This is a genomic window from Nocardioides mangrovicus, from assembly GCF_003674065.1.
GTDB classification, from domain to species: Bacteria; Actinomycetota; Actinomycetes; order Propionibacteriales; family Nocardioidaceae; genus Marmoricola; species Marmoricola mangrovicus.
The window spans coordinates 373,972-430,381 of sequence record NZ_RDBE01000007.1 but is presented as its reverse complement, the minus strand read 5'-3'; the positions used below and the strand labels follow the sequence as shown (position 1 = coordinate 430,381).

At 72.3% G+C, this 56,410-nt stretch carries 54 protein-coding genes and 1 pseudogene (1 of these 55 cut by a window edge); 28 read left to right on the top strand and 27 right to left on the bottom strand.

The genetic code is table 11. From position 1 onward, the window contains the following. Both D9V37_RS11595 and D9V37_RS11590 read right to left on the bottom strand, forming a co-directional pair. Positions 1 to 987 carry the 5' portion of a ferredoxin reductase gene (locus D9V37_RS11595; RefSeq protein WP_198412505.1) on the bottom strand. It extends 96 nt beyond the left edge of the window, so the window shows 987 of its 1,083 coding nt (coding positions 1–987); its start codon is at positions 985 to 987; the stop codon falls past the left edge of the window. Positions 988 to 1,096: 109 nt separating this feature from the next. After that, positions 1,097 to 2,107: an NADP-dependent oxidoreductase gene (locus tag D9V37_RS11590; RefSeq protein ID WP_121806293.1), complete on the bottom strand. Its 1,011-nt coding sequence runs from the start codon at positions 2,105 to 2,107 to the stop codon at positions 1,097 to 1,099. A gap of 89 nt (positions 2,108 to 2,196) precedes the next feature. On the opposite strand from D9V37_RS11590, the gene msrB reads away from it, so the two are divergent. Further along, a complete protein-coding gene (gene msrB, locus D9V37_RS11585) occupies positions 2,197 to 2,643 on the top strand; it encodes a peptide-methionine (R)-S-oxide reductase MsrB (protein WP_121806292.1) in 447 nt (148 codons plus the stop codon). Here the strand turns inward: msrB and D9V37_RS11580 are convergent. Genes D9V37_RS11580 through hemG form a run of 3 tightly spaced genes read right to left on the bottom strand, consistent with a single transcriptional unit; the run spans position 2,603 to position 5,273 of the window. After that, positions 2,603 to 3,274: an HAD family hydrolase gene (locus D9V37_RS11580; RefSeq protein ID WP_121806291.1), complete on the bottom strand. Its 672-nt coding sequence runs from the start codon at positions 3,272 to 3,274 to the stop codon at positions 2,603 to 2,605. The two genes, msrB and D9V37_RS11580, sit on opposite strands and share 41 nt — an antisense overlap. Continuing rightward, complete coding sequence (hemQ, locus tag D9V37_RS11575; protein ID WP_332835749.1) at positions 3,271 to 3,960, bottom strand: hydrogen peroxide-dependent heme synthase; 690 nt, start codon at positions 3,958 to 3,960, stop codon at positions 3,271 to 3,273. Before hemQ ends, D9V37_RS11580 begins: the two co-directional genes overlap by 4 nt. Continuing rightward, on the bottom strand, positions 3,957 to 5,273 hold the full coding sequence (gene hemG, locus D9V37_RS11570) for a protoporphyrinogen oxidase (RefSeq protein ID WP_198412504.1): 1,317 nt from the start codon (positions 5,271 to 5,273) through the stop codon (positions 3,957 to 3,959). The genes hemQ and hemG overlap by 4 nt, the downstream gene beginning before the upstream one ends. Positions 5,274 to 5,329: 56 nt before the next feature. On the opposite strand from hemG, the gene D9V37_RS11565 reads away from it, so the two are divergent. Beyond that, complete coding sequence (locus D9V37_RS11565) at positions 5,330 to 6,211, top strand: DUF4349 domain-containing protein (protein WP_121806290.1); 882 nt, start codon at positions 5,330 to 5,332, stop codon at positions 6,209 to 6,211. 1 nt (position 6,212) lies between these two features. Here D9V37_RS11565 and D9V37_RS11560 read toward each other — a convergent pair whose 3' ends face one another. The 3 genes from D9V37_RS11560 to hemE form a co-directional block, all read right to left on the bottom strand. Then, positions 6,213 to 6,641 carry a hypothetical protein gene (locus D9V37_RS11560; RefSeq protein ID WP_121806289.1) on the bottom strand — a complete coding sequence of 143 codons (429 nt, stop codon included), beginning with the start codon at positions 6,639 to 6,641 and terminating at the stop codon, positions 6,213 to 6,215. Further along, complete coding sequence (locus D9V37_RS11555; protein WP_158604452.1) at positions 6,642 to 6,794, bottom strand: TetR family transcriptional regulator; 153 nt, start codon at positions 6,792 to 6,794, stop codon at positions 6,642 to 6,644. A gap of 235 nt (positions 6,795 to 7,029) precedes the next feature. After that, positions 7,030 to 8,076: a uroporphyrinogen decarboxylase gene (gene hemE, locus D9V37_RS11550; protein ID WP_198412503.1), complete on the bottom strand. Its 1,047-nt coding sequence runs from the start codon at positions 8,074 to 8,076 to the stop codon at positions 7,030 to 7,032. Between the two features lie 72 nt (positions 8,077 to 8,148). On the opposite strand from hemE, the gene D9V37_RS11545 reads away from it, so the two are divergent. Both D9V37_RS11545 and D9V37_RS11540 read left to right on the top strand, forming a co-directional pair. Further along, positions 8,149 to 8,778, top strand: coding sequence for a DUF3000 domain-containing protein (locus D9V37_RS11545; protein WP_121806286.1), 630 nt, complete (start codon positions 8,149 to 8,151; stop codon positions 8,776 to 8,778). Between the two features lie 9 nt (positions 8,779 to 8,787). Next, a complete protein-coding gene (locus D9V37_RS11540) occupies positions 8,788 to 10,119 on the top strand; it encodes an HRDC domain-containing protein (RefSeq protein ID WP_121806285.1) in 1,332 nt (443 codons plus the stop codon). Here D9V37_RS11540 and D9V37_RS11535 read toward each other — a convergent pair. Further along, on the bottom strand, positions 10,106 to 11,530 hold the full coding sequence (locus tag D9V37_RS11535) for an extracellular solute-binding protein (protein ID WP_158604451.1): 1,425 nt from the start codon (positions 11,528 to 11,530) through the stop codon (positions 10,106 to 10,108). The genes D9V37_RS11540 and D9V37_RS11535 overlap by 14 nt on opposite strands. 105 nt (positions 11,531 to 11,635) lie before the next feature. Between D9V37_RS11535 and D9V37_RS11530 the strand changes: the two genes are divergently transcribed. Together D9V37_RS11530 and D9V37_RS20685 are read left to right on the top strand one after the other, a co-directional pair. Then, entirely contained in the window at positions 11,636 to 12,229 is a 594-nt protein-coding gene (locus tag D9V37_RS11530; protein WP_121806283.1) for a hypothetical protein, read from the top strand. A 382-nt stretch (positions 12,230 to 12,611) separates the two neighbouring features. Next, complete coding sequence (locus D9V37_RS20685; RefSeq protein ID WP_232524874.1) at positions 12,612 to 12,992, top strand: type II toxin-antitoxin system PemK/MazF family toxin; 381 nt, start codon at positions 12,612 to 12,614, stop codon at positions 12,990 to 12,992. Between the two features lie 8 nt (positions 12,993 to 13,000). On the opposite strand, the gene D9V37_RS11520 is transcribed toward D9V37_RS20685, so the two are convergent. The 4 genes from D9V37_RS11520 to D9V37_RS11505 are packed head-to-tail and all read right to left on the bottom strand — an operon-like array spanning position 13,001 to position 19,193. Beyond that, positions 13,001 to 13,738: an NAD(P)-dependent oxidoreductase gene (locus tag D9V37_RS11520; RefSeq protein ID WP_121806281.1), complete on the bottom strand. Its 738-nt coding sequence runs from the start codon at positions 13,736 to 13,738 to the stop codon at positions 13,001 to 13,003. After that, the gene (gene hrpA / locus D9V37_RS11515; RefSeq protein ID WP_121806280.1) at positions 13,731 to 17,450 is read right to left on the bottom strand and encodes an ATP-dependent RNA helicase HrpA; all 3,720 of its coding nucleotides are present in this window, start codon (positions 17,448 to 17,450) and stop codon (positions 13,731 to 13,733) included. The genes D9V37_RS11520 and hrpA overlap by 8 nt, the downstream gene beginning before the upstream one ends. Before the next feature lie 35 nt (positions 17,451 to 17,485). After that, positions 17,486 to 18,691 carry a phosphoglycerate dehydrogenase gene (gene serA / locus D9V37_RS11510; protein WP_121806279.1) on the bottom strand — a complete coding sequence of 402 codons (1,206 nt, stop codon included), beginning with the start codon at positions 18,689 to 18,691 and terminating at the stop codon, positions 17,486 to 17,488. Positions 18,692 to 18,725: 34 nt separating this feature from the next. Next, complete coding sequence (locus D9V37_RS11505; RefSeq protein WP_121806278.1) at positions 18,726 to 19,193, bottom strand: hypothetical protein; 468 nt, start codon at positions 19,191 to 19,193, stop codon at positions 18,726 to 18,728. Between the two features lie 127 nt (positions 19,194 to 19,320). Between D9V37_RS11505 and D9V37_RS11500 the strand changes: the two genes are divergently transcribed. The 5 genes from D9V37_RS11500 (at position 19,321) to D9V37_RS11480 (ending at position 26,254) form a co-directional block, all read left to right on the top strand. Then, positions 19,321 to 20,055 carry a response regulator transcription factor gene (locus tag D9V37_RS11500; RefSeq protein WP_121806277.1) on the top strand — a complete coding sequence of 245 codons (735 nt, stop codon included), beginning with the start codon at positions 19,321 to 19,323 and terminating at the stop codon, positions 20,053 to 20,055. Then, the gene (locus D9V37_RS11495) at positions 20,052 to 21,494 is read left to right on the top strand and encodes a sensor histidine kinase (protein ID WP_121806276.1); all 1,443 of its coding nucleotides are present in this window, start codon (positions 20,052 to 20,054) and stop codon (positions 21,492 to 21,494) included. The genes D9V37_RS11500 and D9V37_RS11495 overlap by 4 nt, the downstream gene beginning before the upstream one ends. A 146-nt stretch (positions 21,495 to 21,640) precedes the next feature. Continuing rightward, positions 21,641 to 23,761 (top strand): glycosyltransferase family 39 protein, encoded by a 2,121-nt coding sequence (locus tag D9V37_RS11490; RefSeq protein ID WP_121806275.1) that lies wholly within the window; start codon positions 21,641 to 21,643, stop codon positions 23,759 to 23,761. Continuing rightward, complete coding sequence (locus D9V37_RS11485; RefSeq protein ID WP_232524873.1) at positions 23,758 to 25,008, top strand: glycosyltransferase; 1,251 nt, start codon at positions 23,758 to 23,760, stop codon at positions 25,006 to 25,008. Before D9V37_RS11490 ends, D9V37_RS11485 begins: the two co-directional genes overlap by 4 nt. Before the next feature lie 106 nt (positions 25,009 to 25,114). Next, on the top strand, positions 25,115 to 26,254 hold the full coding sequence (locus D9V37_RS11480) for an EAL domain-containing protein (RefSeq protein WP_158604450.1): 1,140 nt from the start codon (positions 25,115 to 25,117) through the stop codon (positions 26,252 to 26,254). 45 nt (positions 26,255 to 26,299) lie between these two features. On the opposite strand, the gene D9V37_RS11475 is transcribed toward D9V37_RS11480, so the two are convergent. Further along, a complete protein-coding gene (locus tag D9V37_RS11475) occupies positions 26,300 to 26,926 on the bottom strand; it encodes a TetR/AcrR family transcriptional regulator (protein ID WP_198412502.1) in 627 nt (208 codons plus the stop codon). A 72-nt stretch (positions 26,927 to 26,998) separates the two neighbouring features. Between D9V37_RS11475 and D9V37_RS11470 the strand changes: the two genes are divergently transcribed. From D9V37_RS11470 to D9V37_RS11460, 3 genes are read left to right on the top strand one after another with little or no spacing between them, the layout of a single operon-like run. Beyond that, positions 26,999 to 28,540, top strand: a complete 1,542-nt coding sequence (locus tag D9V37_RS11470) for a flavin-containing monooxygenase (RefSeq protein ID WP_121806272.1) — start codon at positions 26,999 to 27,001, stop codon at positions 28,538 to 28,540. Then, positions 28,537 to 29,373 (top strand): SDR family NAD(P)-dependent oxidoreductase, encoded by an 837-nt coding sequence (locus D9V37_RS11465; RefSeq protein ID WP_121806271.1) that lies wholly within the window; start codon positions 28,537 to 28,539, stop codon positions 29,371 to 29,373. The genes D9V37_RS11470 and D9V37_RS11465 overlap by 4 nt, the downstream gene beginning before the upstream one ends. A 24-nt stretch (positions 29,374 to 29,397) precedes the next feature. Beyond that, complete coding sequence (locus D9V37_RS11460) at positions 29,398 to 29,937, top strand: DUF402 domain-containing protein (protein WP_147455930.1); 540 nt, start codon at positions 29,398 to 29,400, stop codon at positions 29,935 to 29,937. Between the two features lie 33 nt (positions 29,938 to 29,970). Here the strand turns inward: D9V37_RS11460 and D9V37_RS21005 are convergent. The 4 genes and pseudogenes from D9V37_RS21005 to D9V37_RS11440 all read right to left on the bottom strand — a co-directional run. Continuing rightward, positions 29,971 to 30,330, bottom strand: a pseudogene (locus D9V37_RS21005) (hypothetical protein); the annotation flags it as partial. Continuing rightward, on the bottom strand, positions 30,330 to 31,700 hold the full coding sequence (locus tag D9V37_RS11450; protein WP_147455929.1) for an alpha/beta hydrolase: 1,371 nt from the start codon (positions 31,698 to 31,700) through the stop codon (positions 30,330 to 30,332). The pseudogene D9V37_RS21005 and the gene D9V37_RS11450, both read right to left, overlap by 1 nt. Then, positions 31,693 to 31,998, bottom strand: a complete 306-nt coding sequence (locus tag D9V37_RS11445; protein WP_121806268.1) for a hypothetical protein — start codon at positions 31,996 to 31,998, stop codon at positions 31,693 to 31,695. The genes D9V37_RS11450 and D9V37_RS11445 overlap by 8 nt, the downstream gene beginning before the upstream one ends. A 133-nt stretch (positions 31,999 to 32,131) precedes the next feature. Then, entirely contained in the window at positions 32,132 to 33,184 is a 1,053-nt protein-coding gene (locus D9V37_RS11440) for an FUSC family protein (RefSeq protein WP_232524872.1), read from the bottom strand. Positions 33,185 to 33,244: 60 nt separating this feature from the next. On the opposite strand from D9V37_RS11440, the gene D9V37_RS11435 reads away from it, so the two are divergent. Continuing rightward, the gene (locus D9V37_RS11435) at positions 33,245 to 34,648 is read left to right on the top strand and encodes a WS/DGAT/MGAT family O-acyltransferase (protein WP_121806266.1); all 1,404 of its coding nucleotides are present in this window, start codon (positions 33,245 to 33,247) and stop codon (positions 34,646 to 34,648) included. 52 nt (positions 34,649 to 34,700) lie between these two features. On the opposite strand, the gene D9V37_RS11430 is transcribed toward D9V37_RS11435, so the two are convergent. From D9V37_RS11430 to macS, 3 genes are all read right to left on the bottom strand, one after another. After that, positions 34,701 to 35,006 (bottom strand): helix-turn-helix domain-containing protein, encoded by a 306-nt coding sequence (locus D9V37_RS11430; RefSeq protein ID WP_121806265.1) that lies wholly within the window; start codon positions 35,004 to 35,006, stop codon positions 34,701 to 34,703. A 129-nt stretch (positions 35,007 to 35,135) separates the two neighbouring features. Beyond that, complete coding sequence (locus D9V37_RS11425; protein ID WP_121806264.1) at positions 35,136 to 35,837, bottom strand: response regulator; 702 nt, start codon at positions 35,835 to 35,837, stop codon at positions 35,136 to 35,138. Positions 35,838 to 35,868: 31 nt separating this feature from the next. After that, positions 35,869 to 37,002 carry a MacS family sensor histidine kinase gene (gene macS / locus D9V37_RS20255; protein ID WP_158604449.1) on the bottom strand — a complete coding sequence of 378 codons (1,134 nt, stop codon included), beginning with the start codon at positions 37,000 to 37,002 and terminating at the stop codon, positions 35,869 to 35,871. 24 nt (positions 37,003 to 37,026) lie between these two features. Here macS and D9V37_RS11415 point away from each other — a divergent pair, with 24 nt between their 5' ends. From D9V37_RS11415 to D9V37_RS11405, 3 genes are read left to right on the top strand one after another with little or no spacing between them, the layout of a single operon-like run. Next, entirely contained in the window at positions 37,027 to 37,782 is a 756-nt protein-coding gene (locus D9V37_RS11415) for an alpha/beta hydrolase (RefSeq protein WP_232524871.1), read from the top strand. A gap of 10 nt (positions 37,783 to 37,792) precedes the next feature. Then, entirely contained in the window at positions 37,793 to 38,218 is a 426-nt protein-coding gene (locus tag D9V37_RS20250; protein WP_158604448.1) for a hypothetical protein, read from the top strand. 26 nt (positions 38,219 to 38,244) lie between these two features. Then, positions 38,245 to 39,480, top strand: coding sequence for an ornithine cyclodeaminase, nickel-pincer nucleotide-dependent (locus D9V37_RS11405; protein WP_121806263.1), 1,236 nt, complete (start codon positions 38,245 to 38,247; stop codon positions 39,478 to 39,480). Between the two features lie 171 nt (positions 39,481 to 39,651). On the opposite strand, the gene D9V37_RS11400 is transcribed toward D9V37_RS11405, so the two are convergent. The 5 genes from D9V37_RS11400 to D9V37_RS11380 form a co-directional block, all read right to left on the bottom strand. Then, on the bottom strand, positions 39,652 to 41,430 hold the full coding sequence (locus D9V37_RS11400; RefSeq protein WP_158604447.1) for a TadE/TadG family type IV pilus assembly protein: 1,779 nt from the start codon (positions 41,428 to 41,430) through the stop codon (positions 39,652 to 39,654). 14 nt (positions 41,431 to 41,444) lie between these two features. Next, complete coding sequence (locus D9V37_RS11395) at positions 41,445 to 42,146, bottom strand: TadE family protein (RefSeq protein WP_121806261.1); 702 nt, start codon at positions 42,144 to 42,146, stop codon at positions 41,445 to 41,447. 127 nt (positions 42,147 to 42,273) lie between these two features. Beyond that, positions 42,274 to 42,702, bottom strand: a complete 429-nt coding sequence (locus D9V37_RS11390) for a hypothetical protein (protein ID WP_121806260.1) — start codon at positions 42,700 to 42,702, stop codon at positions 42,274 to 42,276. Continuing rightward, on the bottom strand, positions 42,699 to 43,880 hold the full coding sequence (locus D9V37_RS11385; RefSeq protein ID WP_121806259.1) for an ArsA family ATPase: 1,182 nt from the start codon (positions 43,878 to 43,880) through the stop codon (positions 42,699 to 42,701). The genes D9V37_RS11390 and D9V37_RS11385 overlap by 4 nt, the downstream gene beginning before the upstream one ends. Positions 43,881 to 43,909: 29 nt before the next feature. Next, complete coding sequence (locus D9V37_RS11380; RefSeq protein WP_121806258.1) at positions 43,910 to 44,347, bottom strand: SRPBCC family protein; 438 nt, start codon at positions 44,345 to 44,347, stop codon at positions 43,910 to 43,912. Positions 44,348 to 44,436: 89 nt separating this feature from the next. Here D9V37_RS11380 and D9V37_RS11375 point away from each other — a divergent pair, with 89 nt between their 5' ends. The 10 genes from D9V37_RS11375 (at position 44,437) to D9V37_RS11325 (ending at position 55,096) form a co-directional block, all read left to right on the top strand. Further along, positions 44,437 to 46,293 carry an AMP-dependent synthetase/ligase gene (locus D9V37_RS11375; protein ID WP_121806257.1) on the top strand — a complete coding sequence of 619 codons (1,857 nt, stop codon included), beginning with the start codon at positions 44,437 to 44,439 and terminating at the stop codon, positions 46,291 to 46,293. A 259-nt stretch (positions 46,294 to 46,552) separates the two neighbouring features. Then, positions 46,553 to 47,311, top strand: a complete 759-nt coding sequence (gene cpaB, locus D9V37_RS11370) for a Flp pilus assembly protein CpaB (protein WP_121806256.1) — start codon at positions 46,553 to 46,555, stop codon at positions 47,309 to 47,311. Between the two features lie 26 nt (positions 47,312 to 47,337). After that, positions 47,338 to 48,522, top strand: coding sequence for an AAA family ATPase (locus D9V37_RS11365; protein WP_121806255.1), 1,185 nt, complete (start codon positions 47,338 to 47,340; stop codon positions 48,520 to 48,522). 4 nt (positions 48,523 to 48,526) lie between these two features. Continuing rightward, on the top strand, positions 48,527 to 50,002 hold the full coding sequence (locus D9V37_RS11360; RefSeq protein ID WP_121806254.1) for a CpaF family protein: 1,476 nt from the start codon (positions 48,527 to 48,529) through the stop codon (positions 50,000 to 50,002). Continuing rightward, the gene (locus D9V37_RS11355; RefSeq protein WP_121806253.1) at positions 50,002 to 51,024 is read left to right on the top strand and encodes a type II secretion system F family protein; all 1,023 of its coding nucleotides are present in this window, start codon (positions 50,002 to 50,004) and stop codon (positions 51,022 to 51,024) included. The genes D9V37_RS11360 and D9V37_RS11355 overlap by 1 nt, the downstream gene beginning before the upstream one ends. 55 nt (positions 51,025 to 51,079) lie before the next feature. After that, positions 51,080 to 52,021 (top strand): type II secretion system F family protein, encoded by a 942-nt coding sequence (locus tag D9V37_RS11350; RefSeq protein WP_121806252.1) that lies wholly within the window; start codon positions 51,080 to 51,082, stop codon positions 52,019 to 52,021. Between the two features lie 74 nt (positions 52,022 to 52,095). Continuing rightward, positions 52,096 to 53,670, top strand: coding sequence for a sensor histidine kinase (locus D9V37_RS11340; RefSeq protein ID WP_158604446.1), 1,575 nt, complete (start codon positions 52,096 to 52,098; stop codon positions 53,668 to 53,670). 44 nt (positions 53,671 to 53,714) lie between these two features. Beyond that, positions 53,715 to 54,350 (top strand): response regulator, encoded by a 636-nt coding sequence (locus tag D9V37_RS11335; protein WP_121806249.1) that lies wholly within the window; start codon positions 53,715 to 53,717, stop codon positions 54,348 to 54,350. A gap of 247 nt (positions 54,351 to 54,597) precedes the next feature. Then, entirely contained in the window at positions 54,598 to 54,792 is a 195-nt protein-coding gene (locus tag D9V37_RS11330) for a Flp family type IVb pilin (RefSeq protein WP_121806248.1), read from the top strand. Between the two features lie 118 nt (positions 54,793 to 54,910). Continuing rightward, on the top strand, positions 54,911 to 55,096 hold the full coding sequence (locus D9V37_RS11325; RefSeq protein ID WP_232524870.1) for a Flp family type IVb pilin: 186 nt from the start codon (positions 54,911 to 54,913) through the stop codon (positions 55,094 to 55,096). 94 nt (positions 55,097 to 55,190) lie between these two features. On the opposite strand, the gene D9V37_RS11320 is transcribed toward D9V37_RS11325, so the two are convergent. After that, positions 55,191 to 56,410 (bottom strand): M48 family metalloprotease (locus D9V37_RS11320; protein ID WP_332835748.1); only part of this gene is annotated, 1,220 nt, incomplete at its 5' end.

The window sequence follows — 56,410 nt, the reverse complement described above, 5'->3', positions numbered from 1 at the left end:
CACGGTGCCCGAGATCAACGTGAGGGTGCAGGTGTGGCAGATGCCGGCCCGGCAGCCGTAGGGCATGCCGATACCGGCCTCCTCGCCGGCCTCCAGGACGCTGGTCGCGCCGTCGCACTCGGCGGTCTTGCCGGAGTTCTGGAAGGTCACGGTGCCGCCCTCGCCGCCGTCGCCGGAGGCCTTGAGGCTGAACCGCTCCAGGTGCAGGTGGTCCTCGCGGCCGGCTGCCTGCCAGTGCTCCTCGGCGGCGTCGAGCATCGGCGCCGGGCCGCAGGCCCACACCTCGCGCTCGCGCCAGTCCGGGCACAGCTCGTCGAGATGCTCGTCGAGGTCCAAGAGTCCCTCGTCGTCGGTGTGCCGCGGCACCACGCGCAGCGTCTCGTGCTCGGCGTGGAGCCGTTCGAGCTCCTCGCGGAAGATCATCCGGTCCGGGCCCGTGGAGGAGTAGCTGAGGACGACGTCGGGCATCGTGTCGCGACGGGCCAGTGTGCGGAGCATCGACATGACCGGTGTGATGCCGCTGCCCCCGACCAGGAAGAGGATCTTGGCCGGCGGCGGGTTCGGCAGCACGAAGTCGCCGCTGGGCAGCGCTAGTCGGATGATCGTGCCCGGCGCGACGCCGTTGACCAGGTGGTCGGAGAGGAAGCCCTCGGGCATCGCGCGGACGGTGATCGAGATCGTCCGGCCCGAACGTTCCGGGGCCGAGCTGAGCGAGTAGGAGCGCCAGTGGAACTTGCCCTCGACCTGGATGCCGATGCCGATGTACTGGCCGGCCTGGTGGTCGAAGGACCACCCCCAGCCCGGCCGGATCACCACGGTGGCGGCGTCGTCGGTCTCGGGGACGACCTGCTCCACGACGCCGCGCAGCTCCCGGGCGGTCCACAGCGGGTTGACCAGGCGCAGGTAGTCGTCGGGCTGCAGTGGCGTGGTGAGCTGACGGCCCAGGCGTCGCACGCCGGTCCAGCTCACGCGATCGGTCAGCGCCACGGTGTCCTCCTGGAAGTTCCGCCCAGTAAACACATGTTCACTGGAGCCGACAACCACCCGGAGGTGTCGGTGATCACACGTTGCCCGAGACCTTCCTCACCAAACCTGGTCAGGAGACGCGGACGAGCAGCTTCCCGAAGTTCTGACCGCGCAGCATGCCGGCGAACGCGGCCGGCGCCGCCGCCAGCCCGTCGACGACGTCCTCGCGGTAGCGCACCCGCCCCGTTGCGACCCACTCCCCCATCTCGCGCAGGAAGTCGCGGTAGTGCTCGGCGACGAACTCGTTCTGGATGAACCCCCGGACGGTCAGGCTCTGGGTGAGCACCTGGCGCATCAACCCGGGCATCCGGTCCGGTCCCTCGGGCGAGGCAGTGGCGTTGTAGCCGGCCACCAGCCCGCACACCGGGATGCGGGCGTAGGTGTTGAGGTGACGCCGCACGACGTCCCAGACCGCGCCGCCGACGTTCTCGAAGTAGACGTCGACGCCGCCGGGCACCGCCTCGGCGAACCGCTCGGCGAAGTCGGGCGCCCGGTGGTCCAGCGCGGCGTCGAACCCGAACTCCTGGACCAGCGCGCCCTGCTTCGCCGGCCCGCCGGCGATCCCGACCGCGCGAGCGCCCCGCAGCTGCGCGATCTGGCCGACGGCCGAGCCCACGGGTCCGGTCGCGGCGGCCACGACGACCGTCTCCCCCGGCTGCGGGCGACCGATCTGCAGCAGCCCGGCGTACGCGGTGAAACCGGGCATGCCGAGCACGCCCAGCGCAGTCTGCGGCGGCGCGTCGCCGGTCAGCTTGCGCAGCTGACCGGCAGGCGCCACCACGGCGCTCTGCCAACCCGAGTAGGAGAGCACCAGGTCGCCCGTGGCGAAGCTCTCGGACCGGGACTCGACCACCTCGGCCACGGTGCCGCCGACCATCACGTCGCCGATCTCCACCGGAGCCGCGTAGGACTTCGCCGTGGACAGGCGCCCGCGCATGTACGGGTCGAGGGAGAGCCAGCGCACCGCGAGCAGCACCTCGCCCTCGGCGGGCTCGGGGACGTCGACGGTGACAGTCTCGAAGGTGTCGGCGTCGGGCTCGCCGTCGGGTCGTCGGGCCAGCCGGATCTGGGTGCTCTGCATGAGGTGGATGTTTCCAGCCCAGGCCTCGGGGAGCGCACCCGCGTTGGAACACCGCTGCCGCCTGGGGTGTTCGACGTAGCGTGAGCCACATGTTCAAGAGCAAGCACGAGGGCCCCGGCGACGCGCCAGCCGGCACCTACCAGGTCGAGAAGTCCGAGGAGCAGTGGCGCGAGGAGCTCTCCCCGGCCGAGTACCAGGTGCTGCGCCAGGCGGGCACCGAGCGGGCGTTCGTCGGCGAGTACACCGACACCGAGACGGTCGGCGTCTACCGCTGCAAGGCCTGCGACGCCGAGCTGTTCCGCTCCGAGACGAAGTTCCACTCCGGCTGCGGCTGGCCGAGCTTCTACGCCCCGCTGGCCGAGGACCGGGTGCAGTACATCGAGGACAACACGCTGGGCATGAAGCGCGTCGAGGTGCGCTGCTCCAACTGCGGTTCGCACCTGGGCCACGTCTTCGACGACGGCTACGGCACGCCCACCGGGCAGCGCTACTGCATCAACTCGATCGCGATGACGCTGGAGCCCGCTCAAGCGTGAGGATCTGAGCCACCGCGTCGGCGACGTCGGCGGCCTGCAGGTCGGCCTGCGCGCCGGAGGTGAACTCCAGCCGGTGGTCCTGGCAGGGCAGCTGCACGGAGCGGACGCCGGCGCGGTGGGCGCCGAGGATGTCGGCGTCGACGTTGTCGCCGACCATCCACGCTCCCTCCAACGTCGCACCTGCCCGCGCGGCGGCGGTGGCGAAGATCAGCGGGTCGGGCTTGCGGACGCCCACCTCCTCGGAGATGCACACCGCGTCGACCATTTCGTACAGACCGCTGCCGCGCAGCTTCATCTCCTGGCGCCGGACGAAGCCGTTGGTGACCACCGCGAGCGTCCAGCCGGCGGCGCGCGCCTGCTCGAGCGCCTGCCGGGTCTCGTCGGTGAGCCGATACCCGCGAGCGACGTCGTCCTGGGCGTCGGTGAAATCGTCGAAGCTGCCAGGGAACCCGGCGGCGACGAGGTCGTCGTAGACCTCGTGGCGATCGCGCAGTCCGCCGCCCTCGAGCTCGACGAGCCCGTCGAGGTCCACGCGGAGCGAGTGGCGCTCGATCAGCCGCTCGCCCCAGGCGCGCAGCACCGGCTCGCGGACGACGAGGGTGTCGTCCAGGTCCAGCATCAGCAGGCTCATGGCAGGAGGGCCACGAGCTCCCCGGCCGAGAGCCGGCGGCCGGTGTAGAACGGGAGCTCCTCGCGCACGTGGCGGCGGGCGTCGGAGCCGCGCAGGTGGCGCATCAGGTCGACGATGCGGTGCAGCTCGTCGGCCTCGAAGGCCAGCAGCCACTCGTAGTCGCCCAGCGCGAAGGAGGCCACGGTGTTGGCGCGGACGTCGGCGAAGTCGCGCGCCATCATGCCGTGCTCGGCCAGCATCCGGCGCCGCTCGCCGTCCTCGAGGAGGTACCACTCGTAGGAGCGCACGAACGGGTAGACGCACACGTACGCACGTGCTTCCTCGTCGGCCAGGAACGCCGGCACGTGGCTCTTGTTGAACTCCGCCGGGCGGTGGAGCGCGAGCTGCGACCAGACCGGGTCCAACCGCCGGCCGAAGGCCGTGCGGCGCAGCGCGTTGTAGGCGTCCTGCAGCTCATCGGACGTCGCGGCGTGCCACCAGACCATCACGTCGGCGTCGGCGCGCAGCCCGGAGACGTCGTAGAGGCCGCGCACCACCACGTCGGCCTCGGCCAGCCCGGCCAGGAACTTCTCCAGCTCGGAGGTCTCCGCGGTCCGGTCGCCGTCGCCGATCACGTCGCGCAGCCGGAACACCGACCACATCGTGTAGCGGATGCTGGCGTTGATCTCGTTGGCCTTCTTCGTCACGACCCGATTCTCCCATCCAGTGAACTGACGACTCGCTCGGCCGCAGCCAAGGCGGTGCCGATCGCGGCCGGCACCCCCACCCCGTCGTACGCCGCACCGCAGACCGCCAGCCCGGGCACGCGCTCCACGTCGGCGCGGATCCGTGCCACCCGCTCGACGTGACCGACCGCGTACTGCGGCAGACCGCCGCCCCAGCGCTGCACGTGGGAGTCGACCGGGACGACCGGGCCCCCGAGTGCGTCGGACAGATCGGCCGCTGCCAGCGCCACGACCTCGTCGTCATCGCGCTGAAGCACCTGCTCCTCGCGGTGGCGGCCGATCGAGCAGCGCAGCACGGTGAGGTCGTGCTCGCCGACCCAACCCCACTTGGCGAACGAGTAGGTGGCGCCCTTCACCGTGCGCCCCTCCACCGGTGGCACCAGGAACCCCGAGCCGGTGGTCGCCGGCAGGTCACGCACCGCCAGGGTGACCACCGCCATGGAGGCGTACTCGATCTCGGCCAGCTCCGCGGCGGCCGTGGCGGCGACGTCGGCCAGCAGCCGAGCGGTGGGCCGCGCCGGGGTGGCCAGCACGACGGCGTCGGCCTCGACGCGGCGCTCGGCGCGGGTGGGACCCACGACCAGCTCGAAGCCCGTCGGCGTGCGGTGCAGCTCGCGCACCACGGCATCGGTCTCGACCGACAGGTCGGCCGCGACCGCCAGCGGCAGCCGGCCCACTCCCCCGCGGATGCCCGCGAAGACCGGGCCCCCCGCACCGCTGGGCGTCATCGCGGCGGCGGCCGCCTCGGTCAGGGTCCGGGTGCCGTCGAGGTGCCTCACCAGCTGCGGCACGGCCGCGCGCGTGGAGATCTGGTGGGCGTGCCCGGCGTAGACGCCGCCCAGCATCGGCTCGACCAGCCGCTGCACGACGTCCTCACCCAGGTGCGCGGCCACCAGGTCGCCGACGCTGACGTCCGCGTCGAGCACGACCGGGCGGCCGTCGTCGTCGCCGTCCGTCGGGATGCCCATCAGGGTGCGAGGCAACGATGAGAGCTCCCCGCGCGACCACAGCGACGCGCTGATCGTCGCCGGCTCCACCAGGTCGTCGCTCAGGCCGACCGCACGGGCGAGGTCGACCGCCTCGGGCCGACGCTGCAGCAGGGCCTCGGCGCCGGTGTCGACCACCAGCCCGCCGACCTCGGCCAGCGCCAGCTTGCCGCCTAGCCGAGGCGAGCCCTCCAGCAGCACCACCTCGGCGTCGGGAGCCAGCGTCGTGACCCGATGGGCGGCGGCGACGCCGGCGATGCCGCCTCCGACCACCACGATGCGTGCCACCCCGTCAGTCTCTCGCGGCGCGGGAACCGGACCCAGCCCGGCGACGTCCCAGCCGCATGAGACGCGTCACGGTGCTGCCCCTCGTCGCCCTGCTCTGCCTGGTCGGCCTGCTGTCCGGCTGCGGGGGCTCGGCCGGGCTAACGCAGAACTCCTCGGCATCGGACGCTGGGGGCACCTCGGCCCGCAGCGAGGTCGCGCCAGGATCGGCGGCAGGATCGGCCTCCGTCCGAACGGACCCGGCCGTCATGCAGCGCCAGGTGGTGAGCACCGGCACCGTGCGAGTGACGGCCCGGCAGCTGGAGCGGCCGCGAGACCAGGTCGACCGCGTGGTGGCGGCGCACCACGGCGTCGTCGCCGACGAGCGGTCCGGCACCGACCGCCACGGCGACCTCTCCCAGCTGCGACTGGTGGTGCGGGTGCCGTCGGCCGAGTTCGGCGCAGCCATGCACGACCTCGCCGCGGTGCCCGGCGTCCGCGACTCCGACCGCACCAGCGACGACGTCACGACCCAGGTCATCGACACCGCACAGCGGGTGAAGGCCCAGCGGGTGGGACTGACCCGGGTCGAGGACCTGCTCGGGCGCGCGGGTGGTCTGAGCGAGGTGCTGGCGCTGGAGAAGGAGATCACCCGCCGGCAGGCCGAGCTGGACTCGCTGCTGCAGCAACAGGCCTACCTGGCCGACCAGACCTCGCTGTCGACGATCACGGTTACCTTGACCCGGACCTCCGCCCCGCCGACGCAGCACGACGCGCGGCCGGCCGGTTTCTGGGCGGGGCTGAGCCACGGCTGGCACGCGCTGGGACTGTTCCTGGCCGGCCTGTTCACCGGGGTCGGGGCCGTGCTCCCCTTCGCGGCGGTGGCCGCGCTGGTGGGTGGGCCGGTGTGGCTGGTGCTGCGGCGCAGGCGTGCGCTGGCGTCCCGCTCTGCCGCCGGCTGACTCACGCCGCCACGGCGCCGGCGCTCGTCCGGAGCGAGTCGACCACGCGTTGCAGGCACTCGATGGCCTCGGGCAGCGGCATCGGCGCGTGCACGTCGATCAGCCGGCGTCGCAGGCCGTCGAGCACGCAGGAGACGGCGTCGACCTCCGCCCGGCTCGCGGCACGCCCGATCAGCTCGCCCAGCGACTCCGCCACCAGTGCACGCTCCTCCGCACGGACCTCCAGCACGATCTCCTCGCTGCGGGGACGCTGGCGCGCCAGGTCGAGGAAGACGCTGATGTGAGCGAGGTCGACGACGGACACGTGTGGCTCGATGCAGTACTCGTCGTCACAAGGCCTGGCGATGTCCGGCAGCATCCCCACCAGTCCGGCCAGACCGAGCTGCGGATCGAGCCGGGCGATCCGCCACTGGCGCGTCGTGACCTGCACCTACCGGGCCAGCATCCGAATGAGGATGGCGTCGAACATCTGATCCACCGAGCCCCACCGCCGCACCAGTGTCGCCGGACTCACGCCACGCTGTCGGGCGATCGAGCGCAGGCTCAGCGCCTCGCGGCCCAGCTGCACGACCTCGATCGCCACGTTGGCCTCGACATTTCTCAGGACTGGCGGTGGGACCCTGGTGGAAGGGGACTACTCATGGCGCACGTGCTCACCCTCGCCGGGGCCACCGACAGTTCGGGTCCGGCGCCCTCTCTCCTCCGCGACGTCAACACGCGTTGACGACGCAGCAGCGACCACCCACGCCGCCACGCCGCACCCCGACCAACCCGACCACCGACGTCAACACCCGTTGACGACGCAGCAGCGACCACCCTCAGCCGGCGGTCGGCTCGTAGTCGTGGACGAAGTCGACCAGCCGGGCGAGCTGGTCGGGGTCGGTGTCGGGCAGCACGCCGTGACCGAGGTTGAACACGTGCCCCGGGGCGGCGCGGCCGGCGTCGAGGATGCCGGCGGCCTGCTCGAGCATCACCTCGGTCGGCGCGAAGACCAGCGTCGGGTCCAGGTTGCCCTGCACCGCGCGGCCGTCCGGAGCGTCCTGCTGGCTGCGCCGGATCCCCTCGGCCAGCGGCACGCGCCAGTCGACGCCGACGACGTCGGCCCCCGCGGCGCCCATCAGCCCCAGCAGCTCGCCGGTGCCGACGCCGAAATGGATCCGCGGCACCGAGGCGACGCGCTCCAGCACCGAGGCCGAGTACGGCATCACGTGCGTGGCGTAGGAGGCCGGGTCGAGGGCACCGGCCCAGGAGTCGAAGAGCTGGACCGCGCTCGCGCCGGCGGCGATCTGGACCTGGAGGTAGGCCGCGGCGATGTCGGAGATCCGCGTGAGCAGCGCGTCCCAGACCTCCGGCGCGCCGTACATCATCGCCTTGGTGCGGGCGTGGTCGCGCGAGGGGCCGCCCTCCACCAGGTACGACGCCACCGTGAACGGCGCGCCCGCGAAGCCGATGAGCGGGGTGCCGTCGAGCTCGCCGACCAGGGTGCGGACCGACTCGGTCACGAACGTCACGTGCTCGGGGGTCAGCAGCGGGATCCGCTCGACGTCGGCCAGCGTGCGCACGGGGTCGGCCACCACCGGACCGACGCCGGGCTTGATGTCCAGGTCCACGCCGACCGCCTTGAGCGGCAGCACGATGTCGGAGAAGAAGATGGCGGCATCGACCCCGTAGCGGCGCACCGGCTGCAGCGTGATCTCGACGACCAGGTCGGGCCGCATGCACGACTCGAGCATCGTCGTGCCCTCGCGGATCGCGCGGTACTCCGGCAGCGACCGGCCCGCCTGCCGCATGAACCACACCGGTGTGTGAGGCACCGGCTCGCGGCGCACCGCCCGCAGGAACGCCGAGTCGTGGAGCGAGGTCACAGGGTCAATCGTCGCAGGTCAGGGCGGCGCGTCGAGCAGGGGACGCCGTGACGGCGTGCTTACCCTGATGGCATGCCCGCACGTCAGGAGCCCAGCATGGACGAGCCGGGGACCCCTTCGGAGTTCCGCGACGCCGTCCAGCAGATGCAGCTGGCTCCGCTGCGTCCGGAGATCCTGGCCGAGGAGATGCCGGCGCCCCAGCGCATCGCGCCCTACTCCTTCGCGCTGGCCGCCGACGTGACCGTCGACGGCGAGGACATCGGCGGCGGCCGGCTCGTGCTGCTGCACGACCCCGACGGCAACGACGCCTGGGACGGCACCTTCCGCTGCGTGGCCTACGTCCGCGCCGAGCTCGACCCCGAGCTGGCCGCCGACCCGATGCTGGCCGAGGTCGGCTGGAGCTGGCTCACCGAGGCGCTGGAGGCCCACGGCGCCGAGTTCGGAGCGCCCAGCGGCACCGTCACCTGCGTCGCCTCGGAGAGCTTCGGCGGCCTGGCCGACGAGGGTGCGAGCGCCCAGATCGAGATCCGGGCGTCGTGGACGCCGCTGGGCGAGGTCGGGCAGACGCTCGCCGCCCACGTCGAGGCGTGGGGCGAGGTGCTGTGCACCGCCGCCGGCCTGCCCCCGGTGCCCGAGGGCGTCTCGACGCTGCCGAGCCGCCGCGGCCAGCGTGGCTCGACCACCCGGCGCGGCCAGGGCTGACCGGAGCCCATGACTTCCCAGTCCGACCAGCCCGCTCCGGACCAGCCCGCTCCCGACTCCCCCGCCTCCCCAGAGGACACCGAACCCGAGCTCGAGCTGCTCACGCTGCGCGACGGCCTGCCCGAGGTCGTCGAGACCGACGCCGCCCTGGCTGCCGCCGTCGCCGACCTGGCCGGCGGGCACGGCCCGGTCGCCCTCGACGCCGAGCGGGCCAGCGGCTACAAGTACTCCGCTCGCGCCTACCTGGTGCAGCTGCGACGCGCGGGCGCCACCACGTGGCTGATCGACCCCATCGCGTTCGAGGACCTCACGCCGCTGCGGGCTGTGCTGGCCGAGAACGAGTGGGTGCTGCACGCCGCCAACCAGGACCTGCCGTGCCTGCGCGAGGTGGGCCTGGAGCCGCCGGTGCTGTTCGACACCGAGCTGGCCGCCCGGCTGCTGGGCTACCCCCGGGTCGGCCTGGCCGCCCTGGTGGAGGCGATCTGCGAGAAGCGGGTGCGCAAGGAGCACTCGGCCGCCGACTGGTCGCAGCGGCCGCTGCCCGAGGCATGGCTGGACTACGCCGCGCTCGACGTCGAGGTGCTGCTCGAGATCCGCGACCGACTGGCCGCGGAGCTGGTCGAGGCGGGCAAGGACGAGTGGGCCCGCCAGGAGTTCGAGCACGTCATGCGCCAGCGCCCGTCGCCTCGGGTCGACCCGTGGCGACGGACCTCGGGAATGCACAAGGTCCGCGGGAAGCGCCCCGTGGCCGCGGTCCGCGAGCTGTGGCTGGCTCGGGACGAGATCGCCCGTCTCCGCGACGTCACCCCGGGCCGGATCATCCCCGACTCCGCCATCGTGGTGGCCGCGAGCACCCTGGTCGCCGACCGGCCCGTCGAACGCCGCGCCCTGCTCGGCACCCGCGGCTTCCACGGTCGCGGCGCGGGTCGCTACGCCGATGTGTGGGTCGCCGCGATGGAGGCGGCGCGCACGATGCCCGAGGCCGACCTGCCGCCGGTCGCGCTGCGCTCCGACGGTCCGCCACCGCCGCGCGCCTGGGCCGACCGCGACCCCGAGGCGGCCGCCCGGCTCACCACCGCCCGCGCCGCGCTCGCCGCGATCTCCGAGGAGCGCTCGGTGCCGGTGGAGAACATGATGACGCCCGACCTGGTGCGGCGCGTGCTGTGGCAGCCGCCGCCCTCGCGCGAACCCGTCGAGCTCACCGCCCAGCTCGCACAACGTCTCGCCGAGGCCGACGCCCGGCCCTGGCAGATCGAGCTGGTGGGGCCGGTGCTGGCCGAGGCGATCATCGATCCGGTCACCCCCGACGCAGGAACCCCCGAGCCGACTACGGAGAGCTAGCGCCCGCGCTCGGGCTGCCCGACGGCGCCCCGGAGGACGACGTGCTGGCGGACGGGCTGGCGGACGGGCTGGCGGACGGGCTGGCAGACGGGCTGGCCGTGATGCTGGCCCAGGTGATCTTCGAGGTGTCGTCGATCAGCTGCAACCGGTCGTCGAGCGGGTCGATGGCCGGGTCGTAGAACAGCGCGGAGAGCTGTTGGTCGGCCTCCTGCTCGACCTGCTGCCACGCCTCGCCGCTGGGAAGCGTCCGGGCGAAGCGCACCTGGGTGTTGAAGATCTGGGCCGAGCTGGGGTCCTCGTCGGCCTGCAAGAACGCATCGGAGTGGATGGCCACGGTGCTCGACGGCGTCACGTAGCCGGTGCGGGCCAGGGTCTCCATCGACTTGTCGCCGACGACGTAGGCGATGAACTGCGCGGCCGTGGTCCGGTGCGGCGCCTGGGAGCGCACGCACAGCCCGGACACGTCGACCGTGGTCGCCGACCGGCTCACGCGCGGGATCGGCATCACGTCGAAGCGCAGTCCCTCCTGCGTGCGCAGCTCGGGGGTGAGGCTGCGGTAGCCCAGGATCATCGCCAGCTTGCCGGCCTTGAACCGCGAGATCGCGTCACGCCGCTGGATCTGCGCGGCGGTGTTGGTGAGCGAGGGGTCGCGGACCAGCTCGAGCAGCCGCTGCAGCGCCTTCTCCGACGACCCGTCGGTGAGGGTGAGCGTCGTCGGCTTGTCGGTGTCGTCGACCAGCGAGCCGTTGCCGGAGAACACGAACGGCGCGATCTGCTCCAGCGTCGGCGCCACGTAGACGCCCTTCACGGTGCCCTTCGAGGCCTGCTGCGCGGCGGTCACGAAGTCGTCGAACCGCCAGCCGTCGTCGGCGCTGGGCACCTTGCGGCCCGGTGGCCGCAGCTGGGAGAGGTGGACCAGGTTGGCGTTGTAGTAGACGACCATCGGGGAGACGTCGACGGGCATGCACTGCAGTGCGTTGTCGTCGCTGAACGCCTCGAGCGCGATGCGCTGGAAGCCGTCGCCGAAGTCGACGTTCTGGTTGGTGAGCATGCCGTCGACCGACTGGTTGGCCTTCTGGTCCATCAGCGTCGGCAGGTCGTCGGAGTCGGCCAGGAAGACGTCGGGCTGGCTCGTGGTGCCCTTCGTCGCGACCACGTCGGCCAGCGCGGTGTCGTGGTCGGTGTAAGGCTTGATCGTGACCGAGACCGACGGGTGCGCGGCGTTGAAGCGCGAGGCGATCGTGGTGTACGCCGAGATCACCGAGGCAGGCCCGTAGACGCCGACGGTCAGACTGATCGGACCGGTGGTGCGGGTGACCGTGGGAGTCGGCGGCGCGTCGCCGTCGGGCGTGCACGCCGCGGTCAGCAGCACCGTCGCTGCGGCCGCCAGCGCGATTCGACCTACGCGCACGAGACCCTCCATCCCCGGACAGCGCGCCCACGATATCGGCCCCCTGTTCACTCCCGTCCCACACCCATCCGACGCGCATGGCCCACCGTCCTACGCTGGCCCGCGATGAGCGAGCGACCCCACCACCGACCCGCGCTGCCCGGGCGGCTGGCCTTCGAGGCGGTCGAGGGCGGCCCCGATCCCGCGCAGCTGCGCGAGGCGGCGGAGCAGTCGGCCGTCGCGCTGGTCCGGGGCACCACGGAAGCCGCCACCGACGACCTGGTGGCCCGGGTGGTCGCGCTGGCCGAGACCGAGGGCCTCGACGCGCTGGCCGAGCTGTGGTCGGGCTCGCCGGCCGACAGCGTCGCCGGCAGCCTGTGGCGGCTCTACCTGCTGCGGACCTGGGTCCATGCCGACCCGGTGCGCGCGTCGACGGAGTTCGCCGCCGGCCGCACGGCCACGCCGGTGGCCGAGGTGGTGGCCGGGGTCGCCGACCCGCCCGGTCCCGAGGAGGTGCGCCGGCTCGTCGACGACGTCCTGGCCGGCGTGGTGCGCGGTGAGTACGCCGACGTGCTGTTCCGCGCCGCGGCGTTCGCGCGCGTGGCGGCGGCCGGGCGTACGGGTGCCGACCACGCCGGCGACCTCTCCGCGGCGCGGCTGCTCACCCTCTCCCAGCAGCTCGAGCAGGCCGGCCGCCTCGAGCTCGCCGACCGGCTCTGATCTACCTCCGCAGGCCTTGCCCGGTGTGTACCGTGGTGCCTGCGCCGGGCCGTGGCAGCCCCGGGTCCCAACTGATTGCCGCTACGAGCGGCCACGCGCCGTGAGGCGCTCCCGGCCCGGCGCATCATCGTCTTGCAAGCTCGCTCCGCGAGCTTGCAAGGCGATGATGCGCAGGAGCCGAGACGTCGCTACCTCGCAGTCGTGCTGCTCGCGCGAAGCGCGCACGTCAGGAGTGCGAAGTCGCGACGTCTCGGCGAGCCAGCAGCGAACCGCAAGAAAACGGCGCAACGTGCGGTCGGAGCGGGTCTGCCTGAAACCCGACGCCTCACCGCCCCAGACGCGCGACAACCCGACGCCTCGGCGGGCCACTAGGCTCTCCGGCGTGGGCATCAGCTATGAGCCCGAACCGGACGGCGACGCCGATCCCGGTGAGGTCGTCTGGGCGTGGGTGCCCTTCGAGGACGATCCGTCCCAGGGCAAGGACCGCCCCGTCCTGGTGCTGGCCCGCGACGACGGCCGGTTGCTGACGCTGCCGCTGACCAGCAAGGACCACGACCGCGACGCCGCGCAGGAGGCCGCTGCCGGGCGGCACTGGATGGACGTCGGCACCGGCGACTGGGACGTCCGGCACCGGCCCAGCGAGGTCCGCCTCGACCGGCTGGTGGTGCTCACCGACGCCGACGTGCGCCGCGAGGGCGCCGCGCTGCCGCGGGCGGTCTTCACCGACGTGGTCGCCGCCGCGAAGGCCTTCCACACGATCTAGAGGACCAGCTAGGGCTGCCCGAAGACCTCCGCAGCGGCGCGGTGGAAGCCGTCGGGCAGACCGCTGCTGGCGAAGGTCTCGGCGATCTCCTGCATCTCCGCGACCCACCGCCAGCCCTTGGTGGTCGCGCTGCGCTCGGCCGCGGCGAGACGCTCCGGCAGGCCGGGCAGCGACTGCTCCCACTCCGCGCGCAGCGGCTCGGCCACCTCGAGGGCGTCGGCCAGCCGGGCGACGTCGAGCAGCAGGGCGGCGCTGCCCTTGGTCCATGCGGCGTAGCAGGCCTTCATCGCCGAGGCCGTCCCGACGTCGGGACCGAGCACGCGGGTCTGGACGGTGGTGGCCTCGAAGAGGGCGGCGACCGCGTCGGCCCGCTCGCCGGAGAGGTAGAGCCGTGGACCGGAGTCCGCGGTCGGCGGACCGCCGACGATGCCGCCGTCGACCAGGTGGGCCACCCGGAGCGAGCGCACGGTGGCGGGGGCGACGGCGTTGGCGTCGACGTAGACGACGTCCAGGCTCGCGAACTGCGAGGCCACCTGGCGCGCCGCAGCGGGCGGGCAGATCGAGAGGAGCACCTCGGTCGAGTCCGGGAGGCGCTCGACGGCCTCGAGCCCGGCGGCGTCGGCCCGGGCGCGGCTGGCCTCGCTGCGCCCGGCGGGTAGCCAGCGCACCCGGTGCCCGGCCCCGACCAGCTGGGCGCCGACGGCCGCGCCCATCTCGCCGGCCGTCACCAGCGCGATCTCACTCATCGAGGGCCTTCCTGATCCGGGCGTCGCTCACCGGGTGCGCCGTGCCCAGGCGCTGCGCCCACAGGCTCACCCGGTACTCCTCCAGCATCCACCGCACCCGGCGCAGCGTGCGCCCGGGTGGTCGCCCCGGCGCGAGCGCGTCGAGGCGGTACTGCCAGGCCTGCTGCAACGGCGTCACCTGGTCCATGAGCCGCCGGTCGGCGGTGGGATCGGCCGGCAGCCGCGCCGCGCGCTCGCCCATCGCGCCGAGGTAGCGCGGGTAGCCCAGCAGCGCCTCGGTGCCGGCCTCGGCCACGAACCCGTCGTGCACCAGCCGCTGCAGCTGCGCGCCCAGGTCGCTCATCGCGGGCAGGAGCGGCAGCTCGACCCGCCCGGCCAGCGCCCGGTCGGTCTCCCGCCAGCGCGCCAGCACGTCGACTACCCGCAGCAGCAGCTCGCGCGACCGCGGCTCCACCTCGGCGACGGCCACCCGGCGCAACGCCTCGAAGTCGCCGGCGGTGCGTACCGGGTCGCGCCCGTCGACCAGGCCGCCCAGCACCGCGAGCACCACGTCGTCGACCAGCGCCGCCACCGAGGCGTACGGCGAGCCGGCCAGGCCCAGCTTGGTGGCGTTGTCGAGGCCGTCCGTCAGCCGAGGTGCGGGAACTCCCAGCGTGAGCAGCCGGCGGACCCCGAGCCGGTGGCGCGCCTCCTGCTCCTCGGCCGACGCCACCACCCGCAGCCCCACCGAGTCGCCCTCGTCGACCAGGCAGGGGTAGGCCAGCACCTCGTGCCCGGCCCGCTGCTCGCGGAACGACTCGGCCACCTCGCCGAAGTCCCAGGTGGTCGAGCCGGTGCGGGTCAGCGACGACGCCACCTCGGCCACCGCCTGCTCGAAGGCCGGCCGCAAGGGGCGGCGCAGCACGTCGAGGTCGCGGCCGACCGCCACCTCCGCACCGTCCTCGCCCATCACGCGAAACCTGGTCAGCAGGTGGGCCGGCACCTTGGACCAGTCCCAGGCGTCCTCGGGCACGTGCACGCCGGTGCGGGCGCGCAGGTGGCGGGCGAGCGCGACGGTGAGCGGCTCCTCCCCCGGCGGCACCTCGGCCAGGAAGGCGCGGGCGACGTCGGGGGCCGGTACGAAGCTGGTGCGCAGCTGCTTGGGCAGCGAGCGCAGCAGCGCCACCACCAGCTCCTCGCGCAGCCCCGGCACCTGCCAGGTGAAGGCGGCGGGGTCCACCTGGTTGAGGGTGGCCACCGGCACCTCGACCGTGACGCCGTCGTCGTCGGCGCCGGGCTGGAAGGCGTAGCTGACCGGCAGCGAGAGCGGCCCCTCGCGCCAGGTGTCGGGGTACTCCTCGACGCTGACCGCGTCGTCCTCGCGCACCAGCATCGCGGGGTCGAAGCTCAGCAGGTCGGGGTGGTCGCGACGCGCGGCCTTCCACCAGGTGTCGAAGTGCGCCCCGCTGACGACGTCAGCGCCGACGCGGGCGTCGTAGAAGTCGAACAGGGTGTGCTCGTCGACGACGATGCCGCGGCGCCGCGCCCGGTGCTCGAGCTCCTCGGCCTCGCGCAGCGCGGCCGCGTTCTCGGTGAGGAACCGGTGCCGGCTGTGCCACTCGCCCTGCACCAGCGCGTGGCGGATGAACAGCTCGCGCGCCAGCGCCGGGTCCTGCCGGGCGAATCCGACCAGCCGGTCGGCCACCAGCGGCACGCCGTAGAGCGTCACCCGCTCGTGGGCCATCACCTGGGCGCGCTTCTTCGACCAGTGCGGCTCGGAGTAGGTCCGCCGCACCAGGTGCTCGCCGAGCCGCTCGGCCCAGGCCGGGTCGATCGCCGCGACCTGGCGCGCCCACAGCCGGGAGGTTTCCACCAGCTCACCGGCCATCACGACGTCCGGCTGCCTGCGCGCCAGCCCCGAGCCGGGGAAGATCGCGAAGCGGGTGTTGCGCGCGCCGAGGTACTCCTGCATCGGCCGCCGCTGGGGCTGCGGCTGGCCCGGCCGAGGCGTGGCCCGCTCCTCCTTCGAGCCGATCTGGGAGAGCAGGCCCGACAGCAGCGCCTGGTGCACACGGTCGGCGTCGACCTGCTCGGCGGGACGCCCCGGCTTCAGCCCGACCTCCTTGGCCACCTGCCGCAGCTGCCCCTCCAGCTCCTGCCACTCGCGCAGGCGCAGGTAGTTCAGGTGCTCGTCACGACACATCCGACGAAACGAGCTCGAGCCGCGCTCTCGCTGCTGCTCGCGCACGTAGCGCCACAGGTTGAGCCAGGCCATGAAGTCCGAGCGGTCGTCGCGGAACCGCGCGTGCAGCTGGTCGGCGCGCGCCCGATGCTCCACCGGACGCTCGCGCGGGTCCTGCACCGAGAGCGCCGCCGCCACGACCAGCACCTCGCGCAGGCAGCCGAGCCGATCGGCCTCGAGCACCATGCGGCCCAGCCGCGGGTCGACCGGCAACCGCGCCAGCCGCTGCCCGAGCCGGGTGAGACCGCCCTTCGCGCGCAACGCACCGAGCTCCTCGAGCAGCTGGATGCCGGCGCGGACCTGCCGGTTGTCGGGCGGGTCGAGGAACGGGAACCGAGCGACGTCGCCGAGCCCCAGCGAGGTCATCTGCAGCACCACGCTGGCCAGGTTGGTCCGCAGGATCTCGGGGTCGGTGAACTCCGGACGCGCCTCGTAGTCCTCCTCGCTGTACAGCCGGATGGCCACACCCGGCGCCACGCGGCCGCAGCGGCCGGCGCGCTGGTTGGCCGAGGCCCGGCTGACCGGCTCCACCGGCAGCCGCTGCACCTTCGTCCGCGCGGAGTAGCGCGAGATCCGCGCCAGTCCGGTGTCGACGACGTACCGGATGCCGGGCACGGTCAGCGAGGTCTCGGCGACGTTGGTGGCCAGCACCACCCTGCGTCCGGTGTGCGCGGCGAACACCTGGTGCTGCTCGGCGGCCGAGAGCCGCGAGTACAGCGGCAGCACCTCCAGGTCCAGCGGTGCCAGCGCGTCGGCGGTGTCGCGGATCTCCCGCTCGCCGGGCAGGAACACCAGCACGTCGCCCGTCCCCTCGGCACGCAGCTCCTTGACGGCGTCGACGACCGCCTCGGTCTGGTCGCGCACGACGGGCTCGCCGTCGTCATCGTCGTAGGACTCCTCCAGCAGCGGGCGGTAGCGCACCTCCACCGGGTAGCTGCGACCGGAGACCTCCACGACCGGGCAGCCGCCGAAGTGCTCGCTGAACCGTGCGGTGTCGATCGTGGCCGAGGTGATGATGACCTTCAGGTCCGGCCGCCGCGGCAGCAACCGCTTGAGGTAGCCGAGGATGAAGTCGACGTTGAGGCTCCGCTCGTGCGCCTCGTCGACGATGATCGTGTCGTAGCGGCGCAGCTCCTTGTCGCGCTGCAGCTCGGCCAGCAAGATGCCGTCGGTCATCAGCTTGACCCGGCCGGCCTTCGACGTCCGGTCGGCGAACCGCACCTGGTAGCCCACGACGTCGCCGAGCTCGGTGCCCAGCTCCGCGGCCACCCGCTCGGCCACGCTGCGCGCCGCGATCCGCCGCGGCTGGGTGTGCCCAATCAGCGCACCGCCCTCACCACGACCGAGCTCCAGGCAGATCTTCGGCAGCTGCGTGGTCTTGCCCGACCCCGTCTCGCCCGCCACCACCACGACCTGGTGGTCGCGGATCGCGGCCGCGATGTCGTCGCGCCGCTGGGAGACAGGGAGGTCGGGCGGGTAGGTGATCTGCACAGCCCGACCATTCTCGCTCAGCTGTGGAGCGGGTCCTACGCGGTGTGCGTGCGCAGCCAGATCGTCTGCGACATCGCCTGCAGCTTCTCGACCGCGGTAGGGGCCACCGGGCCCACGACGTCGGTCACCACGTAGCCCTGCTCGCCCAGCGTGGCGAGGTTCTGGGCGACCACGTTCAGGTTCTCCTCCGAGAGCACCCGGTTGATCTCGGCCAGCACGCCGGGGACGTTGACGTGCAGGTGGGCGATGCGCAGCGCGCCGGCGGCCAGCGGCGGGGTCTGCACCTCGGGCAGGTCGACCGAGAGCGCCGTGTTGCCGGCGTGCAGGAACGAGACCAGCTTGCCCGAGACGAACCGGCCGATCTCCTCCTGCGCCTCCTGCGTGGAGCCGCCGACGTGCGGGGTGAGGATGACGTTGTCCAGGCCGCGCAGCGGGCTCTCGAACGGCTCGCCCTGCGCCTTCGGCTCGATCGGGAACACGTCGATGGCGGCCCCCGAGATGTGACCGGTGAGCAGGCGCTCGCGCAGCGCCTCGTCGTCGACCACCATGCCGCGCGAGGCGTTGATGAAGATCGAGCGGGGTTTCATCCGGTCGAACTGCTCCGGCCCGAAGATGCCGGCGTTGCCGGGGCGGCCGTCGACGTGGAGCGTCACGACGTCCGAGCGCTCCAGCAGCTCCTCCAGCGAACGCACCCGCTCGGCGTTGCCGTGAGCGAGCCGCTCGTTGACGTCGTAGAAGATGACGCGCAGCCCGACCGCCTCGGCCACGACCGAGAGCTGTGAGCCGATGTTGCCGTAGCCGACGATGCCGAGCACCCGGCCCCGGATCTCGTGGCTGCCCTTGGCCGACTTGTCCCACACGCCCGCGTGCATCCGGTCGGTCTTCTCCACCAGGCGCCGGGCCAGCGCGATGATCTCGCCGATCACGAGCTCCACCACGCTGCGGGTGTTGGAGTACGGCGCGTTGAACGCCGCGATCCCGCGCCGGGCGGCGGCGGCCTTGTCGATCTGGTTGGTGCCGATGCAGAAGGCGCCCACGGCCGCCAGCTGGGGCGCGGAGTCCAGCACCCGCTCGGTCAGGTGGGTGTTGGAACGGATGCCGAGCAGGTCCACGCCCGGCAGCGCCGCGATCAGGTCCTGCTCCGCGAGGGAGCTCGACACCCGCTCGACCTCGATGCCGGCCGCGGCGAAGACCTCGTCGGCGCAGGGGTGGACGTTCTCCAGCAGCAGAGCCTTGGTCACGTACCCAGCCTAGGCAAGGCCGAGACGCGCGGGCCTACGACGTCTGCCCTGCGGACGGGGATGCGGACGGGGATGCGGACGGGGATGCGGACGGGGATGCGGACGCGGCGGGCGGCTGCTGCCGGCCGTTCTGCTGCCCGTTCTGCTGGCCGTTCTGCTGCTGGGGCGTACCGGAGCCGCCCCCGAACCCGCCCTGGCCCTGGCCCTGGCCCGGGCCCTGTCCCTGGCCCGGCTGCCCGCCGCCGCCACGGAAGCCGCGCATGCCGCCGAACCCGCCCTGACCGGGACCGAACCGGTTGCCGCCCTCGCTCTGGCCGGCTTTGGCGATCGCGGCGCCGCCGAGGCCGCCGATGATCACGGAGGCCAGTGCGACCGCGATGACGGCCCGCAGCGCCCAGAGCCGGTCCGCGAGACGGGTCCGAGCAGGAGGCGTGGGGTCGGCTGCAGCGTCGGACGCGGCATCAGGCGCGTGGGCAGGCAAGGACACGGGTTCCTGGCTCATGGGTCGATCCTGACCGCGTCGACTGAGATTCGCCTGTGACCCTGCCGTCCGCGACCTGTCCGGTTCTCACAGGTTCTGCACAGGTCCTCCATGGCGCACAGGTATTTGCCAGGCGCACAGTAGGCCTATGCCACTGGTCGACAAGCACCCCCAGCTCACCCGCCCCGACGGCTCGCCGCTGCGCGTGCTGGTCGTCGACGACGAGCCCAACATCGCCGAGCTGCTGCGCATGGCGCTGCGCTACGAGGGCTGGGAGGTCGACGTCGCCGGCACGGGCAGCAAGGCCGTGGCCGCCGCCAAGTCGGTGCGCCCCGACGCCGTCGTGCTCGACATGATGTTGCCCGACTTCGACGGCATGGAGGTCCTCAACCGGCTGCGCGCCCAGCAGGGCGACGTCCCCGTGCTGTTCCTCACCGCCCGCGACTCCGTCGAGGACCGGGTCGCCGGCCTCACCGCCGGCGGCGACGACTACGTCACCAAGCCGTTCAGCCTCGAGGAGGTCGTGGCCCGGCTGCGCGGCCTGCTGCGCCGCTCCGGCGCCACCGACGTCGAGTCCAGCAACGTCTTGGTGGTCGGCGACCTTTCCTTGGACGAGGACAGCCACGAGGTCCGCCGCGCCGAGACGGAGATCACCCTGACCGCCACCGAGTTCGAGCTGCTGCGGTTCTTGATGCGCAACCCCAAGCGAGTGCTCTCGAAGGCCCAGATCCTCGACCGCGTGTGGAACTACGACTTCGGCGGCCAGGCCAACGTCGTCGAGCTCTACATCTCCTACCTGCGCAAGAAGATCGACGCCGGCCGCGACCCGATGATCCACACCATGCGGGGCGCCGGGTACGTCCTCAAGCCAGCAGTCGAGTGAGGCTCGTCCCCCGCACCCTCACCACCCGCCTGGTCGTCACGGCCGTGGCGCTGGTGGCGGTCGTCAGCCTGCTGGTCGCGCTCGTGACCACACTGGCCATGAGCCGCTACCTGGTCTCGCGGCAGGACTCGCAGCTGCAAGACACCCAGCAGCGCGCCCAGCGCAACGGGCCCGCCCCGAGCGCGCCGACACCCAACGGGTCCCAGCGCGGGTTCCGCCCGTTCGTGGCCAAGGGCACCTTGTTCGTGCAGCTCTCCGGATCCGACAGCGGCACCCGGCAACAGCAGGGGGTCACCAACGACGACGGCGACGTCAAGGCCATCAGCAGCACTGTCCGCCGGCAGCTTCGCGGCGTGTCGGTGGACGACCACCCGCACACGGTCGACCTCTCAGGCCTCGGCTCCTACCGTGTGCTCGTCGGTACCGACAGCGACGGCAACGCCTTCGCGGTCGGGGTCTCCATGGAGGAGATCCACCGAGCCGAGGCCAGTCTGCTGCGCTGGTCGCTGCTGCTCACGGTCGGGGGGGTCCTGGTGGCGGCCGGCGCCGGCACCATCCTGGTGCGCCGCCAGCTGCACCCGCTGCACGAGGTCGCCGCCACCGCCTACGACGTCACCGCGATTCCGCTGGAGGCCGGCGGCCAGTCCATCGAGACCCGGGTGGACGCCCGCTACACCGACCCGCACACCGAGGTCGGTCGGGTCGGGTCCGCGCTCAACACGCTCCTGGACCACGTCGACGCCGCCCTCGACGCCCGGCATCGCAGCGAGCAGCACGTGCGTCAGTTCGTCGCCGACGCCTCCCACGAGCTGCGGACGCCGCTCTCCACCATCCACGGCTACGCCGAGCTGAGCCGTCGCACGCCAGACGATCCCGAGGCGCTGACGGCAGCGATGAACAAGGTCGAGACCGAGGCGACCCGGATGACGTCGCTGGTCAACGACCTGCTGCTGCTGGCCCGGCTCGACTCCGGCCGGCCTCTCGAGCGCGAGGAGGTCGACCTCACCCGGCTGCTGCTGGAGGCGGTGGCCGACGCCCGCGTCGTCGCGCCCGACCACGAGTGGCGCCTCGACCTACCCGATGAGCCGGTCGGCGCCGTCGGCGACGAGCAGCGGCTGCACCAGGTGGTGACCAACCTGATCAACAACGCCCGCCGTCACACCCCGCCCGGCACGACCGTCACCGTCGGCGTGCGGCCGCGACCCGCCGACGGCGAGCCGGTCACCGTCACGGTCCACGACGACGGTCCCGGTGTCCCGGCCGAGCTCGCCGACCACGTCTTCGAGCGCTTCACCCGCGGTGACTCCTCGCGCACCCGGGCCTCCGGCGGCGCCGGGCTGGGCCTGTCGCTCGTGCAGGCCATCACCGAGGCCCACGGCGGCACCGCCCGCCTCGGCAGCCGACCGGGCAGCACCACGTTCACTCTCCTGCTCCCCTGACTCTTGTCCGGCCCGGCCCAGGCCCGGGCCGGGCACGGTTCGGCCCTGGGTTCGGCGCAGGCCCTCGTCGTGGGGCCGGCCCACCTCACAGGTCAGCCACAGACTCGGCACGGGGTCCGTTCAGAGCCGACCCGCAGGCTCGTGGCATGACCTCGGACAGCACTGCCTTCCGCAGCCAGCTCACGGCGCCGTTCCGGGTGCGCCAGGCCCACATCGACACGAGCGACGGGACCGGCACACGACCGCGGTGGGCCCGTCCCGGACTGGTCGGGCTGCTCGCCCTGACCGCCGTGCTGTACCTGTGGGCCCTGGACCGCTCGGGCTGGGCCAACAGCTTCTACTCCGCGGCCGTCCAGGCCGGCTCGGTGTCGTGGAAGGCGATGTTCTTCGGATCCTCCGACGCCGCGAACGCCATCACCGTGGACAAGACGCCGCTCGCACTGTGGCCCATGGACCTCTCGGTCCGGATCTTCGGGCTGTCCTCGTGGAGCATCCTGGTGCCGCAGGCCATCGAGGGGGTGCTGACGGTCTGGCTGCTGCACAACACCGTGCGCCGCACCACCGGCTCCAACGGCGCGGCCCTGCTGGCCGGTCTGACGCTCGCCATCACCCCGGTGGCGGTCTTGATGTTCAAGTTCAACAACCCCGACGCGATGCTGGTGCTGCTCCTCACCGGCGCGGTCTACGCGACGATGCGGGCCCTGGAGAAGCCGTCGCTGCGGTGGGTGACCCTCGTCGGCGTGCTGGTCGGTCTGGCGTTCCTGGCCAAGATGTTGCAGGCCTTCTTGGTGCTGCCGGCCCTGGCGGTCGTCTACCTGCTCTTCGCCCACACCAGCATCCCCAAGCGGCTGGGCCACCTGGCCCTGGCCCTGGTGGCGATGATCGTCTCGGCCGGCTGGTGGATCGCGATCGTGTCGGTGTGGCCCGCCTCGAGCCGGCCCTACATCGGCGGCTCGCAGAACAACTCGATCCTCGAGCTCACCTTGGGCTACAACGGCCTGGGCCGGCTCAACGGCGAGGAGACCGGCTCGGTCGGCGGTGGCGGTGGCGGCGCGGGTGGCACCGGCGGCGGCATGTGGGGCCAGACCGGGCTGCTGCGCCTCTTCAACTCCGAGATCGGCGGCCAGATCGCCTGGCTGATGCCGGCCGCCCTGGTGCTGCTGGGCGTGGGCCTGTGGCTGACCCGCCGCACCGGCTTCGGGCAGCGGCGCACCGACCTGGTGCGCGCGGGCCTGGTCGTGTGGGGCCTGTGGCTGCTGGTCACAGGACTGACCTTCAGCTTCATGGCCGGCATCTTCCACGCCTATTACACGGTGGCGCTGTCCCCCGCGATCGGCGCCCTGGTCGGCATCGGCGGCTGGCTGCTGTGGCGTCATCGCGATTCCCTTCTCGCCCAGGGTGCCGCCGCGCTCACCGTCTCGCTGACCAGCGTCCTGGCCTTCTACCTCCTGGGCCGCTCGGCCGACTTCGTGCCGTGGCTGCGCTGGGTCGTGCTGGTGGTGGGGGTGGTCTCGGCGCTGCTGGTGGTGGGCATCGGCCACTACGGGCGCCGGGTCGCGATCGCCGTCGGCGCCGGCGTGCTGGTGGCGACCATGGCCGGCCCCGCCTCGTACGCCGTGCAGACCGCGACGACCGGCCACAGCGGCTCGATCGTCGACGCCGGCCCCAGCACGGGCAGCAGCGGCTTCGGGGGCGGCCGTGGCGGACCCGGTGGCGGTGGCAACGGCGGCGGGCGGCCCCCGGGCATGCCCAACCAGAACGGCCAGACCCAGAACGGCCAGACCCAGAACGGCCAGACCCAGAACGGGACTGGCGGTGGCTTCGGACGAGGCGGCGGCGGTATGGGTGGCGGTGCCGGCGGTCTGCTGAACGGCAGCACGGCGTCCTCGGCGCTGACCAAGCTGCTCGAGGCCGATGCGTCGAGCTACACCTGGGTCGCGGCGGCGGTGGGATCCAACAACGCCTCGGGCTACCAGCTGGCCACCCAGGAACCGGTGATGGCGATCGGCGGGTTCAACGGCTCGGACCCGAGCCCGACGCTGGCGCAGTTCAAGGCCTACGTCGCGGCCAAGAAGATCCACTACTTCATCGGCAGCGGGTCGAGCTTCGGCTCCTCCAGCGGCGGCAGCAGCGACTCCTCGTCGATCTCCACCTGGGTCTCGCAGAACTTCACCGCGACCACCGTCGGCGGCACGACCGTCTACGACCTGACCCAGCCCACCAGCTCCGCCAGCAGCTCCACCGCCACCGACGGGAGTGCCACGTGACCACCAGCCACCAGTCCGGGACCGATCCGGTGGCCGGCCTCGCCGCCGGAGCCTCGTGCGAGCCGGCTACCGCGACGGTGCTCGACGTCGTCATCCCGGTCTACAACGAGGAGGTGGCCCTGACCCCGGCGGTGGAGCGAGTGGTGGCCCACCTGCGGCGGCTGCCGTGGTCGTTCCGGGTCACGATCGCCGACAACGCCAGCACCGACGGCACCGCCATCGTGGCCCGTCGGCTGGACCACGCCTACGACGAGGTTCACGTGGTGCACCTGGCCGAGAAGGGCCGCGGCCGCGCCCTCAAGCGGGCCTGGAACCGGTCCGCGGCCCAGGTGCTGGTCTACATGGACGTCGACCTGTCCACCGACCTGAACGCGCTGCTGCCGCTGGTGGCGCCGCTCATCAGCGGTCACTCCGACCTGGCCATCGGCAGCCGGCTGCGCTCGGGCTCGCGAGTGGTGCGGGGCGCCAAGCGCGAGGTCATCTCGCGCGGCTACAACCTGCTGGTGCGCGGAGCGCTGCGCGCCCGGTTCTCCGACGCCCAGTGCGGGTTCAAGGCGATCCGGGCCGACATCGCCCGCGAGGTGCTGCCGCTGGTGGAGGACAACGCCTGGTTCTTCGACACAGAGCTGCTGGTGCTCGCCGAACGGATCGGGCTGCGGATCCACGAGGTGCCGGTCGACTGGACCGACGACCCCGACAGCCGGGTCGACATCTGGCGTACCGCTCGCGACGACGTGCGCGGCATCGCCCGGCTCGGCCGCGGCCTGATCACCCGGCGCATCCCCGTGCGCGACGTCGCCGTCCGGCTCGGCCGGGCTAGCGCCGACGCCGGCGGCGGTCGCCTGGGGATGCAGGTGGTGATGTTCGGGCTGATCGGCGTCGCCTCCACGCTGGCCTACGGCGGCATCTACCTGCTGCTGCGGACCTCGATGGACGCGCAGCTGGCGAACCTGCTGGCGTTGCTCATCACCGCCGTGGGCAACACGGCTGCCAATCGGCGTCTGACGTTCGGGGTGAGCGGGCCCGAGGGGATGGTCCGCCATCAGGTCCAGGGCCTGGTGATCTTCCTCATCGGGCTGGGGGTCACCAGCGGCGCGCTGTGGGCGGTCGACGCCAGCAACGGCAGCGGTCACGGACACCACGGCGTCGAGGTCGTCGTCCTCACCGTGGCCAACCTGCTGGTGACCGTGATGCGGTTCGTGGCGATGCGGGTCTGGGTGTTCGCGCGAGGTGCTCGGGAGGTCTGAGAACTTTCGACAATCCGGACATAGGCTCTGCCCGTTTCGCGTACCTTGTGCATATCGACAGGCCCTCCGCTACGGCCCGTCGCCACTTCTGCGCAGGAGGATGTGCATGGGCACGCACCGCGACGTCACGGCCACCCCGCTGGTCGGCGCCGGCATCCGTGCCGGTGACGTCGACGGCGTCTTGGAGGACGCCCTGCTGCCCGGAGGCGTCGTCGCCTACGTGCAGTGCATCGTCGACCTGGCGCGCGGCACGATCGTCGGCTACGAGGCCCTGGCCCGGTTCCGCCGTGCCGCCCAGGAGAGCCCCGCCGGCGTCTTCGCCGCCGCGCGCAACCGGGGTCGACTGACCCGGCTCGAGGCAGCCACGCTGCGCGCCGGCATCGCCCGGCTCGACACGCTGCCGGCCGACACGTTCCTCACCGTCAACGTCTCCCCCGAGGTGCTGGCCACCCGCGAGGTGCGCGAGGTCCTCGAGGAGCGCGGCTCGCTGCGACGCGTCGTGTTCGACCTGACCGAGCACTCCGGCGTCGACCTCGGCACCCAGCTGCTCGACACCCTCGGCGAGCTGCGCGCCTCCGGCGCCCGGGTGGCCGTGGACCACGGCGGCACCACCTACACGCGTCTGCACGACCTGCAGGCGCTGCGCCCCGACATCCTCATGCTCGACCGCGCCATGGTCTCCGGCGTCGACCGCGACCCCACCCGCCGTATGCAGATCGAGCTGGTCGCCAACCTGGCCTGCCAGCTCGACGCCCAGCTGCTGGCCGAGGGTGTGGAGACCTTGGCCGAGCTGGACACCATCTCCCGGCTCGGGGTCCACCTGGCCCAGGGCTTCCTGCTCGCCCGTCCCGCCCCGGAGTGGCCGATCGTGCGCGAGCAGACCACCGCGCTGCTGCAGACGATCGCCGCCCAGCACGGCGGCGCCACCCTGGTCGACCTGCTCCAGCAGGCGCCGACCACCACCTCGCTGGGTCACGGCGAACGGGCTCCGCGCGGCGAGGTGCTCGTCGTGCTGGACGCCGAGCACCGACCGGCCAGCATCATCGACGAGCTCGGCCGGGTGCTCGGCGTCGAGCAGAGCACCGGCACGGTCAAGGTGCGCAGCCAGGTGACCGCCGCCGCCCGTTACGCGACGTCGCGGCCGGGACCGACGCGGTTCCTGCCGCTGGTGTGCACCGACGACGGCGGCCGCTACGTCGGCGTCGTCAGGGTCGACGCCGTGCTGGCGCACCTGGCCAGCCGCTGAGCCAGCCGCTGAGCCAGCCGCTGAGCCAGCCGTTCTGCCGGCCGCTCAGCCGGAGACGGCGTTGAGCGCGCCGACCAGGGATCCCGCCAGCGCGGCGATCAGCTGCTCGCGCGTCATCGAGGAGGGGTCCTCGGCCCAGGCGAGCACCAGCTCCTCGGCCAGTGAGGCCCAGCCGCGCACCATCAGCCGCGTCGCGGGCGTGTCCGCATGCCCGAGCGCGGTCAGCCCGTCGATCCGCTGCTCGCCTGCGGCGCGCTCGAACATCCGCCCGGTGAGCGCGTCGCGAGCCTGCTCGTAGACGACCCGGAGCTCCTCGTCGCCGCCGTTGGCGGCCCGCACCAGCGAGAGGTAGCCGGCCCGGTTGGCCACGACGTAGTCGACGTAGGCCGCCAGCGAGCGCTCCAGCACGCCGAGGAGGTCCTCGCCGTCGTCGGGCGCGGTGATGGCCACCAGGTCCTCGACCGCCTTGCGCACGACGGCGCGGTGGAAGTCCTGCAGGTTCGCGAAGTAGTGGTAGAGCAGGCCGCGCGAGATGCCGGCCTGCTCGGCCATCAGCTCGGTCGAGAGCTCCTCCAGCGACCGCGTGGCCAGCAGCCGCACGCCGTGCTCGAGCAGCAGCTCGCGACGCTGCTCGGGTGGCATGCGGGTGCGCTGGGTGGTCGCCGCCGTCATGTGGCCCACCTTACTGAATCTGTTTCAACAACGCTATTGACGCTGGTTCAATACCGTCGGTACGTTCGCCGCATGGCCGCCACCACCGCATCCGAGACCCCGCTCCCGGCGCTCCCAGCACTTCCGGCGCACGTCCGGGTGCTGATCATCGGCTCCGGCTTCGCCGGGCTGGGCACCGCGATCCGGCTGCAGGAGAGCGGTGAGCGGGACTTCCTGGTCGTCGAGAAGGGCTCCGACGTCGGCGGCACCTGGCGCGACAACACCTACCCCGGCGCCGCCTGCGACGTCCCCAGCCAGCTCTACTCCTTCTCCTTCGCGCTCAACCCCTCCTGGAGCCGGTCGTTCTCCCCGCAGCCGGAGATCTGGGACTACCTGCGGCGCACCGCTCGCGAGGCCGGGGTGCTCGACCGCTTCAGCTTCGACACCGAGGTGCACGACGCCGCCTGGGACGCCGAGGACCGGGTGTGGCGCGTGGTCACCTCGGCCGGCACGGTCACCGCCGACCTGCTGGTCAGCGGGGCCGGCGGCCTCTCCGAGCCGCGGCTGCCCGACATCGAGGGCATCGAGACGTTCGAGGGTCAGCTGTTCCACTCCGCGCGCTGGGACCACTCCGCCGACCTGCGCGGTCAACGCGTCGCCGTCATCGGCACCGGCGCCTCAGCCATCCAGATCGTGCCCAAGCTGGCCGAGCTCGCCTCGCACCTCGACGTCTACCAGCGCACCGCCCCGTGGATCGCCCCGCGCCCCGACCGTGCCTACACCGGCGTCGAGAAGCTGGGGTTCCGGCTCGTTCCGGGTCTGCAGCGGCTCTACCGTGCCGGCATCTACTGGGGCCGCGAGGCGCTGGTGCCCGGCCTGACCCTGCAGCCGCGCCTGCAGGCCCTCCCCCAGCTCGTGGCCCGTCGCCACCTGGAGCGCTCGATCTCCGACCCCGAGCTGCGCCGCAAGGTCACGCCGCAGTTCACGATGGGGTGCAAGCGGATGCTCATCAGCAACGACTACTACCCCGCCCTGGACTCAGCGCACGTCGACCTGGTGACGGACCCGATCGCGGAGATCACCCCGACCGGCATCCGCACCCGCGAGGCCGACGGCACCACCCGCGAGCGCGAGATCGACGTGCTGGTCGTCGCCACGGGCTTCTACACCACCGACCTGCCCATCGCCCACCACATCAAGGGCCGCGACGGCCGCACGCTCGCCGACGCCTGGGCCGAGCACGGCATGAGCGCCTACAAGGGCACGACCGTCGCCGGGTTCCCCAACTTCTTCCAGGTCGTCGGGCCCAACACCGGCCAGGGGCACACGAGCATGGTCCACATCATCGAGTCCCAGATCGCCTACCTCCTCGACGCGCTCCGCGTCATGGACGAGCGCGGACTGACCACCCTCGAGCCCGAGGCCACCGCGCAGCGACGCTGGAACGACCGGCTGCAGCGCCGGATGCGCCACACGGTGTGGACCAAGGGCGGCTGCTCCAGCTGGTATCTCGACGAGCACGGCCGCAACACCACCTTGTGGCCGATGAGCACCGTCGCCTTCCGTCGGCTGCTGCGCAGCTTCGACCCCGACGCCTACCTCACCTCCACCGCGAGCAAGGGAGCAAGCACATGAGGACTCTGGACAACAAGGTCGTCGTCGTCACCGGCGCCGGCTCCGGCATCGGCCGCGCCGTGGCCGTGAACGCCGCCGGGCGGGGCGCGCTGGTCGCCGTCAGCGACGTCAACGACGACGGACTCGCCGAGACCGTCGAGCTGGTCAAGGACCACGGCGCCCGCGCCGTGCGCTCGGACCACCTCGACGTGGCCGACCGCGACGCCTTCGGCGCCTACGCCGGCGCCGTGGCCGACCAGTTCGGCCGGGTCAACGTCGTGGTCAACAACGCCGGCGTGAGCTACAGCGGGCCGATCGAGGAGATCGACTACGACGGCTTCGACTGGATCATGGGCATCAACTTCTGGGGCGTCGTCCACGGCACGATGGAGTTCCTGCCCCACCTCATCGCCTCCGGCGACGGCCACCTGGTCAACATCTCCTCTCTCTTCGGGCTGGTCTCGATGCCGGGCCAGGCGACCTACAACGCCGCGAAGTACGCCGTGCGCGGCTTCACCGAGTCGGTCCGCGAGGACATGTTGATGGCCCGTCACCCGGTCGGCGTCAGCTGCGTCCACCCCGGCGGCATCCGCACCAACATCGTGCGTGGCGGTCGCGTCACCGGCGGCGAGGACCTGGCCGACATGGCCGACATGTTCGACGCCAAGCTGGCCAAGACCACGCCCGAGAAGGCCGCCCAGGTGATCGTCGGCGGCATCCTCCACAACCGGCCGCGGGTGCTCATCGGCGCGGACGCCCACGCCGTGCACACCCTCGCCAAGCTGCTCGGCGCCCGGTACCAGGACGTCTTCACCGCCGCCGCGCGCCGCACCCTGCCCCAGCGGAGCCGGTAGCGGCGGGGGTAGATACTCGGGCGCGTGCGCCCGGTGAGGATCGAGACCCGCAAATGGCCCGACTCCCCCCACTGGGAGTTCGACGCCATGCGGTTGGGCGCCGACCGTCACGGCGTGTGGTGCGGGCTGGTGCGGGGCACGGTGATGAGTCGCCCGGGCGTCACCCAGACCGCCGCGGCCGACCACGTCACCTGCGTACCGCACGAGGACTGGTGGCTGGCCACCTTCTACGGCTCGCACCCCGTGCGCGACGCCGCCCGCCCCTTCGACACCTACGTCGACATCGCCACGCCGTGCGACTGGCAGGGCGAGCACCTCGTCCGTGCGGTCGACCTCGACCTCGACGTCATCCGCGGCACGACCGGGCGGGTCTGGATCGACGACGAGGACGAGTTCGCCGAGCACCGCTCGGCGCTGGGCTACCCCCACGACGTCGTCGAGCACGCCATGGAGTCGTGCACCAGCGTCCTGGCCGCCGTGCAGGCCGGTGAGCCTCCCTTCGACGGCGCCACCGCTGCGGGCTGGCTCGCGCTGTTCCGCGAGAAGACAGCCGGAGGCGACTGAGAGCCGGGTCCCGTGCGGGGTGGACTCCAGCTCCAGCTCGGCGCCGGTCCGGTCGGCCACGTCGATCTCGAGCAGACCGGGACGGTCGACGTCGAGAAGCGTGCGGGTGAAGCCGTGGCGAGCCGCCACGCGGCGGACGACCGCGCGCACCGTGTGCCGGCGGGTGTAGCCGCCGTCGAACGACAGCGTCGGCAGCCAGCTGCGCTCACCCCGGTGGCACAGCGCCCGCTGCCCGGAGGCCGCCTCGCGCCAGGGTCGCGGCCCGACCGCTCGGGCCAGGGCCGCCACCAGCTCGGACCGCACGGCGTGCAGATCGGGTGCCGCGGCGGCCGTGGGCTGCGACCCGCAGGCCGCCAGCACCACGAGGAGGAGCGCCGGCAGCCACCTGGCCATCAGCCCATCCCGCCGAACGTCGCGAGATGCTCGGGCTGGCTGATCGATGGCGCCAGGACCAGGTCCTCGGGGCGACCGGCCACCACGGCGGCGATGTTGTGCTGGCTCAGCGTCTCGGCGTCCAGGTAGTGCACGTGCCCGCGGGCCGAGCCGGAGCCGAGAACCCGGAAGCCTCGCAGCATGGACGGCAGCGTCCCGAACCGCTGGGTGGCGGCCACCACGTCCTCCGGTGCGGAGAGGTCCCACAGGTGCCCGGCCGGCACGTGCAACCGCGCCACATCGTCCACACCGGTGCCGGGCGAGCCGAAGAGCACCAGGTCGTCGACGCCGGTGCCCCGGTGGCGCATCGCGTAGCAGGCGGCGACCGAGCCGTAGGAGTGACCCAGCAGGGTCAGATGGGTCGGTGGCAGCCCGGCCAGGAAGGCGGCCAGCCGGTCACCGCCGGTCCGCGCGAGGTGGGAGGAGCCGACGCTGAGCCAGCCGTCGAGCACGTCGTCGGCCTGCGGCGCGTCGTAGCCCAGCCAGGTGATCGCCGCGGTGTCCGGGGCCCCGCTCCCACCTCCCCCGCTGCTGCCAACGCTGCGCTCGCGGAGCGCGACCATCGCGGCGTCGGCCTTGACCAGGCTGTCCTGGATGCTGCTGGTCATGCCCGGCACGTAGACGGCGACGTGCGCCGCGGTGTCGACGTCGCCCACGGACACCGCGGCGTGCAGGTCGTGGCCCTGCCACGGGTCGAGGGCCAGCAGCTGCCGCCCGGGCAACCGCAGCACCCGCCGCAGCACGGCCAGGGCGCGCAGCTTGCGGGCGAGGTCCTCCTCCTCACGGTCGGGCATCGAGAGGCCGGGTCCGTAGGGCTGGTAGCCGTGGCGGCGCGCCGCGAGCTCGTCCAGCCTCGCCCGCAGCCGGGCCTCGATGCGCGGCAGCCGGGCGCGGTTGGCCCGGTCGGCGGCGTGGCCTCGCCAGGCCGACGGCTCGCCGGCCGCGACGGCGAAGGCGGCGGCCGCGCGGGCGTAGGCGTCCTTCGCCAGCTCGGCGGCGTCCTCGCACGCCGCGACGTCGGCGCCGGCCGCCGCCAGGAGCCGCTGCCGCGCGACCTCGGCGGAGGTCTCGGCCAGCAGGTGGCCGAGGTGCTGCAGGCGGCGCCCGATCCTCCCGACGTCGTCGGCGAAGGCGCTCAACCCGGTCTGCGTGGCCGTTGCAGCGGCCACGAACCCGTCGCGACGCGGACCGCTCCAGGACTCCCCCGCCCGCTGCGAGCGGCCGACGCCGCGTCGCTGCCGGTCCAGTGCCGCCGCCACCGAGAGCAGTGAATGACCGGCCGCTAGGAGCGCGTCGGCGTCTCCTGCGGGCGCCGCGAGCGCGTCAGCCATCGCCGGCCCGCCGCAGGTCCGCCGCCCCGGCGCTGGCAGCGGCGCCGAGCGCCGTCACCTGAGCCGCGGCCGCCACCAGCCCCCCGCACCAGGTGAGCGACACCGCCTCCAGCGCGGCGGCCGCGGCCCGGTGCCCCACGGCGCCGGCCGCCCTCGCCAGCGCGGCCCGCAGCTCGGCCGCGAGCGCGGCCACGTCATCGCCCGCCCGGGCGAGCTCCTCCCCCGCTCGGCCGACGACCGCGACGTCGCCTCCCCTGAACCCGGTACTCAACCCCGTGCTCAACCCCGTGCCACCCATGCGCAACCCCTCCTCGGTCCGGCGCTGGTCGATCCGTCGAGAATCGTGACCAGCGCGGCGAGGGCGGCCAACCGGCATCCGGGTCGGCTGTGGAGAACGCCCGGAAGCCCAGGTCAGAGGGATGGACGAGCTCTCAGGCCAGGGGTGGGATCTGGTCGGTGGCGGTGAAGGGGTCCAGTCCGCTGACCGCGAGCAGGTCGGCGGTGATCGAGCGCACCTGGGCCAGCACCACCTCGGCCGAGAGCCCGTGGCCACGCTCCACGAGGGCGCTGTCGTGCCCGACGGCCAGCAGCACGTCGCGGGCCTGCTCGGGGGTCCGGCCCGCGTCGAGCTCGAGGGCGACGAGCTCGGCGGCGCCGGCGAGCTCGCGGACCAGCACGGCGTAGCCCCGCGGGAACTGCTCGCGCCGGTAGGCCGCGACGGCGACCCGGCGTACCAGCACACGGGTGTTGCGCAGCGCGTGGTCCAGCGGCTCCACCAGCTCGGCCATCCGGCGCACACCGGGCCGGTGGCGGATCCGGAACGGTGAGGAGGCCAGCACCGAGAGGCCCTCGGCGGCCGCGCCCTCCAGCTCGCGCAGCAGCGGCTCGGTGCGGCGGGCCTCCTCCAGCACGCTCACCGCGCGGTCGACGTCGCCGTCGTCGATGCTGTCGGCAGCCGCACGCAGCAGCTCGACGATGCGGCGCAGCACCGAGGCCGCCTGCTCGCGGGGACGCCGCAGCGGCGCCTGGGGCACCACGGTGGCCGCCACGAGCGCGACCAGCCCACCGACCACCGCGTCGGTCCAGCGGTAGAAGGCGTAGGAGGCCGGGGCGACGAGCACGCTGACCACGATCGACTGCACCGCCGCCTGGGTGACCAGCAGCTGCGAGGTGTCCAGGAGCAGCGCCGCGGTCATCGCCAGCGCGACGATGAGGCCGATCTGCCACGGACCGGTGCCGACGTAGCTGGTGAGCAGGTCGCCGAGGAAGACCCCGAGCGCCACCCCGACGGTGATCTCGCCGACCCGGCGCAGCCGCTGGCCGTAGGAGGTGCCCAGCGCGACCACCGCCGCGATCGGCCCGAAGAACGGCTTGGGGTGGCCGAGCAGGTCGTGGGCGATCCAGTACGCGAGGCCGGCGGCGACGGCGCACTGCCCGATCTGCCAGCGTTTGCCCGCCAGCCGCTGCCACCGCGCCGAAGTCACCGGGAAACGGTAACGAAGTGACGACTTCCACAAACCCCGTCGCGGAGGGAGGATCGGCAGATGCCGACTCCCCTGGACCCGACCGCCGTGGCGTTCATGAGCGCCGAGAATCGGTCGCAGCCGATGCACGTCGGCGGTCTGGCGATCTACCGCAAGCCCGAGGGCGCCGGCGACGACTACGTCCGCTCGGTCTACGAAGCGTCGGTGAACGCCGAGGAGATCCGGCCGCTGTTCCTGCGCCGGCCGGCGCGCTCGGTGCGGACCGCCGGTCAATGGGTGTGGGAGCGCGACGACCAGTTCGACATCGAGTACCACGTCCGCCACAGCGCGCTGCCGCGTCCGGGCCGGATCCGTGAGCTGCTCGAGCTCTGCTCACGGCTGCACGGCACCCGGCTCAGCCGCGAGCGGCCGCTGTGGGAGGCGCACCTGATCGAGGGTCTCTACGACGACACCTTCGCCATGTACATCAAGATGCACCACGCCCTGCTCGACGGCGTGTCGGCCATGCGGCTCCTGCAGAGCATGCTCGACGAGGACCCCGACCGCCGCGACATGCCGCCGCCGTGGTCGCAGCCGACCTCCACGGCCGGCCCTCGCACCAGCGACGGACCGACCTCCCTGGCCGAGCTGCCCGCCGACGTCTTCCGATCGGCGCTGGCGATGGCCACGGAGGCCGCCGGGATGCCGTCCGCGCTGGTGCGCACGATCGCCAAGGGGCTGCGCAACGAGACCTCCTCGGTCTCGCTGTACGCGCCGCGGACGCCGTTCAACGTCTCCATCACCGGCTCGCGCCGGTTCGCGGCGCAGGGCTGGCCGCTGGAGCGGCTGCGCGGCATCGCCGACGCCGCCGGCGCCACTCTCAACGACGTCGTGCTGGCGATGTGCTCGGGCGCCGTGCGTACCTACCTGCAGGAGATGCAGGCCCTGCCCGACACGACACTGGTGGCGATGGTGCCGGTGGGGCTGCAGGCCAAGAACGCCTCCGTGGCCTCCGGCGAGGGCGGCAACGCGCTGGGGGCGGTGATGGTGCAGCTCGGCACCGACCTGGACGACCCCGCCGACCGGCTCGCCCGCATCCACACCTCGATGGTCGACGGCAAGCAAGCGCTGGGCGCCATGTCGCCCGCCCAGATCCTGGCCATGGCCGGGCTCGGCATGGCACCGGCGATCGCGCTGCCGATGCTGCGGCTGCACGAGGTGGTGCGACCGCCCTTCAACCTCATCATCAGCAACGTGCCCGGGCCCCGTCAGCCGCTCTACCTCAACGGCGCCCGGCTGCAGGGCACCTATCCGCTCTCCATCCCGCTGCAGGGCATGGCGCTCAACATCACCTGCAACAGCTACGACCAGGACATGGAGTTCGGCCTGACCGGCTGCCGTCGCAGCGTGCCGCACCTGCAGCGGCTGCTGACCTACCTCGACACCGAGCTGGGACTGCTGGAGAAGGCCACCGGGGTCTCCTAGGCGGCCACCCCCAAGGAGCGAAACCCAAGCAGCGAACCTCTGGGAGCGAGCCTCAGGCGGCGACCATGGCGGCGTCGCCGTCGGCGACCGGGGCGATGGTGGGCACCTCGGCGGCCAGCCGCTGCTCCTCGACCGCGACGGTGTCGCTGACCTCGCGCAGCACCTCCGAGAGGCGCAGGTCCATCGCGTCGCACAGCGCCGACAGCAGCTCCGAGGACGCCTCCTTGTGGCCGCGCTCGATCTCGGAGATGTAGCCCAGGCTCACCCGGGCGTCGGCCGACAGCTCACGCAGCGTGAGGCCGCGGTTGACGCGCTCGGCGCGCAACACGCTGCCGAGGCTGTCGCGGAACAGCACCATGGGCACCCCTCACCACTCGTCGGTCGAGTCAAGCTGCTGTGTGGATCAACGCTATCGAACCAACCTATCTTCCCCGACCGACACCCCGTGGACCATCGGCCGACCGGCCGGTCCTCGCCTCGGTCGTGCTCATGCGTCGGGGCCGTCCGAGTCGTCGGACCCGGGCTCGACGGCACCGGTCTCCAGGGCCCAGCGCACCAGCTGCACGCGGTTGTGCATCTGCAGCTTGCGCAGCGTGTTCTGCACGTGGTTCTGCACCGTGCGGTGCGAGAGCACCAGCCGCTCGGCGATGTCCTTGTAGGACAGCCCCTTGGCCACCAGCCGGAGCACCTCGGTCTCGCGCTCGGTCAGCCGGGGTCGGCCGTCGTCCTCGGGGTCCTCGGGCGCTGCGGACATGCGTCGGAACTCCCCCAGCACCAGCCCGGCCAGCCCCGGGGTGAAGACGGTGTCGCCCGCGGCCACCCGGCGCACCGCGTCGAGCAGCTCGGCCCGGGAGGCGGACTTGACCAGGTAGCCCGTGGCGCCGGCCTTGACGGCGTCGAGCACGTCCTGCTGCTCCCCCGACGCCGAGAGCACCAGCACCCGCACCGCCGGGTCCTGCTGCACCACCGCCGCGGTGAGCGCGACGCCGTTGGGCTCGGGGATCTGCAGGTCCAGCACCACCACCTGCGGCCGGGCCGCGGGGAACCGGGCCAGCGCCTCGGGCCCGGTGCCGGCGGTGGCGACGACCCTCAGCCCGGCCTCCTCCAGGTCGCGGGCCACGCCGTCGCGCCACATCGGGTGGTCGTCGACCACCATCACCCGGATCTCCTCGTCTAGTCCCGGGCTCATCCTGGGCTCGTTCCTGGGCTCGTTCCTGGGCTCACTCCTGGGCCTCCTTCGGCACCGTCAGCTCCCACTCCGTCCCACGCGGCGACGTCGACAGCACCGCCGTGCCGCCCAGGTCGCTCACCCGGCCGCGTACCGACCCCGACACGCCCAGGCGCCCCTGCGCCGCGGCCTGCTCCAACCGCCCCGGCGCGATCCCGGGTCCCTCGTCGCGCACGCTCACGGCCACGACGTCGCCCAGGTCCTCCAGCAGCACCCACGCCGAGGCGTCGGCGCCGACGTGGTCGGCGACGTTGTGCAGGCAGGCGCGCACCACCGCCTCGACCTCCCGCGCCCGCGCCGTGTCCATCGGCACCGGTCCCGGCACGGCCACCGACACCCGCGGCGAGGGACGGCCCCCGAGCGCGGTGAGCAGGTCGGCCAGGTCGGCCGTCACCTCGTCGGACCGCTCGGGCCGGCTCTGCACGAGCGCGCGCAGCGCGACCTCCTGCTCGCCGGCGAGCCGGCCGAGCTCGGCCGCGTCGCCGCCGATCTCGGCGCCGCGGCGCTGCACCAGCGCCAGCACCTGCAGCACACCGTCGTGGACGGCCCGCGCCAGCCGGGCGCGCTCGGCGGCCGTGGCGACCTCGCGCTGCGCGGTGTCGCGCTCGCGCGTGAGGTCGATCAGCCGTCCGACGAGGAACCCGACGACCGGGCCCCCGACCAGGAGCAGGAAGACGTTGCCGTAGTTGCCCTGGTCCAGGTGCACCCGCACGCCCAGGTCCGCGACGGCCACCACGACCCCCGCCACCAGGCCACCGCGCCAGCGCCACCCGATCGCCCAGGCCAGTACGACGCCCATCACCCAGAACCCGGGCAGCGTCGCTCTCATCTCGGGCCCCTTGACCCACGGCGAGACCCCGATCGCCGCCAGCGCCACCAGCAGGTCGGCCACCAGCAGCAGCGACGTCCGCCGCGCCGCCGAGGCGTAGGCCCACACCGCCACCAGCGTCCACACCGTGAGGGCGACGAAGACCAGCAGCCCGGCCGTGGGGTGGTCGAGGTTGTCGCGCCGGTACCACCCGAGCCCGAGCGCGTTGAGCAGCACGACCACGCGCAGCACCGCCAGCGCGCGGTAGGTGGTGTCCTGCACGGCCACCGCGGCGGGATCGGTCGCCAGCGGCCTCATAGCGGCGAACACTAGGCTGCACGCGTGCCCGACGTCGCCGCCCACGCTGCGCCCTTCGAGTCCGAGGGGGGCCGGGTCGGGGTGCTGCTCTCCCACGGCTTCACCGGGTCGCCCGCCTCGATGCGCCCATGGGGCGAGTACCTGGCCGAGCGCGGCTACGCCGTCTCGGTGCCGCGGTTGCCCGGGCACGGGACGAGCTGGCAGGACATGAACCGCACCGGCTGGGCCGACTGGTACGCCGAGGTCGAGCGGGCCTTCGAGGCGCTGCGCGCTCGTACCGACGTGGTCGTCGCCGGCGGGCTCTCGATGGGTGGCGGGCTCGTGCTCTGGCTCGCCGCGCGCCACCCCGAGCACGTCGCCGGCCTCATGCTGGTCAACCCCGCGGTCTCCAGCCAGGACAAGCGGCTGCGCGTCGTCGGGCTGGCCAAGCACCTGGTGGGCGGCCTGGACGCGATCGGCGGCGACATCAAGAAGCCCGGCGTCGAGGAGCACGCCTATCCCAAGACGCCGCTCAAGGCGCTCCACTCGATGACCGTGGGCTGGCAGCAGGTCCGTGCCGACCTGTCGAAGGTTACCGCCCCGACGATCCTGTTCCGCTCCACCGAGGACCACGTCGTCGACGACGGCTCGATCCGCGACATCGAGGCCGGCATCGGCTCGCGCGACTACACCCGGGTGGACCTCGCCGACAGCTACCACGTGGCCACCTTGGACAACGACGCCCCTGTGATCTTCGAACAGTCCGCGGACTTCCTCGCGCGCGTCACCGCCGCGGGGTGATGATGTCCTCATGACGAACGAGCCGGACCTGGACGCCGCCTGGCGCTCGATCGTCGAGAATTACGGCGAGCGGGCCACGCTCGACGACCCGCCGGCCGAGGTCGAGCCGCTGGTCCGGCCGCAGCCGAGCCCTCAGTCCGCCTCGCAGGCCGACCGCGTCGAGGAGCACGACCCGGCGCCCGAGGCCGACCCGGAGGACCACTTCGTCCCGCCCGAGCCGCCGCCGATGAGCCTGCCGGAGCCGCCTCGGCTGCTGGCCTGGGCCGGCGTGCTGGGCGTCCCGGTGCTGGCCGTCGTGCTGGCCGTGGTGCACGTGGCGGTGCCCTCGTGGGCCGGCGTGCTGGGTCTGGCATGGTTCGTCGGAGGGTTCGGCTACCTCGTCGCCACGATGCGGCGTGGTGACGACGACGACTGGGACGACGGGGCGGTGATCTGACCGCCCGCGATGCTGTGGGAGGTCACATGCCGCAGGAGACCGTGGAGATCACCGGCCACCTGATGGACTCCGGGATCCTCTCCCGGGTATTGGACGACATCCGCGGCTACGGCGCGGACTACGTCATCTCCAGCATCGACATCGGCCACGAGTCGGAGGACGAGTCGACCGCGGTCATCTCGGTCTCGACCCCCGACGAGGAGTCGATGGAGCGGTTGCTGATGCGGCTGCAGACCAAGGGCGTCAACCCCACCGAGGTCGGCGAGGCCACGCTGGCGCCGGCCGACCAGGACGGCGTGTTCCCCGACGGCTTCTACTCCACGACCAACCTCCTCACCCGGGTCCGCCTCGACGGCCACTGGCTGGAGGTCGAGAACCCGGAGATGGACTGCGGGCTGGTCGTCACCGACCCCGGCACTGACGCCGCGCGCGTGAGGACGCTGCCGATGTCCGACGTCCGCGTGGGCATGCAGGTCGTCTGCGGCGTCGACGGCGTCCGCGTCGAGCCGCTCGCCGCCCGCGACGAGGGCGAGACGTTCGGCTTCATGGAGTCCGACGTGTCCAGCGAGAAGCCGCAGGCGGTGCTCGTACGGCAGGTGGCCGACGGCATGCGCGAGGCTCGCGCTGCCGGCCAGAAGGTGCTGTGGGTGGGCGGCCCCGGCGTCGTCCACACCGGCGCGGCGCCGGCGATGGTCGCCCTGGTCGAGGCCGGGTTCGTCGACGTCTTGTTCGCCGGCAACGCGCTGGCCACCCACGACATCGAGTCCTCGCTCTACGGCACGTCGCTGGGCGTGGACCTCGCCGCGGGCCGCGGCGTCGAGCACGGCCACGAGCATCACATCCGCGCGCTGAACACGATCCGCAAGGCCGGCTCGATCCGGGCCGCGGTCGACGCCGGGGTGCTCACCGGTGGCGTCATGCACGCCCTGGTGAAGGCGGACAAGAGCTTCGTGCTCGTCGGCTCCGTGCGCGACGACGGCCCGCTGCCCGACGTCTACACCGACGTCATCGAGGGTCAGCGGGCGATGCGCGCCGAGCTCGCCGACGTCGGCTTCTGCCTGATGGTGGCGACCATGCTGCACTCGGTCGCGACCGGCAACATCCTGCCCGCCTCGATCCCGCTGGTCTGCGTCGACATCAACCCCGCCACGGTCACCAAGCTCGCCGACCGCGGCTCCTCCCAGGCCCGCGGCATCGTCACCGACGTCGGGCTGTTCCTCGAGCAGCTGGCCCAGGAGCTCGTGCCCGGCTACCGCCGCTGACGGCGAGGCGGTCCCGGGGTCCCGAGACACCGCGGACCCGAGCCGCCCGGTCCACAGCCAGAGGATCGGACGGCCCGGGTCGTAGGTGGTCGAGCCCGCCCCCGTGCGGGCTCGTCCGCCCTCGCGCGTCCGGGCCGGACCGCGACGAGGGACGTCGGGTGGTGGTGTGGGCTACTGGATCAGGCGCACCGGCTGTCCTGAGATGTTGGCGGTCCAGGTGGTCGTGTCGGTCACCGTGCCGCTGGGGAAGTTGATCTTCACCTGGAACCAGCAGCCGCCGGCGCTGGCGTAGGAGCAGGTATAGGTGCTCGGGATCGGCACCGAGATGGTCTCGGACTTCCCGTCCGCACCGTTGCCCGAGGACACCCCCGAGAGGGCGCAGGTGCTCAACGTCTGGTTGATGAACCCGGTGGCGGTGCAGTTGGTGGCGGTGCCGCCCATGTTGGAGTCATTGGGTGGGAGCACCGTCACCGTGCCCGACGAGGCGGCGTCGCCCATGTCGAAGAAGGTGAAGTTCATGCTCTTGCCAGCAGCTGCGGGCAGCACGCGGATGAGGTTGAAGGTGGCGGTCGAGGCGTTGGAGTTCATGTAGATCGGCATCCGGCCGAAGGCCGCAACGCTGACCGCCCCGGCCGGCGTCGTGCCGGAGGCATAGAAGGCGCGCACGGCGTACCGGTTGGAGCCGCCGCCGGTCACGCTGGTGTCGTCACCGGTCTGCGTGTAGACCTTCGACGATGCCGCATCGGGCGGCTGGTAGCTGCCGTCGGTCTGACCCGCGTTGTTGACGCTGCCGCCGATGGCCACGTTGCTGCGCACCTGGACGTAGTAGTCACCGGCGACGGACGGTGTGAAGTCGCACAACGTCACCCACTGGTGGAACGACTCGCTCAGCGGCGTGTCGAAGGCGCCAGGGTTGGTGGAGCTGAAGAGGTTGTTGATCGTGACGTCGTTGGCGCTGTAGCCCGGCCACTGCTTCGTGCACCCGGCCACCGGCGTCGCCTTGGTCGGGTCCTGGGTGTCGGTGGGACTGCGTAGGGCGAACGAGGTGACGGTCGGCGTGGTGGTCGCCGCCACGTCACCGGTGCAGAACGCGTTGGGCGTGTCCGACCCGCTGGTCACCTTGTAGCGCGTGAGCCCGTCGCTGCTCGTCCACTTGTTCCAGTTGTCGGTCGTCGGGAACGTGCCGGTCGGCCCGGACTCGCAGCGGTTGTTGGTGGCGGCGAACTCGGGGTCGTAGAGCTGCAGCCGGATGGGGGTGTTCACCGCGGTGGCGGCCACCCGCACGAGCAGGAAGTACCCCTCGGGCCGGAAGTCGGAGTTGGTGGTGCCCGAGCATCCCGAGTTGCCCGACGAGCACGTCCGCGTGTCGTACTGGTCGCCCTGCGCCTTGGGGACCATCGGGCCCGAGATGTGCATCCAGAACTGCGGCGTGGAGCTGCACGTCGCTCCGCTCGGTTTGACCAGTTGGGAGTCGGTGGGTCCCTTGGCGGTCGTGCCCGCCGGCTCGTTGCCGAGCGTGTTGCACGGACTGCCCATGGGCTGTGGCCCGGTGTAGTCGGCGGTCGAGGTGCGACACACCTTGGTGGAGCCGAAGCCGAGCACGACGCCGAAGGAGTTCGTGACGGTGCGGCACACCGTCACCTGCAGCTGCGTGGGCTTGGCACCCAGGGCCGCGCTCACCGTGGTGTTGTTCGTGCCGTCCACGTAGCCGTTGTCCTGGGCCAGGTCGGCCGCTGTGGACTTCGCCTTGTCGATGTTGTCGGGCAGCCACACCACCGCACCCAGCGACGCCGCGTCGGCGGCGTTCTGCTCGCGGGCACCCTCGAGGTACCAGCGCGCGATGTCGATGCCGATCGCGGCGCAGCCGAAGAGGAAGGCCGAGAGGCAGATCGTGGCGAAGATCGCCACGAAACCGTGCTCGTCGCGCCGGCGCACGAGGGACCGTTGCACCTCGGATCGGCCCATCACGGGTGCGTTCCCGCGGCGCAGATGTCGTTGGTGAGCGGCTCGAACCGGGTGACGGACCGGTCGGCCAGCGTCATCGACCCGGTGAACGGCGGCAGTCCGGTGAGCCAGTTGTGCGAGAGGTTCACGTAGACGCCGACGTTGTCCTCCTTGGTCACGCAGGCGTTGATGGTCGTGGAGTTCCAGCTGCCGCTGTCGTAGCGGAACGCCTTCGCGGTGGCGTTCCACTTGAACTTCACGCATGAGTCGTAGCCCGTGCAGGTCGAGGGCATGGGGCCGTTGAAGCTGTCCGCGGACACGCTGTTCTGCTTGGCGATCGCGGCGTTGCACCCGCCGGCTGAGGCGCAGGGGTAGCCGTTCTGGTTGGCCTCGTAGACCAGCAGGTAGTTCACCGACGACGCCGGCACCGTCACCAGGTTGCCCTGCACGCGGTCGGCAGCGTCCTGGGCCACCTGCGGCACCGTCGTGCCAGAGGGGCAGACGGAGGTGTCGGTGCTCGTGCACGGACCCACGCCGGCCTCCGCGGAGACGAAACGGGTGGCCGCGCGGGTCGAGGAGGTGACGGTGACGTAGTCGCGCAGCATCAGCGACATGTCGATCATGCCGAAGACCAGCAGCATCAGGACCGGGAAGATCAGGGCAGCCTCGAGCGCCACCGCACCGCGTTCACCGCGACGGCGTCGACGCCTGAGCTCGTGCATGTCCGGTCCCCTTGTGGTCGTCCCCCGACGCAGCCGAGCGTAGAAGGACAGAACCGGCCAAATCCCGAGTTAGCCGCACTTGTCACGACACTCTGGACGAACGTCGAGGCCGCCTGGCCTGAACGGACTACGCGGGCGGGGTCGACGGATCCTCGTCGAGGTCGATTCTTTCCACAGAGGTCCCATGTGACCCAGTCGCCGCGGGAGCCTCACCAGACCCAGAAGACCCAGAAGTCCCACCACTCTCAGGCCGGGTGCTCAGCAGTTCGGTCGCGGCCTGCAGCAGCGCGGTCGCTGCCGTCGCCAGGTGCTCGCGCACCTCGGGACTGGTCTGGTGCACGGTCTCACGTACCGCGTGGATCATCTGGCACACCGGGCAGAAGCGGCAGTCCCCCGCCAGCGGCTCGTGCCGCCGCTCGCCGTGGTCCGCACCGGCACCGGCACCGGCACCCATCCCGCCGGCCACCTCGCCCAGCGCACCCAGCAACCGGACGGCCTCCTCGTGCAGGCTGCCCACCGGCTCGGAGCCGTGGGCGCCGTCGGACCCCGCGCTCACAGCGCCGCCTGCACGGGCGCGGCGAACCGCACCCGCAGCCAGCCGTCCGCCACCGCGGCGCCCCGCACCTCCGCGCGAGCCAGCGAGGCCGGCAGCGCGAGCACCCGACGGTAGGAGCCGACGGTGACCACCAGCTCGTCGCCGTGCCGCGCCAGGTCGACGTCCTCACGCCCGGCCAGCGGCAGCGCGAGCCGCAGCACCGGACCTTCCGGGCCCGGCTCCAGGCGCAGCGGACCCTCGCCGTCGGGCACCGCCACTGGGTCGCTGCCGGCGTAGGCGCGCTCGGCCAGCGCCGCCAGCCCGTCCGTGCCGATCGGCTCGGCCGGCAAGTACTCACCGCGCCACAGCGGCAGCGGCGCGAACGACTCCGCGACCCCGGCCAGCTGCTGCTCCTGGCTGCGGACCCAGCCCGCGGTCCAGGCGTCGTCGGCGGCGGGGAACACCCGGTTCGCCACCACCCCGTCGACGCGGTAGCCGTAGAGCGAGAGCGTCGTCCACGACCGGCGCGCCTCGGCCACCACCATGGCCTCGGGCGTGAGCACCAGACGCACCGTGGCGTTGGGCCCGGTGAGCAGCTGGTGGGCCTGGTGCAGGTCGGCGTGCAGCCGCTCCACGGCGTCGAAGACCGGCTCGCCTGGCATCGGCACGCCGGCCGCGCGGGTCAGCACGGGCTTGAGCGCGCGCACCACGCGCCGCTCGACGGGCAGCACCCGGGCCATGTACCAGCCCAGCGCCTCGGGCAGCGCCAGCAGCCGCAGCGTCTCCGCCGTCGGCGCACAGTCGACGACGACGACGTCGTAGCCCCCCTCGAGCACCCGCGTGCGCAGCTCCAGCAGCGCCAGCACCTCCTCGGCGCCGGGCAGCACGGTGAGCTCCTCGGCGGTGACCGGGTCGACGCCGCCCGCGCCGAGCACCGAGACCAGGTAGCCCTGGATCTGCGCCCAGGAGGCCTCGAAGCGCCGCTGGGCGTCGACCTGCTGCACCCACAGCCGCGGCTCGACCTCCACCGGCTCGGCCCCGGTGGCGCCGAGCCCGAAGGCGTCGCCGAGCGAGTGGGCGGCATCGGTCGACATCACCAGCGTCCGCAGCCCGCGGCGCGCGGCCAGCACCGCCGTACCGGCCGCCAGGGTCGTCTTGCCGACGCCACCCTTGCCGGTCAGCAGCAGCAGCCGGGTCACCGCCGGGTCACCGGGGGATCACGCCGCGATCACCGGCTGGTCTCGACGCGCTTCTTGAGCCCCTTGAGCGCGGTGTCGACGATGACCTTCTCCGCCCGTCGCTTCAGCATGCCGATCATCGGGATGCTGACGTCGACCTCGAGCCGGTAGGTGACCTCGGTACCGACCCCCACGGGCCGCAGCTGGTAGGAGCCCTCCATCGCCGACAGCATCCGGCCCTCGACCAGGTGCCACGACACGTCGTCTTGCCCGTGCCAGTCGTAGGCCAGGGTGTAGGAGTCCTTGATCGGCATCGCCTCGAGGTCGAAGGCCACCTGCTCGACGGTGCCGTCGTCGCTGCGGGCCACGACCTCGACGCGCTTCATCCCCTGCACCCACTGCGGATAGGACTCGAAGTCCGCGATCACCGCCATGACCTCGGCCGCGGGGGCGTCGATCACGATGCTGGAGGTGGTCTGGTCGGCCACACCTGGTCCTTTGCCGAAGGGAGCGGGAAGAGTCCCGACAATAGTGGGGGCTCCTCGGCGAAGGCGACCCGTCGGTAACGTTCCCCACCGTGCGTGAGTACGCCACCCCCCTGACGGTCGACGCCGCGGCCCTGCCCGGCGTCGTCGAGGGCAACCTCACCGACGACGTCGTCCGCAACGCCGCCGAGCATCCCGAGGCCCCCGCCCTGTGCCGCCGCGTCGGCGACGAGTGGGTCGACGTCGGCTGCGCCGAGCTCCTCGCCCAGGTGCGGGCCGTGGCCAAGGGCCTGGTGGCCGCCGGCCTCGAACCCGGCGACCGGGTCGCGCTGATGTCGCGCACCCGCTACGAGTGGACCGTCCTTGACTACGCCATCTGGTTCGCCGGCGCCGTCACGGTGCCGGTCTACGAGACCTCCTCGGTCGAGCAGGTCGAGCACATCCTCAGCGACGCCGGTGTGCGGGCAGTGGTCGTCGAGACGCCCGACCACGTCGCCCGGGTCAGCAGATGTCGCGGCCGCCTGCCCGAGCTGCACCAGCTGTGGGCCATCGAGCCGCGCGAGGGCGCCGGGGCGGTCGACCTGCTGACCCGGCTCGGGGCCGACGTCGACGACGCCGAGCTGGAAGAGCGGCGCACCGCCGCGGGGCCCGCCGATGTCGCGACGATCATCTACACCTCGGGCACCACCGGGCGACCGAAGGGGTGCGTGCTCACCCACGGCAACCTGGCCTTCGAGGCGGCCGTGACCGGCTCGGAGCTCGAGCCGCTCTTCGGCGCGCAGGACGCCTCCACGCTGCTCTTCTTGCCACTGGCCCACGTCTTCGCCCGGGCGATCCAGGTGGGCTGCATGCGCCATCGGGTGCGGATGGGCCACACCGCCGACATCAAGCACCTCACCGACGACCTGGCCGGCTTCCGGCCGAGCTTCGTGCTGGCGGTGCCCCGCGTCTTCGAGAAGGTCTTCAACACCGCCTCCCAGCGGGCGGTCGCCGACGGCCGCGGGCGCGTCTTCGCGCGGGCCGCCGACGTCGCCATCGCCTACTCCCGCGGCGAGCAGGCGGGCAAGGTGCCTCGCGGCGTCCGGTTGCAGCACGCCTTGTTCGACCGGCTGGTCTACGGCCGGCTGCGCGCTGCCCTGGGCGGTCGCTGCGAGTACGCCGTCTCCGGCGGCGCGCCCTTGGGCGAGCGGCTGGGTCACTTCTACCGCGGCATCGGCATCACCGTGCTGGAGGGCTACGGGCTCACCGAGACCAGCGCCGCGCTCACCGTGAACCTGCCCGACGCCCTCAAGATCGGCACCGTCGGCCGGCCGCTGCCGGGCACCGAGGTCCGCGTGGCCGAGGACGGCGAGCTGCTCTTCCGCGGCGGCCAGGTGTTCACCGGCTACTGGCACGACGCCGAGGCGACCGCCGAGGTGCTCGACGCCCCGACGGAGGGGACGGAGCTGGCAGCGGGGCCGGAGGGACCCGGCTGGTTCCACACCGGCGACGTGGGCGAGATCGACGACGAGGGGTTCGTGCGCATCACCGGGCGCAAGAAGGAGATCCTGGTGACCGCCGGCGGCAAGAACGTCTCCCCCACCGTGCTCGAGGACCGGCTGCGCGCGCATCCGCTGGTCGACCAGTGCGTCGTCGTGGGCGACGGCCGGCCCTTCATCGCGGCCCTGGTCACCATCGACCGCGAGAGCTACGCGCTGTGGGCCCAGCAGCACGACAAACCCGCCGACGTCGTGGCGGCGCTCGACGACCCGGATCTTCAGGCCGAGATCCAGGCGGGCGTGGACGAGGCCAACCAGGCGGTCTCGCGTGCGGAGTCCATCCGCAAGTTCGCGATCGTGGCCGAGGAGTGGAGCGAGGAGGGCGGCCAGCTCACGCCCAGCCTGAAGCTGCGCCGTACCGAGGTGATGCGCCAGGCCCACGAGGACGTCGAGGCGCTCTACCGCAGCTGAGTGACCGGGTCAGACCGAGCCCGGACTGGGCCCCGACCGGGCCCCGATCGAATGGCTCATAGCCCGTTCGGGCTACACGTGTTGTCCTAGTAGTCCGAATCTTTGGGGTTTGGCCCACTTTGGAAGCGAACACGAGAGGCTGAGTACCGCAACACCGGGCCGGGTTGGGGAGACCAGGGTCCGGGGTACCGCACCAGGAGCACGTCGTGGGCGTGCAGGAGCGGTGCCGATCGCCTCGAACTGAGAAGGATTCCGGGCCGTGGACCGCAGAAGGGTCATCGTCCTCGTCGGCGCACTCGTCGCAGTGCTGGGTACCGGCGTCGTCTACCTCTACGTCAAGGGTGCCGACAACCGCGCGGACCAGAAGTTCGCCGCGCAGCAGGTGCTCGTGGCCAAGGTGGCCATCCAGCCGGGTGAGACCCTGGCCGCCGCCAAGACCGCGGGCAAGCTGGAGGTCAAGTCGGTCACCAGCGGCAGCGTCGTGCCCGGCGCCGTCGCCAACGACGCCGCGATCTCCAGCAAGGACGTCGCCCTCACCGCCATCTACCCCGGCGAGCAGATCCTGACCTCCAAGTTCGGCGCCGCGGCGGCCGCCAGCGGATCGACGTTGAGCATCGCCAAGGGCCAGCTCGCGATCGCGATCACGATGTCGGACCCGAACCGCGTCGCCGGCTTCTTGGAGCCGGGCGACAAGGTCGCCATCTTCGCCACGGCCGGCAGCGCGAGCGACGCCACGGACAACGCGAAGGACGGCACCCGCGTGCTGCTGCCCGACGTCACCGTGATCGCGGTCGGCAGCACCACCACGGTGGCCACCACGACCACGGACCCGACCGGCGCCCAGACCACCGAGCAGGTGCCGAGCACCCAGATCACCTTGTCGCTGGACCAGGCGGATGCCCAGAAGATCATCTACACCCAGAGCGCCGGCCAGACGCTGACCTTCGGTCTGCTCAACAAGGACTCGGTGGTCAACAAGGCGCAGGCTCCCACCAACATGTCGAACCTCTTCAACTAGGCCACCGGACAGCGAAGGAGCAGACCATGCCGGTCATCGTCGACACCGACACCACGCGTGCGGTCCGACTCTCGGCGACCGTGGGCCACAGCAGCCACGTCGTCGCCACCGTCGAGCAGCTGCAGACCTGGCTGGACCGACGTCCCAACGAGTACGCCGTGGTCCTCGGGCCCGACGTCTCCATGGACGCCGCGGCCGGGCTGACCAACCGGCTCCGGCTCAGCCGCCCGGGCCTCTCGGTCATCATGCTGCGCACCCAGACCACGACCGACCTCATGGCGCAGGCGATGTACGCCGGTGTGCGCGAGGTCATCGCGATCGACGAGATGGACTCGCTGCGCGAGTCGATCGAGCGCTCGCAGCAGAACTACGACGCGATCCACGGCCCGTCGGCCTCGGCCCGCGACAACGGCAAGGTGATCACGGTCTTCTCGCCGAAGGGCGGCGTCGGCAAGACGACCGTCTCGGTGAATCTGGCCGTCGCACTGGCCGACAACGGCACCAACCGGGTCGCCCTGGTCGACCTCGACCTGGCCTTCGGCGACGTCGCGATCACCTTGCAGCTGATCCCCGAGCACACCATCGCCGAGGCCGCCGAGGTCGAGGGCCACCTGGACAACGCCATGCTCCAGAAGCTCCTGACCCGTCACGACTCGGGCCTGATGGTGCTGGCCGCGCCGACGCTGCCCGACGCCAAGGACCGGATCAGCCCGGCCCTGGTCCGTCGCGTCATCGCCTCCCTGCGCTCGGACTTCGACTACATCGTGGTCGACAGCTCCCCCGGCTTCGACGAGCAGGTCCTCTCGGCCTTCGACGAGACCGACGAGTGCATCGTGCTCGCCACCCTCGACGTCCCCACGGTCAAGAACGTGAAGATGTCGCTGGAGACCCTCGATCTGCTCAACCTGGCCATCGGGCACCGCCACCTGGTGGTCAACCGGGCCGACGACGAGGTCGGGCTCACCATCCCCAACGTCGAGAGCATCCTGGGCATGGCGACCATCGCCTCGTTCCCGAGCTCGGTGGAGGTCGCGAACGCCACCAACCACGGCCGGCCGATCGTGCTCTCCAAGCCCGACCACCCGGTCAGCCGCGGCATCCGCGCCGTGGCCGCCTCGATCGCCGCGGTGGAGGAGCGGGTACCGGTCGCCGCCGGCGCCGGCTCGGAACCCTCCGGCCGACGCTCGCTGCTGCGCCGCGGGAAGAAGTGACCCGATGACCTCCCTGAGCGAACGCCTCGCCGCCGTCCGCAGCGCGGAGCAGGGGGCACCGGTCGCCTACCCGGACCCGCACGCCGCCGCCTCGCCGGCGCCTGCTCCCGCCGCGGGGGCACGGGCCGCCACGCCCGCCCCGGCCAGCATGCCGCCGGCCGGGCCCGCCTCGGCCGCACCGGAGTCCCGCGACCGCGTGAGCGGCGACACCCACCGGTTCGACGACCTCAAGGCGCACGTCCACAACGAGCTGCTCATCCAGCTCGGGCCGCAGCTCTACGACCAGAACATGACCCAGGAGGACCTGGAGTCGAAGGTCCACGCCGTCCTCAAGGACGTGATGGCGGCCAGCAACCGGCCGCTGACGTCCACCGACCGGCAGAACATCACCAACGAGATCGCCGACGACATCCTCGGCTACGGACCGCTCGAGCCCTACCTGCGCGACCCCGACGTCTCCGAGGTCATGGTCAACGGCCCCTTCGACATCTACCTGGAGTACCAGGGCCGGCTGACCAAGGTGAATGGCAAGTTCAACGACGAGGCCCACCTGCGGCGCACGATCGACAAGATCGTCTCCCGCATCGGCCGCCGCGTGGACGAGTCCTCGCCGATGGTCGACGCCCGGCTCTCCGACGGCTCCCGCGTCAACGCCGTCGTGCCTCCCCTGGCCGTCGACGGCTCCTCGCTGACCATCCGCAAGTTCGCCGCCGACCCGCTCGGCGTCAACGACCTGATCCGCTTCGGCTCGCTGGACCCGCGCTCTGCGGACTTCCTCGACGCCTGTGTGCGGGGTCGCCTCAACGTGATCGTCTCCGGCGGTACCGGCGCGGGGAAGACCACCACGCTCAACGTGCTCTCCTCGTTCATCCCCTCCGACGAGCGCATCGTCACCATCGAAGACGCCGCGGAGCTGCAGCTCAAGCAGGACCACGTCGTCCGGCTGGAGTCGCGACCGGCCAACATCGAGGGCAAGGGCGCGGTCACCATCCGCGACCTGGTCAAGAACTCGCTGCGCATGCGGCCCGACCGCATCATCGTCGGCGAGGTCCGTGACGCCTCGGCCCTCGACATGCTGCAGGCGATGAACACCGGCCACGACGGCTCCATCTGCACGCTGCACTCCAACGGCCCACGCGACACCCTGGCCCGCATGGAGACCATGGTGCTGATGGCGGGCATGGACCTCCCGATCCGCGCCATCCGCGAGCAGGTCGCCTCGGCGGTCGACCTCGTCGTGCACCAGACCCGCCTCAAGGACGGCTCGCGCCGCATCACCCACATCACCGAGGTGGAGCGGATGGAGGGTGACGTCATCACGCTGCAGGACGTCTTCGTCTTCGACCACTCCGCCGGCTGGGACGCCAACGGCAAGACCCTCGGCTCGCTCAAGCCGACCGGGCTGCGCCCGACCTTCCTGGACAAGATGTCCGACCACAACGTGAAGGTCGACCCGATGACGTTCGCGATGAGCGGCTGATGGACGCGCTGCGCAACGTCGACCCGTCGGCGGTCATGATGATCGGCGGCATCGTCGCCATCTTGTTCGGCGCGCTCGCCGTCATCTTCGGGATGGGACTGGTCAGCGCCCGTCCGGCCACCGGCGGCAAGGACGCCGTCTCCGACCAGATCAACGCCTACGGCGCCGCAGGCGTCGCCGCGCGTGCCGCGGACCGCAAGAAGCAGGCCGAGGCGGCGAGCATCGCCGCCGCCGCGAAGTCGAAGATGACCGAGGTGCTGGCCAACAACCAGTCCTTCGAGGCCAAGATCGCCAAGCGGCTCGAGGGCTCCGGGCACTCGATGAAGCCCGCGGAGTGGGTGCTGCTGCACGCCGGAATGGTCGTCGGGTCCGCGCTGTTCTGGATCCTGCTCTCCGGCGGCCGGCTGCCGTTCATGATCGTCGGCATCGTCATCGGCGTGTTCGTGCCGTGGATCTACCTCGGCTTCAAGCGCTCGCGTCGCCTCAAGGCGTTCGAGTCGATGCTGCCCGACACGCTGCAGCTGATGTCGAGCAGCCTCTCGGCAGGCCTGTCGCTGGCCCAGTCGGTCGACACCATCGTCCGCGAGGGCGCCGAGCCGGTGAGCTCGGAGTTCCGTCGGGTCGTCGTGGAGAGCCGGCTCGGCGTGGCGCTGGAGGACGCGATGCAGGGCGTCGCCGAGCGCATGGAGAGCAAGGACTTCGAGTGGGTCGTCATGGCCATCCGGATCCAGCGCGAGGTCGGCGGCAACCTCGCCGAGCTGCTGCTCACCGTGGCCGCCACGCTCCGCGAGCGCGAGTACATCCGGCGCCACGTGCGCGCCCTGGCCGCCGAGGGCCGGCTGAGCATGTACGTGCTCGGCGGGCTGCCGCCGGTGTTCCTGCTCTACCTGGCGCTGACGAAGTGGACCTACGTCAAGCCGCTGTTCACCTCGGGCATCGGCTACGTGCTGCTGGGCGCCATCAGCATCCTGCTCTCGGTCGGCGTCTTCTGGATGTCCAAGGTCTCGAAGGTGGAGCTGTGAGGAGCCCGAACCGTCTCGTCCTGCTCGCCTCCTGCGCACCCAGTGGGAGCCACGCATGAACCCGATGCTCGTCTACGTCGGCCTGGGGTGCATCTTCCTGGGCATGTTCGCCGCGATCGCCGCGATCGGCGGTCTGACCAAGGAGACCCAGGGCGTCGGCCGCTCGATCTCCGTGCTCGAGGCGCTGACCAGTGCCCCGGAGCAGATGCGCGCCGAGCTGGACGCGCCGTTCGCCGACCGGGTGCTCGCGCCGCTGCTGGGCCGCATGCAGGGCCTGACCCGACGCCTGACGCCCACCGACAGCGGCGCCGCCATCCGCGAGAAGCTGGACCTGGCCGGCAACCCGGCCGGGCTGACGGTCGAGCGGGTCAACGGGCTGAAGGTGCTCGGCTTCGTCGCCGGCCTGGTCGTCAGCCTGGTGCTGGCCGTCGTCATGGGCACCAACTTGTGGCTGACCCTCGCGATCGTGCTCGGCGCCTCCTTCGCCGGCTACATGGCGCCGAACATGTACCTGTACTCCCGTGCCCACGAGCGCACCGAGCAGACCCGCAAGGCCCTGCCCGACGCGATCGACCTGCTCACCATCTCGGTGGAGTCCGGACTGGGCTTCGACGCCGCCATCGCCCAGGTGGCCCGCAACACCAAGGGCCCGCTGGCCGAGGAGTTCTCGCGGATGCTGCAGGAGATGCAGATCGGCCGCGGTCGCTCCGACGCGCTGCGCTCGATGGGCGACCGTAGCGACCTGCCCGACCTGCGCCAGTTCGTCAGCGCGATGGTGCAGGCCGACGCCTTCGGCATCCCCGTGGGCCAGGTGCTGCGCGTGCAGTCCAGCGAGATCCGCGTCAAGCGCCGCCAGTGGGCCGAGGAGCAGGCGCAGAAGGTGCCGGTCAAGATCCTGGTGCCGCTGATCTTCTGCATCCTGCCCTGCCTGTTCCTCGCGGTGCTCGGCCCGGCCGGCATCAGCATCTTCCAGAGCTTCTCCGCCGGCGGCGTCTGAGTCCCAGGAGACGCCCGGCGTCGCCCGTGTGGCGCTGACCCGCTCGCGCCACTCGGATGGGATCATGCGGGCTTGTGAATGGGTCGCGCGCAGCCGGGCTCCCGGCCGACGGCCACCCGGCCGACCTGCCCGGCCGGGTGGCCGTGGCCGCCCGCGTGGTGGCGCTGGTGGTGCTGATCCCGCTCACGCTGGTGCGCGGCCCGCAGGACGCTGCGACTCCCCTGCTGCTGGTGATCGCCCTGGCGGCGGTGCTCAGTGTCGCGACCCTGATCGGCCGGGTGAGTGAGGACCTGCTGGCCATCCTCGAGGGCGGCGCCGTGGCCGGCATCGGGGTGCTTACCCAGCCCGCGGGCACGACGGTCCTGCCCTACCTGGTCGTCCCTATGCTCGTCGGCGCCACCGCCGCCCGGATGCCGGGGCTGGTGCGGGTGCTGGTGGCCGAGGCGCTGGTGGCGGCCGTGGCCTGGTGGCCGGTCAACGGCCGGCCGACGCTCTCCCAGACCCGACCGCTGCTGCTCTGGCTCGGCGCGGCCCTGCTCGTCGGACTGGTCGTGGTGCTGCTGCAGCGACGCCTGGAGAGCCGGTCCGACACCGGCAGCTACCGCGACGCGATCGCCCTCATCGAGCAGCTCGACGCCCTCTCGGGCCGGCTCTCCGGCGGCCTGGACCCCGTCGCACTGGCCGAGGAGCTCATGGCTGAGGCCGACCTGTTCGTCACCGTGCAGCAGGCCGCGGTGTTCACCCGGACGCCCGTCGGCACGGTGGCCCCGTTGCGGTACTCCACCTTCTCGGCGCCCCAGGCCTTCGTCGGCCTCGACGACTTCGTCGAGAACTGCTGGCGCAGCGACCGGCCCCTGATCCGCGAGAACGTCGCCGGCGTGCCGGTGCGCACCGGCACCCGCACGGTGGGTGTCTTGACCCTCGACCTCCCCCGGCCGGCCGATCATCGCAGCCTGCTGCGCCTGCAGGAGGCCCTGGGCGGCCTGGCGCTGCAGCTGCACGCCGCGCTGCTCTTCGACAGCGTGCGGGCCCACGCCACCAGCGAGGAGCGCAACCGGCTGGCGCGCGAGGTGCACGACGGCGTCGCCCAGGACGTCGCGTCCCTGGGCTACATGGTCGACGGGCTGAGCGCAGCCGCCACCACCGACGACCAGCGCGAGCAGCTGGTGGCCCTGCGCAGGGAGGTCACCCGGGTGGTCGCCGAGCTGCGGGCCTCGGTCTACGACCTGCGCAACGAGATGCGTGCCGGTCAGGGGCTGGGCCAGGGGGTCTCGGCCTTCGCCCGCCAGATCGGGTCGCGCTCCGACCTCACCGTGCACGTCCGCCTCGACGAGGGGGCCACCCGGCTGCGCCCGCACGTGGAGGCCGAGCTGCTGCGCATCGCCCAGGAGGCGATGAACAACGCCCGCAAGCACTCCGGCGGGAGCAACCTGTGGGTCAGCTGCACGGTGCGCCCGCCCTACGCCGAGATCGAGGTCATCGACGACGGCGTCGGCCTGCAGCCGGGCCGGCACGACTCCCACGGGCTGCGGATCATGCGGGAGCGCGCCGAGGGGATCGGCGCCCGGCTCGAGGTCGCCAACCGCACCGGCGACACCTCCGGCACCCAGCTGCGGGTGCGCCTGGGCCGTCCCGCTGGCACCACCTGAGACAATGACCGGCACGGGGGGATCCGCAGAGGCGTGAGGACACCATGACGACGATCCTGATGGTCGATGACCACGAGCTGATCCGCAACGGGCTGGCCGGCGCCTTCCGCGCCTCCGGGGAGTTCGAGGTCGTCGGTCAGGCCGGCTCGGTGGCCGAGGCGTTGGCCGCCGCTCGCAAGGCGCAGCCCGAGGTCGTCGTCACCGACGTCCGGCTGCCCGACGGCAGCGGCCTGGACATCGTGCGCTCGCTGCGCTCGGAACGGCCCGACATCGGGCTGGTGGTGCTGACCATGTACTCCGGCGACGAGCAGCTGTTCGCCGCGATGGACGCCGGTGCGTCAGCGTTCGTCGGCAAGGACGCCCCGAGCAGCGAGGTCATCAACGCCGCCAAGCACGCCGCGGTCTCGCCGCGCACGTTCACCTGCACCGGGCTGGGCGAGGCCATGATGCGCAAGATGACCTCGACCTCCCCGCGCCTGTCCGAGCGCGAGCGCGAGGTGCTCGACCTGCTCGCCGCCGGTCTGGGCGTCAGCGCCATCGCCTCCAAGCTCTACGTCAGCGAGTCGACCACCAAGTCGCACATCACCAAGATCTACGACAAGCTGGGCGCCGCGAACCGGGCCCAAGCGTTGGTGACGGCCATGCGGATGGGGTTGCTCACCGACATCGAGCGGATGTAGCGCTACACCTGAACCTGCAGGTCAGCGCGCGCTTTCGGCGAAATTAAGAGCCGCGGGACCCGGGATCTGCCCGTTCGCACCCCGCTATGGCCCGATCGGGCTATGAACGGATCATTCTCGGCGACCTCTTAGGTACGACCGTTTACCCGATGTGCCCGATACCTCCGTCTTGCCACCATTTCTTCATCCGGCAGTGGGGTACGCCGGCCATCCGTAAACCCAACATCCTTTTGAGGGAGAACCACCCATGCTCGAGCTCATCCGTAACTGGACCCGTCGTGACGAGAACGGCGCGTCGGCCGTGGAGTACGGCCTGCTGGTCGCCGGCATCGCCGCCCTGATCGTGCTCGTCGTCTTCGCCTTCGGCGGCGTCATCAAGGGCGTCTTCAGCAAGACCTGCTCGACCGTCCAGGCCTCGTCCAGCGTCGGTTCCTGCAGCTGACCATCAGCGGCCCAGTGCCGCTACGCGTACGGGGCGTCGATCCGGGCCAGGCCCGGATCGACGCCCCGTCCGCGTCCTACCGACACACGAAAGGGAAGGTCGGATGGTGAGTGGTCGCGTGCCCCGTCGCCAGCGACGCGACGAGCACGGCGCCTCGGCGGTCGAGTACGCCCTGCTGATCAGCGGCGTCGCGGTCGTCCTGGTCCTGGTCGTCTTCAGCTTCGGCGGCGTCGTGAAGGGCATCTTCAGCAAGACCTGTTCCAGCGTGCAGACCAGGGCGTCGACGACGCAGACCTGCAGCTGAGCAGCGCCGACTCCTCAGGACGGTCTCCCCGCTCGGGCGAGGAGACCTTCCTGTGCCCGTCCCGTGCCAGTTCTGGACCAATCCGGGGCGCGGCTCAGGACCGGTTCAGCAGCACCTCGGCCATCCCGATGCGCTGCATGGTCGTGGGATGGGTGCCGAACCACCAGTGCGTCACCGCCGGTGGCTGCGGCTCGTCGAGGCCCGAGAGCGCCAGGCGACGCTGCATCGCCACGAACGCGGTGGGGTCCCGCGTGGCCTCCAGGCCCGTCCGGTCGGCACGCGCCTCGATCGAGCGGCTGACGGCGTTCTCCACCGGCGAGGCCACGAAGCCGCCGAGCGCCGTCAGCGCCAGCAGCAGCGCCAGCACCCGTGGGTCGCCCGGTCCGCTCGCGCCGGAGCGTCGCAGCAGCGCCCCGCCCGGGGCCAGCAGCAGGCCCAGCAGGCCCACGCCGAACGCCGCGCCGAAGGCCCCCAGCACCGTGCCCAGCAGCACGTCGTCGTGCTCGGCGTGGCCGAGCTCGTGCGCGACGACCGCCGCCACCTGGCTGCGCGGCAGGTCGCGCACCGTGTTGTCCCACAGCACCACGCGTCGCGTGCTGCCGAAGCCGGTGACGTAGGCGTTCAGCTCGGTGGTGCGGATCGAGGCGTCGGAGACCAGGACGTCGTCCAGCTGCACGTGCTCGGTGCGGGCCAGCTGCAGGATCTCGGTGCGCAGCGCGCCCGCCGGGAGCGGCCGGAAGGAATTGAACAGCGGCTCCACCACCACCGGGTAGACGAAGGACCCGATGACCACCAGCAGCCCCGAGATCAGCGCACCCCAGGCCGGCCAGGTGCGCGGCAGCCGCCGGGCCAGGCCGACCAGCACGATCGCGGCGATCGCGGTGTAGACGGCGGTGACCAGCAGCGAGACCCCCTCGTCGCGCCCCCACCCGGCCAGCGACTGGCGCGTCAGGCCGGCGGCCACGGCGCGTCGGCGCAGGGCCAGCGAGAACGGCAGCGTGACCAGCTCGCCGATCACCAGCAGCACCAGCGTGCCCAGCGTCAGCCGCAGCCACCACCAGCCCGGCGTCCGGCTGAGCAGCCGCGCGCCGAGCCCGGTCAGGCCGAGGACGGCCGTCACGACGAGCGAGACGGCGTAGGAGAGCAGCGAGAGCAGGCTCTGCGTCGAGCTGTAGGCCTCGGTCCGGCGCAGCTCGGCGGCGCTGAAGTAGGTGTGCTCGTCGAGCCGGGGCAGCTGCTCCCCCGCCGGCAGCCAGTGCCAGGGCACCCGCAGCACCGCGACGACCAGGAACCCGGCCGCGGCCAGGAGCACCA

Bases quoted from the DNA above. Each gene is read 5' to 3' on its own strand.
- D9V37_RS11500 (WP_121806277.1), top strand. From the start codon at position 19,321: ATGCCACTGGTCGACAAGCACCCCCAGCTCACCCGCCCCGACGGCTCG.
- D9V37_RS11435 (WP_121806266.1), top strand. From the start codon at position 33,245: ATGCCGACTCCCCTGGACCCGACCGCCGTGGCGTTCATGAGCGCCGAG.
- D9V37_RS11475 (WP_198412502.1), bottom strand. From the start codon at position 26,926: ATGACGGCGGCGACCACCCAGCGCACCCGCATGCCACCCGAGCAGCGT.
- msrB (WP_121806292.1), top strand. From the start codon at position 2,197: ATGTTCAAGAGCAAGCACGAGGGCCCCGGCGACGCGCCAGCCGGCACC.
- D9V37_RS11545 (WP_121806286.1), top strand. From the start codon at position 8,149: ATGCCCGCACGTCAGGAGCCCAGCATGGACGAGCCGGGGACCCCTTCG.
- D9V37_RS11505 (WP_121806278.1), bottom strand. From the start codon at position 19,193: ATGAGCCAGGAACCCGTGTCCTTGCCTGCCCACGCGCCTGATGCCGCG.
- D9V37_RS11470 (WP_121806272.1), top strand. From the start codon at position 26,999: ATGGCCGCCACCACCGCATCCGAGACCCCGCTCCCGGCGCTCCCAGCA.
- D9V37_RS11465 (WP_121806271.1), top strand. From the start codon at position 28,537: ATGAGGACTCTGGACAACAAGGTCGTCGTCGTCACCGGCGCCGGCTCC.
- D9V37_RS11330 (WP_121806248.1), top strand. From the start codon at position 54,598: ATGCTCGAGCTCATCCGTAACTGGACCCGTCGTGACGAGAACGGCGCG.
- D9V37_RS11530 (WP_121806283.1), top strand. From the start codon at position 11,636: ATGAGCGAGCGACCCCACCACCGACCCGCGCTGCCCGGGCGGCTGGCC.
- D9V37_RS11405 (WP_121806263.1), top strand. From the start codon at position 38,245: ATGCCGCAGGAGACCGTGGAGATCACCGGCCACCTGATGGACTCCGGG.
- D9V37_RS11450 (WP_147455929.1), bottom strand. From the start codon at position 31,700: ATGGCTGACGCGCTCGCGGCGCCCGCAGGAGACGCCGACGCGCTCCTA.
- D9V37_RS11580 (WP_121806291.1), bottom strand. From the start codon at position 3,274: ATGAGCCTGCTGATGCTGGACCTGGACGACACCCTCGTCGTCCGCGAG.
- D9V37_RS11565 (WP_121806290.1), top strand. From the start codon at position 5,330: ATGAGACGCGTCACGGTGCTGCCCCTCGTCGCCCTGCTCTGCCTGGTC.
- D9V37_RS11355 (WP_121806253.1), top strand. From the start codon at position 50,002: ATGGACGCGCTGCGCAACGTCGACCCGTCGGCGGTCATGATGATCGGC.
- D9V37_RS11520 (WP_121806281.1), bottom strand. From the start codon at position 13,738: ATGAGTGAGATCGCGCTGGTGACGGCCGGCGAGATGGGCGCGGCCGTC.
- D9V37_RS11490 (WP_121806275.1), top strand. From the start codon at position 21,641: ATGACCTCGGACAGCACTGCCTTCCGCAGCCAGCTCACGGCGCCGTTC.
- D9V37_RS11335 (WP_121806249.1), top strand. From the start codon at position 53,715: ATGACGACGATCCTGATGGTCGATGACCACGAGCTGATCCGCAACGGG.
- D9V37_RS11480 (WP_158604450.1), top strand. From the start codon at position 25,115: ATGGGCACGCACCGCGACGTCACGGCCACCCCGCTGGTCGGCGCCGGC.
- macS (WP_158604449.1), bottom strand. From the start codon at position 37,002: ATGAGGCCGCTGGCGACCGATCCCGCCGCGGTGGCCGTGCAGGACACC.
- D9V37_RS11350 (WP_121806252.1), top strand. From the start codon at position 51,080: ATGAACCCGATGCTCGTCTACGTCGGCCTGGGGTGCATCTTCCTGGGC.
- D9V37_RS11395 (WP_121806261.1), bottom strand. From the start codon at position 42,146: ATGCACGAGCTCAGGCGTCGACGCCGTCGCGGTGAACGCGGTGCGGTG.
- D9V37_RS11590 (WP_121806293.1), bottom strand. From the start codon at position 2,107: ATGCAGAGCACCCAGATCCGGCTGGCCCGACGACCCGACGGCGAGCCC.
- D9V37_RS11365 (WP_121806255.1), top strand. From the start codon at position 47,338: ATGCCGGTCATCGTCGACACCGACACCACGCGTGCGGTCCGACTCTCG.
- D9V37_RS11540 (WP_121806285.1), top strand. From the start codon at position 8,788: ATGACTTCCCAGTCCGACCAGCCCGCTCCGGACCAGCCCGCTCCCGAC.
- D9V37_RS11430 (WP_121806265.1), bottom strand. From the start codon at position 35,006: ATGGTGCTGTTCCGCGACAGCCTCGGCAGCGTGTTGCGCGCCGAGCGC.
- D9V37_RS11425 (WP_121806264.1), bottom strand. From the start codon at position 35,837: ATGAGCCCGGGACTAGACGAGGAGATCCGGGTGATGGTGGTCGACGAC.
- D9V37_RS20250 (WP_158604448.1), top strand. From the start codon at position 37,793: ATGACGAACGAGCCGGACCTGGACGCCGCCTGGCGCTCGATCGTCGAG.
- D9V37_RS11360 (WP_121806254.1), top strand. From the start codon at position 48,527: ATGACCTCCCTGAGCGAACGCCTCGCCGCCGTCCGCAGCGCGGAGCAG.
- D9V37_RS11445 (WP_121806268.1), bottom strand. From the start codon at position 31,998: ATGGGTGGCACGGGGTTGAGCACGGGGTTGAGTACCGGGTTCAGGGGA.